The organism is Lederbergia citri (assembly GCF_018343625.1).
GTDB classification, from domain to species: domain Bacteria; phylum Bacillota; class Bacilli; order Bacillales; family Bacillaceae_C; genus Lederbergia; species Lederbergia citri.
Map to the genome: position 1 here is coordinate 348,388 of NZ_JAGYPG010000003.1, position 57,671 is coordinate 406,058.

Annotated in this window: 52 protein-coding genes and 2 other annotated features (2 of these 54 only partly in view); of the genes, 36 read left to right on the forward strand and 16 right to left on the reverse strand. The window is 38.4% G+C overall.

Annotated elements, in window-relative coordinates:
- A protein-coding gene (locus KHA97_RS17855) for a dienelactone hydrolase family protein (RefSeq protein ID WP_213126124.1) crosses the window boundary here: on the forward strand, positions 1-153 show its end. The gene continues 753 nt to the left of window position 1, outside the view; 153 of the gene's 906 nt are visible here — the last part of the coding sequence; its start codon lies beyond the left edge, outside the window; its stop codon occupies positions 151-153.
- A gap of 226 nt (positions 154-379) precedes the next feature.
- On the opposite strand, the gene KHA97_RS17860 is transcribed toward KHA97_RS17855, so the two are convergent.
- The 3 genes from KHA97_RS17860 to KHA97_RS17870 all read right to left on the reverse strand — a co-directional run bounded on the left by KHA97_RS17860 (position 380) and on the right by KHA97_RS17870 (position 7,193).
- Positions 380-3,463 carry an efflux RND transporter permease subunit gene (locus KHA97_RS17860; RefSeq protein WP_213126125.1) on the reverse strand — a complete coding sequence of 1,028 codons (3,084 nt, stop codon included), beginning with the start codon at positions 3,461-3,463 and terminating at the stop codon, positions 380-382.
- 53 nt (positions 3,464-3,516) lie between these two features.
- On the reverse strand, positions 3,517-5,886 hold the full coding sequence (locus tag KHA97_RS17865; RefSeq protein ID WP_233713616.1) for a bifunctional YncE family protein/alkaline phosphatase family protein: 2,370 nt from the start codon (positions 5,884-5,886) through the stop codon (positions 3,517-3,519).
- Between the two features lie 455 nt (positions 5,887-6,341).
- Entirely contained in the window at positions 6,342-7,193 is an 852-nt protein-coding gene (locus KHA97_RS17870; RefSeq protein ID WP_213126460.1) for an undecaprenyl-diphosphate phosphatase, read from the reverse strand.
- Positions 7,194-7,409: 216 nt separating this feature from the next.
- Between KHA97_RS17870 and KHA97_RS17875 the strand changes: the two genes are divergently transcribed.
- Both KHA97_RS17875 and KHA97_RS17880 read left to right on the forward strand, forming a co-directional pair.
- Entirely contained in the window at positions 7,410-8,744 is a 1,335-nt protein-coding gene (locus KHA97_RS17875) for a hemolysin family protein (RefSeq protein WP_213126126.1), read from the forward strand.
- Positions 8,745-8,885: 141 nt separating this feature from the next.
- Positions 8,886-9,344, forward strand: coding sequence for a flavin reductase family protein (locus KHA97_RS17880; RefSeq protein ID WP_213126127.1), 459 nt, complete (start codon positions 8,886-8,888; stop codon positions 9,342-9,344).
- 43 nt (positions 9,345-9,387) lie between these two features.
- Here KHA97_RS17880 and KHA97_RS17885 read toward each other — a convergent pair whose 3' ends face one another.
- Genes KHA97_RS17885 through KHA97_RS17895 form a run of 3 tightly spaced genes read right to left on the reverse strand, consistent with a single transcriptional unit; the run spans position 9,388 to position 12,569 of the window.
- On the reverse strand, positions 9,388-10,911 hold the full coding sequence (locus KHA97_RS17885; RefSeq protein ID WP_213126128.1) for a glycine betaine uptake BCCT transporter: 1,524 nt from the start codon (positions 10,909-10,911) through the stop codon (positions 9,388-9,390).
- A 51-nt stretch (positions 10,912-10,962) separates the two neighbouring features.
- Positions 10,963-11,565, reverse strand: coding sequence for a nucleotidyltransferase family protein (locus KHA97_RS17890; RefSeq protein ID WP_213126129.1), 603 nt, complete (start codon positions 11,563-11,565; stop codon positions 10,963-10,965).
- Complete coding sequence (locus tag KHA97_RS17895) at positions 11,562-12,569, reverse strand: XdhC family protein (RefSeq protein WP_213126130.1); 1,008 nt, start codon at positions 12,567-12,569, stop codon at positions 11,562-11,564. The genes KHA97_RS17890 and KHA97_RS17895 overlap by 4 nt, the downstream gene beginning before the upstream one ends.
- A 429-nt stretch (positions 12,570-12,998) precedes the next feature.
- On the opposite strand from KHA97_RS17895, the gene KHA97_RS17900 reads away from it, so the two are divergent.
- From KHA97_RS17900 to KHA97_RS17920, 5 genes are read left to right on the forward strand one after another with little or no spacing between them, the layout of a single operon-like run.
- Positions 12,999-13,874, forward strand: a complete 876-nt coding sequence (locus KHA97_RS17900; RefSeq protein ID WP_213126131.1) for a YIEGIA family protein — start codon at positions 12,999-13,001, stop codon at positions 13,872-13,874.
- Positions 13,875-13,889: 15 nt separating this feature from the next.
- Positions 13,890-14,084, forward strand: coding sequence for a capping complex subunit for YIEGIA (locus KHA97_RS17905; RefSeq protein ID WP_213126132.1), 195 nt, complete (start codon positions 13,890-13,892; stop codon positions 14,082-14,084).
- Between the two features lie 26 nt (positions 14,085-14,110).
- The gene (locus KHA97_RS17910) at positions 14,111-16,438 is read left to right on the forward strand and encodes a xanthine dehydrogenase family protein molybdopterin-binding subunit (protein ID WP_213126461.1); all 2,328 of its coding nucleotides are present in this window, start codon (positions 14,111-14,113) and stop codon (positions 16,436-16,438) included.
- A complete protein-coding gene (locus tag KHA97_RS17915) occupies positions 16,435-17,271 on the forward strand; it encodes an FAD binding domain-containing protein (protein WP_213126133.1) in 837 nt (278 codons plus the stop codon). Before KHA97_RS17910 ends, KHA97_RS17915 begins: the two co-directional genes overlap by 4 nt.
- Positions 17,268-17,759 carry a (2Fe-2S)-binding protein gene (locus KHA97_RS17920; protein WP_213126134.1) on the forward strand — a complete coding sequence of 164 codons (492 nt, stop codon included), beginning with the start codon at positions 17,268-17,270 and terminating at the stop codon, positions 17,757-17,759. Before KHA97_RS17915 ends, KHA97_RS17920 begins: the two co-directional genes overlap by 4 nt.
- A gap of 23 nt (positions 17,760-17,782) precedes the next feature.
- Here the strand turns inward: KHA97_RS17920 and KHA97_RS17925 are convergent, their stop codons facing one another.
- Positions 17,783-18,172 (reverse strand): hypothetical protein, encoded by a 390-nt coding sequence (locus KHA97_RS17925; RefSeq protein WP_213126135.1) that lies wholly within the window; start codon positions 18,170-18,172, stop codon positions 17,783-17,785.
- A 236-nt stretch (positions 18,173-18,408) separates the two neighbouring features.
- Positions 18,409-19,866: a carbon starvation CstA family protein gene (locus KHA97_RS17930; protein WP_213126136.1), complete on the reverse strand. Its 1,458-nt coding sequence runs from the start codon at positions 19,864-19,866 to the stop codon at positions 18,409-18,411.
- A gap of 252 nt (positions 19,867-20,118) precedes the next feature.
- Here KHA97_RS17930 and KHA97_RS17935 point away from each other — a divergent pair, with 252 nt between their 5' ends.
- The 4 genes from KHA97_RS17935 to KHA97_RS17950 all read left to right on the forward strand — a co-directional run bounded on the left by KHA97_RS17935 (position 20,119) and on the right by KHA97_RS17950 (position 23,402).
- Positions 20,119-21,069: an ABC transporter permease gene (locus KHA97_RS17935; RefSeq protein WP_213126137.1), complete on the forward strand. Its 951-nt coding sequence runs from the start codon at positions 20,119-20,121 to the stop codon at positions 21,067-21,069.
- Entirely contained in the window at positions 21,062-22,012 is a 951-nt protein-coding gene (locus tag KHA97_RS17940; protein ID WP_213126138.1) for an iron chelate uptake ABC transporter family permease subunit, read from the forward strand. Before KHA97_RS17935 ends, KHA97_RS17940 begins: the two co-directional genes overlap by 8 nt.
- Positions 22,009-22,770, forward strand: coding sequence for an iron ABC transporter ATP-binding protein (locus tag KHA97_RS17945; RefSeq protein WP_213126139.1), 762 nt, complete (start codon positions 22,009-22,011; stop codon positions 22,768-22,770). The genes KHA97_RS17940 and KHA97_RS17945 overlap by 4 nt, the downstream gene beginning before the upstream one ends.
- A gap of 254 nt (positions 22,771-23,024) precedes the next feature.
- Positions 23,025-23,402: an MmcQ/YjbR family DNA-binding protein gene (locus KHA97_RS17950; protein WP_213126140.1), complete on the forward strand. Its 378-nt coding sequence runs from the start codon at positions 23,025-23,027 to the stop codon at positions 23,400-23,402.
- 53 nt (positions 23,403-23,455) lie between these two features.
- Here the strand turns inward: KHA97_RS17950 and KHA97_RS17955 are convergent, their stop codons facing one another.
- Positions 23,456-25,459 carry a penicillin-binding transpeptidase domain-containing protein gene (locus KHA97_RS17955; RefSeq protein WP_213126141.1) on the reverse strand — a complete coding sequence of 668 codons (2,004 nt, stop codon included), beginning with the start codon at positions 25,457-25,459 and terminating at the stop codon, positions 23,456-23,458.
- A gap of 131 nt (positions 25,460-25,590) precedes the next feature.
- On the opposite strand from KHA97_RS17955, the gene KHA97_RS17960 reads away from it, so the two are divergent.
- The 3 genes from KHA97_RS17960 to KHA97_RS17970 all read left to right on the forward strand — a co-directional run bounded on the left by KHA97_RS17960 (position 25,591) and on the right by KHA97_RS17970 (position 28,268).
- Positions 25,591-26,520, forward strand: coding sequence for a manganese-dependent inorganic pyrophosphatase (locus KHA97_RS17960; RefSeq protein ID WP_213126142.1), 930 nt, complete (start codon positions 25,591-25,593; stop codon positions 26,518-26,520).
- Positions 26,521-26,691: 171 nt separating this feature from the next.
- Positions 26,692-27,525, forward strand: a complete 834-nt coding sequence (gene pheA, locus KHA97_RS17965; protein ID WP_233713617.1) for a prephenate dehydratase — start codon at positions 26,692-26,694, stop codon at positions 27,523-27,525.
- A 17-nt stretch (positions 27,526-27,542) separates the two neighbouring features.
- Positions 27,543-28,268 (forward strand): DsbA family oxidoreductase, encoded by a 726-nt coding sequence (locus tag KHA97_RS17970; RefSeq protein WP_213126144.1) that lies wholly within the window; start codon positions 27,543-27,545, stop codon positions 28,266-28,268.
- Positions 28,269-28,280: 12 nt separating this feature from the next.
- Here KHA97_RS17970 and KHA97_RS17975 read toward each other — a convergent pair whose 3' ends face one another.
- The gene (locus tag KHA97_RS17975; RefSeq protein ID WP_213126145.1) at positions 28,281-28,748 is read right to left on the reverse strand and encodes a threonine/serine exporter family protein; all 468 of its coding nucleotides are present in this window, start codon (positions 28,746-28,748) and stop codon (positions 28,281-28,283) included.
- A gap of 128 nt (positions 28,749-28,876) precedes the next feature.
- Positions 28,877-29,635 (reverse strand): threonine/serine exporter family protein, encoded by a 759-nt coding sequence (locus KHA97_RS17980; RefSeq protein ID WP_267912450.1) that lies wholly within the window; start codon positions 29,633-29,635, stop codon positions 28,877-28,879.
- A 172-nt stretch (positions 29,636-29,807) separates the two neighbouring features.
- Between KHA97_RS17980 and KHA97_RS17985 the strand changes: the two genes are divergently transcribed.
- Positions 29,808-30,023 carry a hypothetical protein gene (locus KHA97_RS17985; RefSeq protein ID WP_213126146.1) on the forward strand — a complete coding sequence of 72 codons (216 nt, stop codon included), beginning with the start codon at positions 29,808-29,810 and terminating at the stop codon, positions 30,021-30,023.
- A 159-nt stretch (positions 30,024-30,182) separates the two neighbouring features.
- Here KHA97_RS17985 and KHA97_RS17990 read toward each other — a convergent pair whose 3' ends face one another.
- Positions 30,183-31,130: an urea transporter gene (locus KHA97_RS17990; protein WP_213126147.1), complete on the reverse strand. Its 948-nt coding sequence runs from the start codon at positions 31,128-31,130 to the stop codon at positions 30,183-30,185.
- A 182-nt stretch (positions 31,131-31,312) separates the two neighbouring features.
- Between KHA97_RS17990 and KHA97_RS17995 the strand changes: the two genes are divergently transcribed.
- The 8 genes from KHA97_RS17995 to KHA97_RS18030 all read left to right on the forward strand — a co-directional run bounded on the left by KHA97_RS17995 (position 31,313) and on the right by KHA97_RS18030 (position 37,260).
- Positions 31,313-31,615, forward strand: coding sequence for an urease subunit gamma (locus tag KHA97_RS17995; RefSeq protein ID WP_213126148.1), 303 nt, complete (start codon positions 31,313-31,315; stop codon positions 31,613-31,615).
- A 20-nt stretch (positions 31,616-31,635) separates the two neighbouring features.
- The gene (ureB, locus tag KHA97_RS18000) at positions 31,636-31,959 is read left to right on the forward strand and encodes an urease subunit beta (RefSeq protein WP_213126149.1); all 324 of its coding nucleotides are present in this window, start codon (positions 31,636-31,638) and stop codon (positions 31,957-31,959) included.
- Entirely contained in the window at positions 31,956-33,665 is a 1,710-nt protein-coding gene (gene ureC / locus KHA97_RS18005; protein WP_213126150.1) for an urease subunit alpha, read from the forward strand. Before ureB ends, ureC begins: the two co-directional genes overlap by 4 nt.
- Before the next feature lie 10 nt (positions 33,666-33,675).
- Complete coding sequence (ureE, locus tag KHA97_RS18010) at positions 33,676-34,131, forward strand: urease accessory protein UreE (RefSeq protein WP_213126151.1); 456 nt, start codon at positions 33,676-33,678, stop codon at positions 34,129-34,131.
- On the forward strand, positions 34,124-34,810 hold the full coding sequence (locus KHA97_RS18015; protein WP_213126152.1) for an urease accessory protein UreF: 687 nt from the start codon (positions 34,124-34,126) through the stop codon (positions 34,808-34,810). The genes ureE and KHA97_RS18015 overlap by 8 nt, the downstream gene beginning before the upstream one ends.
- A 267-nt stretch (positions 34,811-35,077) precedes the next feature.
- The gene (ureG, locus tag KHA97_RS18020; RefSeq protein WP_213126153.1) at positions 35,078-35,689 is read left to right on the forward strand and encodes an urease accessory protein UreG; all 612 of its coding nucleotides are present in this window, start codon (positions 35,078-35,080) and stop codon (positions 35,687-35,689) included.
- A gap of 1 nt (position 35,690) precedes the next feature.
- Complete coding sequence (locus KHA97_RS18025; protein ID WP_213126154.1) at positions 35,691-36,515, forward strand: urease accessory protein UreD; 825 nt, start codon at positions 35,691-35,693, stop codon at positions 36,513-36,515.
- Positions 36,516-36,591: 76 nt separating this feature from the next.
- Positions 36,592-37,260: an urease accessory protein UreH domain-containing protein gene (locus KHA97_RS18030; protein WP_213126155.1), complete on the forward strand. Its 669-nt coding sequence runs from the start codon at positions 36,592-36,594 to the stop codon at positions 37,258-37,260.
- A gap of 60 nt (positions 37,261-37,320) precedes the next feature.
- On the opposite strand, the gene KHA97_RS18035 is transcribed toward KHA97_RS18030, so the two are convergent.
- Positions 37,321-38,235: a sensor histidine kinase gene (locus tag KHA97_RS18035; RefSeq protein WP_213126156.1), complete on the reverse strand. Its 915-nt coding sequence runs from the start codon at positions 38,233-38,235 to the stop codon at positions 37,321-37,323.
- Between the two features lie 9 nt (positions 38,236-38,244).
- Positions 38,245-38,943 carry a LytR/AlgR family response regulator transcription factor gene (locus KHA97_RS18040; RefSeq protein WP_213126157.1) on the reverse strand — a complete coding sequence of 233 codons (699 nt, stop codon included), beginning with the start codon at positions 38,941-38,943 and terminating at the stop codon, positions 38,245-38,247.
- Between the two features lie 453 nt (positions 38,944-39,396).
- On the opposite strand from KHA97_RS18040, the gene KHA97_RS18045 reads away from it, so the two are divergent.
- From KHA97_RS18045 to trpE, 3 genes are all read left to right on the forward strand, one after another.
- Positions 39,397-40,143: an ATP-binding cassette domain-containing protein gene (locus KHA97_RS18045; protein ID WP_213126158.1), complete on the forward strand. Its 747-nt coding sequence runs from the start codon at positions 39,397-39,399 to the stop codon at positions 40,141-40,143.
- On the forward strand, positions 40,136-41,299 hold the full coding sequence (locus KHA97_RS18050; RefSeq protein ID WP_213126159.1) for an ABC transporter permease: 1,164 nt from the start codon (positions 40,136-40,138) through the stop codon (positions 41,297-41,299). The genes KHA97_RS18045 and KHA97_RS18050 overlap by 8 nt, the downstream gene beginning before the upstream one ends.
- 53 nt (positions 41,300-41,352) lie before the next feature.
- Positions 41,353-41,606, forward strand: a binding site (T-box leader).
- A gap of 35 nt (positions 41,607-41,641) precedes the next feature.
- Positions 41,642-41,890 (forward strand) — a binding site (T-box leader).
- Positions 41,891-41,957: 67 nt separating this feature from the next.
- On the forward strand, positions 41,958-43,343 hold the full coding sequence (gene trpE / locus KHA97_RS18055; RefSeq protein WP_213126160.1) for an anthranilate synthase component I: 1,386 nt from the start codon (positions 41,958-41,960) through the stop codon (positions 43,341-43,343).
- Between the two features lie 64 nt (positions 43,344-43,407).
- Here trpE and KHA97_RS18060 read toward each other — a convergent pair whose 3' ends face one another.
- The gene (locus KHA97_RS18060) at positions 43,408-44,901 is read right to left on the reverse strand and encodes a peptide MFS transporter (protein WP_213126161.1); all 1,494 of its coding nucleotides are present in this window, start codon (positions 44,899-44,901) and stop codon (positions 43,408-43,410) included.
- 834 nt (positions 44,902-45,735) lie between these two features.
- Between KHA97_RS18060 and KHA97_RS18065 the strand changes: the two genes are divergently transcribed.
- From KHA97_RS18065 to KHA97_RS18075, 3 genes are all read left to right on the forward strand, one after another.
- A complete protein-coding gene (locus KHA97_RS18065; RefSeq protein ID WP_213126162.1) occupies positions 45,736-47,493 on the forward strand; it encodes an ABC transporter ATP-binding protein in 1,758 nt (585 codons plus the stop codon).
- The gene (locus KHA97_RS18070; RefSeq protein ID WP_233713618.1) at positions 47,493-49,508 is read left to right on the forward strand and encodes an ABC transporter ATP-binding protein; all 2,016 of its coding nucleotides are present in this window, start codon (positions 47,493-47,495) and stop codon (positions 49,506-49,508) included. The genes KHA97_RS18065 and KHA97_RS18070 overlap by 1 nt, the downstream gene beginning before the upstream one ends.
- A gap of 565 nt (positions 49,509-50,073) precedes the next feature.
- Positions 50,074-51,957, forward strand: coding sequence for a family 43 glycosylhydrolase (locus KHA97_RS18075; RefSeq protein ID WP_213126163.1), 1,884 nt, complete (start codon positions 50,074-50,076; stop codon positions 51,955-51,957).
- Positions 51,958-52,006: 49 nt separating this feature from the next.
- Here KHA97_RS18075 and KHA97_RS18080 read toward each other — a convergent pair whose 3' ends face one another.
- A complete protein-coding gene (locus KHA97_RS18080) occupies positions 52,007-53,026 on the reverse strand; it encodes a YeiH family protein (RefSeq protein WP_213126164.1) in 1,020 nt (339 codons plus the stop codon).
- Positions 53,027-53,141: 115 nt separating this feature from the next.
- Here KHA97_RS18080 and KHA97_RS18085 point away from each other — a divergent pair, with 115 nt between their 5' ends.
- The 6 genes from KHA97_RS18085 to KHA97_RS18110 form a co-directional block, all read left to right on the forward strand.
- The gene (locus tag KHA97_RS18085) at positions 53,142-54,062 is read left to right on the forward strand and encodes a LysR family transcriptional regulator (protein WP_213126165.1); all 921 of its coding nucleotides are present in this window, start codon (positions 53,142-53,144) and stop codon (positions 54,060-54,062) included.
- A 202-nt stretch (positions 54,063-54,264) separates the two neighbouring features.
- Positions 54,265-54,807: a helix-turn-helix domain-containing protein gene (locus KHA97_RS18090; RefSeq protein ID WP_213126166.1), complete on the forward strand. Its 543-nt coding sequence runs from the start codon at positions 54,265-54,267 to the stop codon at positions 54,805-54,807.
- A 39-nt stretch (positions 54,808-54,846) separates the two neighbouring features.
- A complete protein-coding gene (locus KHA97_RS18095) occupies positions 54,847-55,950 on the forward strand; it encodes an ABC transporter ATP-binding protein (RefSeq protein ID WP_213126167.1) in 1,104 nt (367 codons plus the stop codon).
- Entirely contained in the window at positions 55,940-56,746 is an 807-nt protein-coding gene (locus tag KHA97_RS18100; RefSeq protein ID WP_213126168.1) for an ABC transporter permease, read from the forward strand. The genes KHA97_RS18095 and KHA97_RS18100 overlap by 11 nt, the downstream gene beginning before the upstream one ends.
- Positions 56,743-57,549: an ABC transporter permease gene (locus KHA97_RS18105; protein WP_213126169.1), complete on the forward strand. Its 807-nt coding sequence runs from the start codon at positions 56,743-56,745 to the stop codon at positions 57,547-57,549. Before KHA97_RS18100 ends, KHA97_RS18105 begins: the two co-directional genes overlap by 4 nt.
- Positions 57,546-57,671, forward strand: the 5' end (the start) of a protein-coding gene (locus KHA97_RS18110; protein WP_213126170.1) for an ABC transporter substrate-binding protein. The gene runs 948 nt beyond the window's last position; the window shows 126 of its 1,074 coding nt (coding positions 1-126); it begins with the start codon at positions 57,546-57,548; its stop codon lies beyond the right edge, outside the window. The genes KHA97_RS18105 and KHA97_RS18110 overlap by 4 nt, the downstream gene beginning before the upstream one ends.

Genomic DNA, 57,671 nt, shown 5'->3' on the forward strand with positions numbered 1-57,671 from the left:
AAAGGACTTGATATTATAGATGAAAATTTAAAAAATGTTTATAATGAACAAGGCGCACTAGAAGCTTGGAAACTACTTCGTTATAATATTGGTCATTTTGAAACAGCGGATATGAGATATGAGGTGATGGCGTTTTTACAGAAGTGGTTGTAGCGCCTCTGCAAAAAACCCTTAATCTATAAAGGGTTAGGTGAAATTGCTAGGAAATTAATATAAATGCTAATAATTAAAAATTATACATATGATCACAAACGAAGACCTGGTCAAAAATGTTATAAGCATTTTGACCAGGTGAAAATTTTCTATAAACATTTTCAACTATAACGCATTACTTATCAATCTCCGGTGTAATCGTAAGAATCTTCATATTAATTCCAATTTATGCGGGCATAGAATCCACCATTTGAGTTTTTGCAGCCCCATTCCAAAGCCAATAATAAATGACAGGAACAATGAACAGACTGCTTAATGTGGATGTGATCAATCCACCGACTACAACTAAGCCTAAAGATTGGGAGATTAACGTATCGTTTTGCCCAAAAAAGGCTAGCGGCAATAAAGTGAATACGGTTGTTGCTGCTGTCATTAAAACAGGTCGCACCCGGCTGGCTGTTCCTTGTATCACAGTGGTATATAAATCCTTTCCTGATTCTCTTAAACGTTCTAGTCGATCAACCAAGACGATTCCATTTGTTGTGACAATTCCAATCAGCATAATGAGTCCTGCTAATGCACCTAAATTCCAGGATTGACGGAAAAGGAACAGGAAAGTCACTGATCCAATTAAGGCAAAAGGTAGTGAAGAAAGAACGGCTACAGGTCCTCGTATTCCTTTAAATACAGTTGTTACTATGATTAAAACAAGCAAAATGGAAATGGCCGCTCCAAACCCAATGGACCAAATCATCTGCTGAACTTGCAGTGGAATGCCTCCGAACTCAACATCTATTCCTTTTGGCATATCTAATCTATCAATCACGTTTTTTATTTTTTTTGTAACGCCGCCAATATCCTTAGTTAGGATATTCCCCGTTACAATGGCAATGGGTTGCCCATCCTTTTCACTGATGGTTGTGTAGCGACTAACATTTAACTTGGCTATATCATAAAGCGCAATGTTTTTTCCTTTCTTATCTTTAAACGGAAGTCTTCCGATTTGTAACAATAGCTCTTGGTTTGGATCCCCAACTTGGTTAAACGTAAGGGAAACATCTGATGGCTTGTGAAGAAGAATGGGGGTAACAATCCCACTATTGTTTATTTGCAAATTTTCTTGTTTATCCAGCAAAGATTCTACTTTAGTTAAAACGACTTCTTTATCTATTCCTAGCGAAGATATTTTTTCCTCAATGAGTTCTACAGTAAACCTCACTTGCTCTCCTTGTTCCCCTTCTCCATAAATTTGCAGCCCTTCGATATTCTGCAATTTGCTTTTCAAATTCCCGGCAGCTTTGATTAATTCATTTTGTCCGCTCCCCGAAAGAACCAAACGTACCCGTGAATCATCCCCTGCAATTTGTTGGTTGGAAACAGTAATGATGGACGAAGTCGATAATCTTTTTATTTCATCCTTTATTTCACTTATAAGACCATTCATGTCGACTCCTTGTTGTGGTGTTACGTAAACATTCGCTACATTCGGTTGTTCTATCCATCCGCCTGCTTGGTCAAATACATCATCAAAAGTGGGGGTAAAAGATGATCCAATGGACGATGTAAAAGTTTGAATATCTTCATTTTTCATTAATAAAGATTCCAATTCCCTCACTTCTCCATTAATCTGGTCAATGGTTGCCCCTTCCGCAGCTTCGATTTGGATATTTACATCTTTGGCATGGGAACGCGGGAAGACATTGACCGGGGTGAACAAAGCCCCTACGATTGAAAGCAGTAATACGACACATAAGCCTGTAAACCAAATGGAGCGTTTTATCCATAATCTTTCAAGAATGGGTTTAAACCACTCTTCTATTTTTTGTGCTTTTGATGTAAAACCTCTTTCCCATGTATAGGCAGCATATGGAGGCAATAATAATAATGAAACAAGTAAAGAACATACTAATGATATCGTCACTGTCCAAGCAAATCCAAAAAATGCATCCCCGACCATCGTGCCTGTGATTGTTAGCGGCAAATAGACGGCAATCGTCGTTAAGGTAGAAGAAACGACGGCTGGAATCATTTCTTTCACTGCGCTGCTCAGTACAGATAATGAATATTTTCCATTTTTCTCGATTTTACGATACATATTGTCCAGCACAACAATCGAATCATCTACAACCCTTCCCATTGAAACGATGAGACCTGAAACTGTAAGTAGATTTAAGGAAATATCCATCCACAACAAAATGGAAACCGTCGTAAGAAAACAGATAGGGAGTGCTAAGATAATTGCAACTGTGGATCGCCATTCTCGGAAAAAGAAGAAAACACAAAGCATTGAAAATAAAGAACCTAGTGCCCCTTCCTTCCACAAACCATTAATTGCCTGGGAGATTGTTTCCCCTTGGTTAACCAGTACTTTCGTCTCAACATCTGGATGAGAGGATTGGATTTTCTTTAATTCCTTCATTACATTTTCACTTACCTTTGTAATATCAGCAGAAGAAGTATGATAGAGACTTAATAAAACACTTGGCTGTGCGTTTGTCCTTACGATTGTTTCCATTTGAATAAAGCTCTTTTTGATGGTTCCTACATCTTTCAATAATACGGTTCGATCATTTTCTTTTTTCACAACAAGGTTTTCTAATTGAATTTGATTGTCTGGTGATTCTTCAACGTTTAGTAAAAGCTGCAAATTTTTTAATTGAACCTTTCCTAGTGGCCAATTTGCCGCCTTGTTTTCCAATGCTGCTTGTACATCAGCGAATTTTATACCGTTCAATAGTAACTTATTGTTATCTAATGTAATGACGAATCCAGTTCTTCCATTACCTCTAGATTCAATTTTTTTAACACCAGAAATCAGTTCTAATTGTTTTTGGATTTCCTCTGTATTCATCGATTGAACATTTTCACCTGTTTTGGAAGTAAAGCTAAGCTGCATAAAAGGAAACGAATTTGAATTAATTTTGGTTATCTCCGGTTTACTAGTATTAGAGGGCAGTTCTACATTTTGTAAGGCCGCTTTCACCGTCTTTTCTGCTTCTTCCATTTGCATATTTTGCGGGAAAGATATACTAATAAAAATTCCCTGTGGATATAGGGTAGATTCAATCGATTGAAGTCCTTCCACATCCTTTAAATTTTCCGTAATTTCTTTACTTAATAGGTGCTGCTTTTTTTCATCAATTGAATGGGGAGATGTTTTTAAAGTGACCATCAATGTTGAATTGTTAATTGGCGGAAGGTACTCTTTCTTCAATTGCGTTGCAGAATACCATCCCCATACAAAAATTAAAAGAATAATGACAAACAATAGTACTAAACGCTGTTTAAGAGATGAAATCAATTTTTCCATACTTATTCAGCTCCTTAACCTTATGTATAAAGCCCCTTTAAAGGGGCTCTGATTTATTTATTTTGAATCTTTTGAGCTTGCTTATCCTTCATCATTGCATCCCATAAAACTTTGTTCAATGTCTCTTCATCTGCTCTATCTGCACCAGAAAAATCTAATGTTTTAGAAAGTGTGGCTCCAGGCGCATTTTGGGCGTTTATCTCATCAAGCGGATAGCGCGGTTCTTCCACTTGATAAGGGCTAAAGTCAGGTTTATTAGTAAAGGCATTAGACATTGGAATACTTGAGGCATCAAATTGTGTCATTGGTTTCATGCCTAAAATTAATTCCATAGTACGGAGCATGGATGTCGTATCGTAAAATGTACTATCGACTTTTCCGGTTTGTGTATATGGACTGATGACAAGGGACGTCGTACGGTGGGCGTCCACATGATCCCATCCGTTTTGAGCATCATCTTCTGTAATAAAGATTGCAGTGTCTTTCCAATATTTCGATTGGCTAACAGCCTCAACTAGTTTTCCTACAGCATAATCATTTTGGGCAACCATAGCCTGCGGAGATAACTTACCTGGCTTTGTTCCTTGTGTATGGTCATTTCCTAGACGTACAATCTGAAGCTGAGGGAGGTTGTCATTTTTTACAAATTCTTGAAACTCTTTTTCCCATGCTTCTTGTCGAACAAGATCTGAAATATCGAGATTATATCCTGGGAAGTTGGCATCATAGTTATTGGAGATACTAGGTTCAGTTGCAACCCATTGGTTTGTTTTCTTATCAAAATTGACAAACTCCCCATAGACTCGATAGCTTACATCGGATCGTTGAGCATTATTCCAAATAAATCCAGCTTTTGGGTAACTCGCCTCGTTATCACCTTCCCAATCATAGCTCCGATTTCTTCCAGAATAATTAGCCATCCAAGTTTTTTCTGTATAATCATTTGCCTTTGCCGCTGTTGCCCAGTTATGACCTTGTGCACTAATTTCAGCTGTCGCATAGAAATTATCAAATGTGACAAAGTCTCTTGCTAATTTATGCAAATTTGGGGTTACATCTTCGCCAAAAAATGTAAGGCTCGGATCCCCATTTCCTTTTTCTAAATCACCAAATACTTGGTCGTAGGTTCGATTTTCCTTAATAATATAGATTACATGTTTAATAGGTGACTTCTCTTCAGGAGTGACAGGAATAGGATTATTAGCTTTCGTATTCTGATTATATTTAATAGTGTTATTTTCGTTCACCTGTTTCGTATATTGATTTAATTGACTTTGATTTGGTATATCAACTACCGAAAGGGAGCCATTCATCATATTCCCAACATATTGTCCTTCAGCATTTGGACCTGCACCCAACCCTTTTGCATTGGTTACCAAGAGTTTTTCGTTATTTAAATAGACACCTGTTGGATACCAAGCAGTTGGAATTAAACCTTTCACCTTTGCTTTAGGGCGAGAAACATCTATTACAGCGATATCATTGTTTCCGGCATTTGCTACGTATAATGTTTGTCCATCTTCTGACAAGGCTAATGAATTTGGCTGGCTTCCTGTTGGACCGTTCTTTTGTGGTTTTAACGATACTGTTTCTACTACTTTATGAGATTTCGGATTAATAATCGAAATCGTATCATCGTCAGAGTTTGAAACATACACATCCCCTGTTTTAGGGTTTTCTGCAATGGCATTTGGATGCAAATCCGTAGGAATTGTTTCCTTGACTTCCAAAGTTGCAGGATCTAGAAGAGATACACTGCTTTCACCCCAGTTTGTAACATACAGGGATTTACCGTCATTCGTTATAAAAGCGGTATATGGATTCTTTCCAACAGCGGTAGTTTTGACAACCTTTTGACTTGATACATCAATTTTTGAAACCGAATGATCAAGATTGTTAGCAACATAGAGATACGCTCCATCTTGAGAAATAGACATCCCGCCAGGAAATGCATTCGAATTTTGAGTGTCCCTTAACGAAATAGAGTCTTTTTCTGATAATTGTCCGTCAATAAAATCAAACGTACGAATTTTGTTATTTCCCCCAGCGGATGCGTAAAGACGTTTGCCATCCGGGCTGAAAACAATTCCGAGATAAAGGGCTTCAGGAGATGTATAAGGGATTGTTTGAACAACTTTATTTGAAGTAGTATCGACTACTTGCAAGGATTGCGTCCCTTGTCCACCGTTTAATACAACGAAATAACGTCCATCGGAACTCAGAGCTGCTCCCATTGGAAAATTTCCAAGCGTAACTTGTTCACCTGCTGGAGTTAGCGACCAGTTGTAAGTTGTTACCCCAGTATGTTCACCATGGTTTGGGCCTGCGGTTCGATTATATTCAACAGCAGCATAAGCTGAAGTTGATGTAATCGTGAGGGCCGCAAGTGTCGCAGCAATTACCTTCTTCTTTTTCAGTTTCATTCTTTCAACCCCATTCCTTTTAATTTAATAACTACAATTTAATTGTAAATGTTGGTTATGAATATTTAGTTTTGTTCATGTAAAGATTTTTTTAAGAATATTGCGAAAATTTACCTATGAAAATAGTCTGATTTTTTGGCTTTATTGGGATATTTGTAAAAATAAGGTAGAATTAATCACGACATGATACCCTATTTTGTGCATCCACTCAAAATTGTTTCGTCGAAACATAATAAATTGAGCACTAGTGATGCGTTTAAAATTTTTATAATGTCAACAAATCCAAAATTTCACAAACAGAGGATTATAATCCTCCCGAAACACAAAAAAATCCTTATAATTAGATGGAAGGTAAAAGTCTTGTCCAAATTCTAATTATAAGGAGTACTGAATTTTTTTTTTCGTGAGGCAAATCACAAGGCGTGCCTTTTCTAAAATTGGCACGCCTTTTTACATTACATCACACTAAAATAGACAATCCCTAAAACAACGGCTAGTACAATTCGATAGATCGCAAAAGGAAGTAATTTAATTTTGCTGATTAAGGCGAGGAAAAATCGAATTGAAATCCAGGCGAATACAAATGCACTTACAAAACCGACGATAAAAAATGGAATGACATCTGCTGTCATGAAATCTAGTTTTTTAACCAATGATACTAAACTTGCCCCAAACATAATTGGTACAGCCATAATAAAAGTAAAGTCTGCTGCTGCCCTATGTTTCAATCCCATTAGAACCCCACCGGAAATGGTAGCACCGGAACGGGAAAATCCAGGCCATAATGCAATACATTGGAACAAGCCAATTAAAAAAGCTTGCTTATATGTGATTTCGTCTAAAGAAGCACCTTCATAATGGTTCGTTTGCTTCGATTTCCAGTCTGCTAGAATCATTAAAAATGAACCAACAATTAATGCAAGCAATACCGTTTCAATTCTAAATAAATACGTATCAATAAAATTTTCAAAAGCAAATCCAAATACAACGGCAGGTAAAAGGCCTACAATGACATGAGTAAGTTTTAATCGTGATCCTGATGGTGATTTTCCCACAGCTCCACCTACATTAATCCCTACTAAACTCCAAAGTCGAGACCAAAATACGATGACAACCGCCAAAATGGAACCTAGTTGGATTACAACCTTAAATGTATTGGCCACCTCAGGAGATCCGAGTATTTCGGCTGATTTTAACAGCATATCATCGACTATAATCATATGCCCTGTTGATGAAACAGGAGCAAATTCTGTTAAACCTTCTACTAATCCAAGTATTAGCGCTACAATTATATCCCAAACTGTCATCATTCAATCCTCACTTTCGTTACATTTCATAAGTTTACATTTTTTTAGATAAAAAGAAAAGGTGATTCTTGTTTTTTTAAAGTTAACATAAATTAAAAATATACACTTTAAAAGATACATAGTATAATTTATCTTATATTAGTCTATCCAAAATATGTTGGGGTGGACAATTTAAAACTACAGGAGGTGTACACCTTTTTTTAAAAGGTGAACCATTTGGACATAGTCAGTTTAATTTTAATTGGAGTATTGATTGTATTAACTGCTTTTTTTGTAGCAACAGAATTTGCTATCGTAAAGATCAGAAGTTCTCGTATCGATCAGCTAGTCGAAGAGGGAAAGTCGGGGGCAAAAGCAGCGAAGCATGTTACGACTCATATGGATGAGTATTTATCTGCATGTCAGCTAGGAATCACGATTACAGCACTAGGAATTGGTTGGTTAGGTGAACCTGCAATAAAAGGTTTTCTAGATCCTATCCTAAATAAGTGGCAAATCGGTGCTTCTACTTCACACATTATTTCAGTCGCAATCTCGTTTTCTATCATTACCTTTTTACACGTCGTGGTAGGTGAACTTGCGCCTAAAACAGTCGCAATTCAAAAAGCTGAAATGATTGCCTTGCTTTTCGCGAAGCCGATTACTTGGTTTTATAAAATCATGTTTCCGTTTATTTGGTTACTAAACGGTTCTGCTCGTTTGATCGTAAAAATGTTTGGTCTCGAGCCAGTAAAGGAACATGAAGAATCCCATACGGAAGAGGAGCTTCGCATTATTCTGTCTGATAGCTATAAAAGTGGGGAAATCAATCAGACCGAATTGACTTATGTAAATAATATCTTTAAGTTCGACAACCGAATTGCAAAAGAAATTATGGTACCACGTACAGAAATGGTATCTCTTTCAACTGAAGACAATATTCAGGATTGGATGCAAGTGATCAAGAAGGAAAAGCTCACTCGCTATCCCGTATATGAAGGAGATAAGGACAACATCGTTGGGATCATTAACATAAAAGATATTTTGATGGCACAAATTAAAAATACATCGCCGAATATGGATATAAAAATCACTCAATTTCTAAAGCCGGTTATTCTTGTAATCGACACAATCCCAATTCACGATTTACTTTTAAAAATGCAGCAGGAACGTACGCATATGGCGGTTCTATTAGATGAATACGGCGGCACTAGTGGTCTTGTCACTGTTGAAGATATTATAGAAGAAATTGTCGGGGAAATTCGCGACGAATTCGATACAGATGAAAGAGCAGAGATTACTAAAATTGATGAGGATCATTATTCCTTTAGCGGAAAGGTTCTCGTCCATGAGGTAAATGATTTGCTTGGCACGGAATTATCTGATGAAGAAGTTGATACTCTCGGGGGCTGGATTTTATCACAAAACTTCGATATTTCTGAAGGAGGGAGCATTTCTTCTGATGGATTTACGTTTACTGTAAAGGAAATAGACGGACACCAAATTCAGTTTGTTGAAGCTAAAAAAGAAGAAGTAGTCGAAGGAATTTTCCCTTTAGAAATAGAAGCTTAATATAATCATAGACGCACTATTGTGGAATATTTCCATGTATAGTGCGTTTTCATTTTTCGTAGAACGGGCAAATATATAAATTCTTTGGTAAAATGAAGTTAGTGGATAATTAAAGATTTTCTTTAAAAAGGAGTAGTTTTGATGGATGACCGCCTTTTTAGAACGGCCATGGGCAGATTTGCAACAGGTGTTACTGTCATAACGACAAAAGTAAATGAAACCCTTCATGGTATGACTGCCAATGCATTTGTGTCTGTTTCACTGAATCCGAAGCTTATTCTCGTATCAATCGGAGAACAAGCCCAAATGAATCAGCTGCTAAAAGAATCCGGCCAATTTGCCGTAAGTATATTAAATAAGTATCAGGAAGAATTGTCTGCTTATTTTGCTGGACAAATAAACGAAGAAAGAAATATTGAATTTGATGTTTTTAATGGCATGGATGTTATAAAAGATGCACTGGTCAATATGACATGTACGGTTCAAAGTTCAGTTGTAGCGGGTGATCACACACTTTTTATAGCAGAAGTCACAGACTTGCGAATACAGGATGGTGACCCGTTGCTGTTTTATGGTGGAGAATATAAAAATATTAAATGAAGATATCCCGACAGTTTTTAATCAATTGACTGTCGGGATTTTCTTATTTAGTAGATGTTTTCTTTTCCTTCAGTCGGTATCCTAACCCTAATTCTTTCTTCTCCCGTGCCAACGCTTTATACAAGGAGATCATCATGAAGATCATAACAAAAGAAAAGGGGAATGCCGCAACGATGAGAGCATTTTGTAATGCTTGTAATCCTCCACTGTAAAGTAGAATGGCTGCCATCGCGGAAAGCATCAACCCCCAAATAATCTTTACTCTATTTGGGGGCGTTAACGAACCATACGTCGTTTGCATCCCCAGGACAAAAGTAGCTGAATCCGCAGAAGTTATAAAAAAAGTACCAATCAAAATAATGGCAACAATGGAAAGCAAAGTGGTAAAGGGCATCTCATTGAAAACGGCGAACAACACTTCTTCTGTAGCAAATTGCGTTAAATCGATATTGCCAATTTGCTGCACATTTATAGCCGTTGTCCCAAACACTGTAAACCATATAAAGCTAACGATTGTAGGCAGAAGCAATACACCGATTAAAAATTCTCGAATCGTCCTGCCGCGCGATACACGAGCAATGAATATTCCGACAAACGGTGACCATGATATCCACCATGCCCAGTAAAAAATCGTCCAATTATTAATCCATTCACGTCGTTCAGGCTTTAAAGGAGCAATTCTGAAACTCATTTGAATAAGATTTTGTAAATACTCACCTATCGTGTCAGTAAATAAATTTAAAATTAGTAATCCAGGACCTACGATGAAAACAAGTAATAATAAAACCACTGCCAAAAACATATTTGCATTACTTAAATATTTGATACCTTTGCTTAGCCCAGACCAAGCCGACATTAAAAATAAGACGGTTACAATAATAATGATGATGACTTGGATGTAAAATTTATTTGGAATACCAAAAAGATAGGCAAGTCCACCGTTTATTTGGGCCGCTCCAAATCCTAAAGTAGTCGCCACACCAATAACGGTTGCCGTGACAGCTATAATATCGATAAGTGTCGCAATTTTGCCTTTTGAATGTTTTCCTAGAAGAGGACTAAGTGCAGCGCTTATAAGTCCTGGCTCATCTTTTCTAAAGTTGAAATAAGCTAGACAAAGTGCAACAAGAGCATAAATGGCCCAAGCATGAATTCCCCAGTGAAAAAAAGTAAATCTCATCGAATCTTTTAAAGCAGCATCTGTTCCAGGAGAGGCAAGCGGCGGTGAGGAAGCAAAATGAGAAAGGGGTTCCGCTGCTCCCCAAAAGACAAGTCCAATTCCCATCCCAGCACTGAAAAGCATCGCAAACCATGTTGGTCGGGAATATTCCGGCATTTCACCTTGTTTTCCTAATCGAATAGCACCAACCGGACTAAAAATTAGAAATAAACAAAACAATACTATGACACTGACAAGTATTAAATAATACCAGCCAAAGCCGGAGGTAATAAAAGCTTCCACATTAGCGGTAGCTTTTTCAAAACGATCCGGCGCAATTACACCGAAAATGACAGCAACCAAAAGTAAAATAGCAGAAACGTAAAAAACACTAGAAATTTTCTTCATGCCGTTCTCCTTCCCAAAGCACATCTTTGGTTTTAGTATTGCTCCTTATTTCTACTTAATTCCACATAATAGCTTGTCATAGTCCTCTTTAGTATCAATATCTTGAAAATACTCTAATTGATTATAAGGTAATATCTTTCCTTTTTTTAAATAATCTCCTCGCAATAGTACTTTTGCGCCAGTGTCACCCGAAAGATTTGAAATTTTTGGAAACATGGCCGCTGATAATAATACAGGAGGAGAAATGATGTTTTTAAAGGACGCTGCTACAAAATGAAGAGATGGTGTTTTTTTCTTACATGCAATGATTTCTTCAATCATATGGAAAGGGATGAAAGGCTGATCAGCAAGCATAACTAATATAGCGTCTGCCCCATAGGCTTGAACTGTTCGAAGAGCACATTTAATAGTTTCGGATTGTCCTAAATGAGCGGATGGGCACTGAATGACCGAACATTTTGGATTCTTTATTATTTCGGATGAAATCCAATGTGAATCCCCTTTTATCATGATATAAATATTGTCCAATGAAGAATGTAAAGCAGTCTCCAGCGCTATATTCCCAACAGTCGTATTCTTGAATGGAAGTGCCAGTTTATTTTTTCCCATACGTGAACTTTTCCCAGCAGCTAGGTAAACACCAACAATTTTCATAGCTTCCTCCTACGTGATTGAATTAACTCGGCGATGATGCTGATGGCAATTTCTTTAGGGCCTTCCGCACCGATTTTCAAGCCAACAGGAGAATGTAGCCAGCTTGGGATTTCTCCTCCCATTAATCGTTCTGATCTTTTTTTTGATCCTAATATACCAATATAAAAAAGTTGTAATTCTTTTACACACTGCAATACTTTACGATCACGCTGAAAATCATGTGTCATGATCACGATGGAGTCTAATTTGCTAAGAGAAATTTCATTTAATAATTGAACAGGTTCTCCTAACAGGAGAGATTGGGCGAAAGGGAAATATTTTTCCGAAACATATGCTTCTCGCCAGTCCAATATATGAATGGAGTAACCCATATCAGCAGCTAAATGGGCAAAAGGTCTAACATCCTCTCCAGCTCCAATGATGTAGAGATTTGGTTTTGGCCATATTATTTGGAGAAAAAAGGGTTCTTTCTTTAACATTGTGGATTCTGCGAAATGGGAAAAAGGAGGTGTTGTATGTAATTTTTCGATAAATTTCTCATTGATTTCAAATGGGATATGGCCACTGGATTTAATCTTTTTATTAAAGAAGACATACTGATCAAATTGCGTCATTGATTGAACATATAGGATAGGCTCCATTTTAGTTAATTGTTCTTTCATCCATACTACGGAAATCCGGAAATTTTCGTCGATATCCCTCAATAATACTGATACAACCCCATTGCATCCCGCCCCGACACCCCAGCTAAGATCATCCTCCGAGCTTAAATCATATTGTACAATTTCTGCTCTTCCTGTATAAAAAAGTTCACTAGCCCGATACTTCAAATCATTTTCAAGACAGCCTCCACTTACTAGACCAATTTTGGTGCCATCTTGTTTTAGTAACATCCACGCCCCTTCTTTGCGGTAAGACGATCCGTCAACATTGACTATCTGAGCTAGCACGGCAGGTTGATTGTCTTCACTTAATGTATTGAGTATCTCATGAAGGTAATCCATAATGCTGTCCCCCATTTCGTTTTTGTTTAAGAAAGTACAAATTTGTACTTAGAATTATTACGGGACGGGTGTCCGTCCTGTCTAGCTCCAGGCGCCAGCCCTCAAGGTCAAATAACCTGAGTCAATAAAAGTCAAAGACCGGACTTTTTTGACTCAGAACATTTGCTTGTCGGAGGCACGCAAGACGCGGGTCAGGAAGGCGTTGCGACGTACAAGGATGTACTAGTGCAGGCTCAGGCAGCGACAGGACGTCGCTGCCTGAGCCTGCAACAGGACGTTGCGCCCTTAGCCTTCCTTCCCCTGCAGGCACCTTGCGCTTTTCTTACTTCCCTTCAAATGTTCCCAAATCGTTCCAGTTCCATAACATATTATTTACTAATTTTGGTTACCATACTAACAATTATCATTAGCAAATTTAAGGGGACGAAAATGAATTACTTATTATCTGTTGTTATTGGGGTTGCGTTCGGCACGATTTCTCGATTTGTCTTATTGCGAACCGATTTTCGGCAGTATCCTACATATCCGCAAGGTAGAATGATTCATTTATCATTTGGTTTTATTGCTGCCTTTATTGGAGCGGTGGCCGTTCCTTCCGTGCTTGATTCCAATTGGACGGCAGTGACGTTTCTAGGACTTGCTGCAACTCAATTCCGCGAAGTTCGGAAAATGGAACGAGATACACTTGAACAAGTTGATCAAAGCGAGATGGTCCAGCGAGGAACTCCTTTTATTGAGGGAATGGCCCAGGCTTTTGAAAGTCGAAACTATTTAGTTATGTTTACAGCCCTTGTCACTACCCTTTTGACAATCATTAATTTATGGCTGGGAATTCTTGGTGGGGTTGCCATGCTCTTTGTCGTTAAGCTTAATATGGGTGGAGTTGTGTTAAAAGCGATTGCTGATGTAACGGAAGGTGAGATTCGCTTTGAAGGACCAAATTTATATGTTGGGGACATTCATATAAAAAATGTCGGACTAAAAGTGAACAGGAAAATTATTATGGAGCGGGCTGTTGGCGCCATCATTATTCCGAAAAATGAAAATAGCGTTGTAACGTTATCGCATCTTGGTCAAAGGCAGGCCATGCTTCACCATGTAGCAAATGTGCTCGGTGTGTATCTTGATTCAGGGGAGCCAAGTTTTATTCCACTTTCCAAAAGAGATATGAATGATGGAAGGCTTGGGGTTTTCCTCATGCCGCAAGAAAAGGATTTTAAGCAAATAAAAACTGTGCTAGAGAATGTTCCAGTTTTAGATAATGCGATTCGACTTCCTGACGAAGGTAATAAAGGAAAGAAATGAGTAGGAGTGTTGGAAATGCCTGATGAGCAAAAGGCTTCGATAGTAGCAGTTGTTACGACGAAACAAGCTGGCGTCAATGGAGGGGGAGCTCCATTTTTTATTGTAGAAAATGAAGAGGCTTTGCAAAAAGTAAGCATGAGTCTTGAGAGAATACTAGATGCTGCAGCTAGTGAAATAGACGAAAATACCATTGTCATTGTGACAAGGTAAAAAGTAAGGAGTTTTGAACAATGCATATGAATGTTGGCAAAACGGTGCAAAGAATAGATGCTGTTGAAAAAGCTGCAGGGACAGTTCAATATTTAGGTGATTCCTCTTTTCCTGGGCTTTTGCACGCAAAGCTTGTAACGAGTACACATGCACATGCCAAAATTAAGTCAATTAATACGGAGGAGGCTTGGAAGGTGCCGGGTGTCCGTGCCATTGTAACAGGCGAAATGTTTCCGTTTCATATTGGCCCTATTTTAGCAGATCGTCCTCCATTAGCGTTTGAAAAGGTGCGTTATCACGGTGAACCATTGGCCATCGTCGTTGCTGATCAGGAATTCCGGGCAAAACAGGCTGCTTTTAAGGTAAAAGTCGAGTATGAGTCTCTGCCTGTCGTAAACTCAGTACAGCAAGCTTTTCAGAATGATTCTCCACTTGTTCACGAAAACTCCGGCCGGTATCAAAAAATCATAAGCAATGTTTACCCTGTCCAAGGAACAAATATCGGAAGCCATATAAAAATTCGTAAAGGTGACTTTATTTCTGTTTGGGAAAATTGTGAAGTGAAAATTAGCAAACATTTTTCTTTCAGTATTTCAGACCATGCAGCGATTGAAACAAGAAGTGCTAGAGTTGAAATCAATCCGGCGGGTAAGGTTATTGTTCATTCAACTACACAATCGCCTTATACCATTAAAAAAGTATTGAATCAATTTTTTAATATTGCGGTTGGGAATATTATTGTCCACGCTCCATTGGTTGGAGGTGCGTTCGGTGGGAAGGGGACAGTCCAACTGGAGCCTCTTGCTTATTTAGCCTCAAAATCAGTCGGGGGAAAGCTTGTAAAGTTGGACTATGAACGGGAGGAAGATTTGATCACAGCCCCTTGTCATATTGGTTTTGATGCTACTGTAAAGTTGGGTGCAACAAAGGATGGAAAACTTGTCGCCGGCCAATATACATACTTGATTGACGGTGGAGCATACACCGACCAAGCGGCAGGGATTACAAGAGCCGCAGCCCTTGATTGTACAGGTCCATATCATATACCGAATGTTTGGTGTGATTCTTATTGTATGTACACGAATCATCCATATGGAACTTCATTCAGGGGGTACGGGCATCCAGAACTCACATTTGCTGTTGAACGTACGATGGACATGTTGGCGAAACAACTGAATATGTGTCCAATTCAGTTAAGAAAGATGAATGCGATTAAACCTGGTCACACATCACCGACACAAGCGGTAATAACGGCAAACAATATTGGCGACGCTGAAAAATGCATTGAACGAGTGAAGGAACTGATCGAATGGGATAAAGGGCAGCGAATTGAAATGAGTTCCAGAAAAATTCAGTCAAAAGGCATATCTTTATTTTGGAAAACATCCACGACAGCAACGAATGCCCAAGCAGGAGTGGTTATTACGTTTGAAGCGGATGGTAGTGTGAATTTAAACTGTGCCGCCATTGAATTGGGGCAGGGGACTAAAACGATTCTTGCCCAAATTCTTGCTGAAAAATTAGGGATGGAAATGAATAAAATCCATGTGACGATGGAGATAAATACACAGTATGACCCTCATCAATGGCGCACGGTAGCTAGCAGTACAACGTTCCTTGCAGGAAGAGCGGTCATGTCTGCCGCCGACCATGCCATCGCACAATTGAAAAAAACGGCTTCCATCGCGATGCATTGTTCAATTGAAGATTTAGAGGTAGGCGGTGGCAGGGTTTATTTAAAAGCAAATCCCGAGTATGGAGTAAATATTAAAGATATCGCCTTAGGGTATAAATATCCGAATGGTCATGCTGTTGAGGGACAAGTAGTGGGAATGGGCAAACATATTCAAAGAAGATTAACTCCGATGGACAAAGAAACGGGATTTGGTAAACCAGGTCCTTGGTGGTCCGTAGGGGCGCAAGCAGTTGAAGTGGAATGGGATAAAAAAGACTATACGTATAAACTGTTAAAAGCAGTAACCGTTTTAGACGGGGGAACAATCATTAATCCAGGAACAGCTACACAACAAATGCGGGGCGGGATGTATTTAGGCCTTAGTTTTGCAAGCAGTGAAGGTTTTATTTTTAATGAAAATGGACTTCTTCAAAATCCTCAATTAAGAACATATCAAATGCTTAGGTTTGGAGAACAACCCATAGAGTACTTAGTTGATTTTGTCGAAACGCCATCTGCCGATGGACCGTATGGAGCTCGTGGGATTGGTGAGTATGGAGTAATTGGCATGGCGGGAGCACTTGCCAACAGTCTTTCAGTGGCCGCCGAAGTGGAACTTAATCAATTGCCACTTCATCCGGAATATATTTGGAGAGCGAAGAAGGAGAATGCCACATGATCCCATTCGATTTTTCCTATTATAAACCAACAACAATTAATGAGGCATTGCAAATATATGAAAAAGTCAGCAGCCAAAACAAGAAACCGGTATATTTTTCCGGGGGAACAGAATTCATTACTTTTGCACGGATGAATAAGGTATTTGCTGATGCGGTCATTGATTTAAAGGGTATTAGGGATTGTTTAGTTTTAGAAGAGCAAGATGAACAACTGATTATAGGTTCGGGTGTATCGTTAAATACGATTGCTGATTCCAACATTTTTCCATTATTAGGGCAAAAAGTGAAGGATGTTGCCGATCACACATCACGAAATAAAATCACAATTGGCGGAAACATCAATAGTCAATTGATTTATAAAGAAGGGATACTGCCACTTCTGTTATCAGATGCGAAAGTGAAGATTGCAGGGAAAGAGGGGGTTCAGATTCATTCATTAAATGAAGTTTTTAATGTGAATCTTCAGCTGGAACAAGAGCAGTTTCTCGTGCAAATTATCGTTGAAAAGTCTTATGCAGAGGAGCCTTTTTTCACTTTGAAAAAGACGAAATTTTCACAGGTTGGTTATCCGATCGTTTCGTTGGCGGCAATGGTAAAGAATCAGCAAATTCGTACAGCATTTAGCGGAGTTTGCAACTATCCATTCCGTTCCGAAAACATCGAAAAAATATTAAATGATACTTCATTTACGTTTACTGACAGGGTTGAAAAAGCCATTGTCTTACTGCCTGACACCATTATAGATGATATTCAAGCATCAGCGGAGTATCGTGAATTTGTATTAAAAAATGCATTGCTGGAAACTCTGGAAACATTGGAGCTGAAAAAATGACAGAAGGAACATCTAAAGCATTCGTCCAACTTCTTATAAATGGAGAAATTCGCGAGGTCGCCATTCGTTCCGCTGACACTCTATTGTCTACACTTCGGAATGAGCTTGGCTTGAATGGTGCAAAGCGTGCATGTGAAAATGGGGATTGTGGCGCTTGCACAGTGTTGGTAAATGATGAACCTATGCATTCTTGTCTTACTCTATCAATAGAAAATACAGATAAAATGATTACAACCATTGAAGGATTAATGGGGTCGCCAATTCAAAGGGCTTTCGTTGAAAATTGGGCAATTCAATGTGGATTTTGTACACCTGGCTTTATCGTAAATTGCCAAGGTCTCATGAACAAGTACCCTGATGCAGATGACGACTTGATAGAAGAGTGGATGCAATCTAACTTATGCAGATGTACAGGTTATGCGGAGATAAAAGCCGCCATTAAAGCGGCATTATTAGAAGGGAAAAAACAGAATGAGGAGGTCTCCTGACTAGAGACAACCCCATACTTGCTTTATCCTTTTTTAAAGCTATTGTTACCGTTGTTTAATGATTGGATAAGTTGAAGAGTTTGTGAAGCCTGTTCAATTTGTTGTTGAACTTGTTCTAGTTGCTGTTGTTCAGCGGTTGTTGATTGTGTGGATGCTAGACCTTGCATTTTATTAAGCTGCCCCGTTGCTTGTTGAAGTTGCTGCTGTGCTTGCTGTAACGACTGAACATCAACCATAGAAGAATTTTGTTGGATTGTTTGTTCCGCTTGCTGCATCGCTTGTAGAGCTTGTTTCTTTTGGTTTTGGAATTGTTGCCCCATTTGAGCTTGGTTTTGCGTAGTCTCTTGCTGCTGAAGTTGCATTTGTTGTTCCTTATAGCTTTGTCCTTGTTGCTGTTGTTGATGATTCGTCATGTATAAACCCCTTCTGATTAAAATTTAGATTTCTATCTATTAGTGTTCTTACAAACTGCTTTTTTTATCCGAATTCAACACAGCAATTACAATATATTGATGTGAAAAATAAGAAAAACCAGGCACAAACTGTGCCCGGTTTTCCTGTAGCGGTGTTTTTCGCTGCAACCAACTAAGTGCAAACATATTTAAAATTATAATCGATAAAAAGGTATTTCCGCTTTTCCTACGGTATATTAAGACGCTTTGCCTAACCCATCATCAAGGATAATTGGTTTTATTCCTTTTTCAGCTGCATCGAGTTTTACTCTTAGACCCATGAAGAATCCTGCAATAATAATGATTGTAATTATACTCGCTACAATGTAGGACATATTCATTGATAAATTAAATCCAATCTTTGCATTTAAAATAAAAGTGAATGTAGTCATCGTTATAAAAACAGCTGGAATGGTAGCGATCCAATAGTTTTTCTTTTGTAATGCTAGATACATTGCGCCGATCCACAATGCAATCATCGCTGTTGTTTGGTTAGCCCAAGCAAAATATCTCCAAAGTATATTAAAATCCATTTGTGTTAGGGCGACTGATATCGCAAACATCGGAAGAGCAATCCATAAGCGATTTCCAAATTTCTTTTGGCTAAGTCTGATATAATCTGCAATAATCATACGGGCACTTCTGAAAGCTGTGTCACCAGAAGTAATTGGAAGGACGATAACTCCGAGAACAGCAATCGTTCCGAATACAGCACCAAGTGTCGTAACGGAAACTTCTTTTACAATTCCAGCAGGTCCTACTTCAGAAAGTAATTGATTCAATGAAGTTCCATCAAAAATGGACATAGCTGCAGCAGCCCAAATCATCGCAATAATGGCTTCTGCAATCATCATTCCATAGAAAATGTAACGTCCTTGTGATTCTCTTTGAGTTGTACGTGAGATTATTGGTGACTGTGTTGCGTGAAATCCAGATAATGCTCCACATGCAATCGTAATAAAAAGGATTGGAAAGATTGGTAGATTATCAGGATGCATATTTGTAAAGCTAAGCTCAGGAATAGTGTATCCTTGGAAGATCAGTGCACCACCAATTCCAACAGCACTAATCAATAGAATTAATCCAAGAATCGGATAAATTCTTCCAATGATTTTATCAATAGGGAGTAATGTAGCTAATAGATAATAAACAAAAATAATGGCTACCCAGACTCCTACTGACATCCATCCCTTCGTTAAGTCTCCGAGAAGTCCTGCAGGTGCAGTGACAAAGACGGTTCCTACGAGAATAAGCAAGAGAATGGAAAAGGCGTTCACCACATGCTTAAAGGCTTTGCCAAGAAACATACCGGCAAGTTCCGGCAAGTGGGCACCACGATTTCTTAGCGAGATCATACCAGTTAAATAATCATGTACTGCACCAGCAAAGATTGCCCCAAACACAATCCAGAGAAAGGCGACCGGTCCGTATAATGCCCCCATAATAGGTCCGAAAATAGGACCAACTCCAGCTATATTTAGCAATTGAATGAGAGAGTTGCGCTGTTTACCCATTGGCACATAATCCAAACCATCCGCAAGCGTGTAAGCCGGTGTTTTGCGATTTTCTTTTACCCCAAAAACCTTTTCAACATACTTTCCATACGTGAAATAACTCACGACTAACAAAATGATTGCCGCAAAAAAAGTAATCATGTACATACCTCCTCATTATTTATGAATGCGCTTACATTCTATCATATAGAACCTATTTTGAATAGAGTAATATGTTAGAGAATGTTCATAATTTGCATTTTACTGATAATGATTATCAGTTATAAGTTGACTTGAAAACCCTTCGTGCTATAATGAATTTGAAGTATTGATAATCATTTTCAATTAAATTAATTATTTAATATACCTTTATACTTGGGTAAAAACTACTTAATATATTCGGAGTTTTCTTCTATGAAAATAAAGTACTTAATCATTACATTAATACTGACATCATTGCTTTCGTTATTTATTGGTGTCAGCAATATCACTCCTTTAGATCTGCTTCATTTTCAATCGGAAGAAACGCAGATTTTTCTTATAAGCCGCTTGCCGAGATTGATGGCAATTATCTTAGCTGGTTCCGGAATGAGTATTGCTGGTCTTATTATGCAGCAGCTAAGCCGCAATAAATTTGTATCGCCCACAACAGCAGGAACGCTAGATGCAACAAGACTTGGGATTCTAGTTTCCATGCTTTTATTCGCAAATGCGTCTACATTAGAAAAAATGCTTGTCGCTTTTGCTTTTGCCCTCGGTGGTACGTTGCTTTTTATGCAAATCTTAGATCGAATTAAGTTTAAAGATGCTATCTTTATTCCACTTGTTGGTTTAATGTTTGGGAATATACTGTCTTCTATTACAACGTTTTTTGCGTATCGCGCAGACGTCATTCAAAATATGTCCGCCTGGCTTCAGGGGGATTTTTCAATGATTATGAAAGGTCGTTATGAACTCCTTTATATAAGCATTCCTGTACTAGTTATCGCTTACTTATATGCGAATCGATTTACGGTTGCAGGGATGGGGGAGGACTTTTCCAAAAATCTAGGCCTCGCTTATAAGCGGGTCGTAAATATCGGTTTAATTCTTGTAGCACTCATTACCGCTACAGTCGTACTTACGGTCGGGATGATTCCGTTTCTTGGTTTGATAATCCCAAATATCGTATCTATTGCAAAGGGCGATCACTTGCAAAAGACATTGCCGCATACAGCGCTATTAGGCGCAATTTTCCTGCTTGTGTGTGATATTTTGGGCCGTGTGCTTATTTATCCATATGAAATTTCCATCAGCTTAATGGTGGGAGTAATCGGAAGCGGTATTTTCCTATATTTACTGTTCCGGAGGAAAGCGTATGCGTAATTCTTTTAAAATTGTAATCTTAGCACTCGTAGCTGCTGGTTGTGTAGGCATTTATTTATTTCATCAATTAAACGGAAGCTTTGACTATGCCTTGCCGCGTAGAGGTATAAAAGTACTTGCAATGGTTTTGACAGGGCTCGCTATCGCTTATGCAACGGTCGTATTCCAGACGATTACTCATAATCGGATTTTAACGCCGAGTATTATGGGACTGGATTCCCTTTATTTGCTTATTCAAACATTGGCGATTTTCTTTTTAGGATCCGATCATATTACGATTGTAAATAAGCAGGTTAATTTTATTTTATCCGTATTGACCATGGTCGTTTTCGCTTTACTTATTTATCAATTTTTATTTAAAAAAGGCCAACGCCCGATTTATTTTTTACTATTAGTTGGAATAATCGTCGGCACCTTTTTCCAAAGTATCTCAACCTTTTTACAAGTGTTAATAGATCCGAATGAATTTCAAATTGTTCAGGACAAGATGTTTGCAAGCTTTAATAATGTAAATGGGGATCTTGTTTGGTTATCATTACTCGTAATCGGAATGGTGATTTTAATTGGTTGGCGGTCAATCCCTTATTTAGATGTATTGTCTTTAGGGAGAGAAACTGCGATTAATCTTGGAGTTTCCTACGACAAAATTGTGAAGCAAATGCTGGTCATTTCAGCTATTTTAATTTCAGTATCCACAGCACTAGTAGGACCAATTACATTTTTCGGGCTAATTGTAGCAAATTTATCATATCAATTTTTTAAAACATATAAACATAGCACTTTAATTAGTGGAGCAGTTTTGATGAGTGTAATAGCACTCGTTGGGGGACAATGGGTTGTAGAGCGGATATTTACGTTTTCAACAACTTTAAGTGTGATTATTAATTTCATTGGCGGAGTGTATTTCATTTATTTATTACTGAAGGAGAGTCGATCCGCATGATACAAGTACGTGGGTTATCGAAAATATATGGAAAAAAACAAGTCGTGGAAGATGTGACTGTTGATATACAAAGAGGACAAATTACTTCCTTTATCGGACCAAACGGCGCAGGTAAATCTACGTTGTTATCGATGGTAAGCAGACTGCTTGATGCTGATACTGGGGAAGTCCTCGTCGATAAAACCGATTCTCGAGGAATGAAGTCAAATGAGTTCTCGAAAAAGGTTTCCATATTGAAGCAGTCCAACTACATGAATGTTCGATTAACTGTTCGAGAGCTTGTTTCGTTCGGAAGATTTCCGTATTCTAAAGGGAGACTAACTGCCGAAGATAAACAAAAGGTAGACGAAGCCCTTGAATACATGGCTTTGACTGAGATGGAAGATACCTATATTGAAGAACTTTCAGGCGGCCAGCGTCAACGCGCCTTTATCGCGATGGTGATTGCTCAAGATACCGATTATATTTTACTTGATGAACCTTTAAATAATTTGGATATGAAGCATTCTGTTCAAATTATGAAAATTTTGCGCAGACTAGTAGACGAACTTGGAAAAACGGTCGTCATCGTCCTTCATGATATTAATTTTGCATCTGTTTATTCCGATAGAATTGTTGCTTTAAAAAATGGCCGGGTTGTAAAAGATGGGCCGACAGAGGAAATCATTCAATCTGATTCATTGAAAGAGATTTATGATATGGATATTCCGATTAAACAGTTGAATAACTGTAGGATATGTGTGTATTTTAATTCTTAATCGTAAAAGCCTATATTAAGGGACTATGTACTATCAAATTACTTAAAAGTTGATAAATAGAAAAATCGTATTAGGATTGTGGCTCAGCGGGAAACCCTGAGCCATTTTTACGTAAATTTGGAGGCCGGAAGATAATGACCATCTTATCTAATAAAAAGTGCAGGATAAAGGATTGGATGCAAAGAATTGTACAATTAAGAACTAATTACTTTGAGTGATGAGGAAGGATAAAAGAAAAGAAGGGAAATGACAAAATGAACACGGTAGAGAATGTAAGGGCCTTCGTAATCTCCTTGCCGGAAGTGGAAGAACGGGATCATTGGGGAAAACCTTCATTTAGAGTCCGAAATAAGATATTTGTAACCATTCAGGAAGATGGAACATCCTTAATTGTGAAAACGACTCAAGAGGATCGGATGGTCTATACGGAGTTGGATCCATCTATATTTAGCGTTCCTACCAGATATTCCAACCTCAATTACATGGTAGTCAGGTTGGATCTTATCTCTCAAGTAGAATTGCGGGGATTGTTAATCAAGGGCTGGAGTCTTGTTGCTCCAAAGAGTCTAGTAAACAATTTGGATGTTAAAAGTTATTTGGAGCCAGGAATCTTAGCAAGATGGAAATTATAAAAAAGGAACTGCCTATTAAGTTAGTTAAACGACCTAAAGGCAGTTCCTTTTTTTCATTTCTTTATTTCTGTAAAAACATTTTTTACTTTTTCAACTGCATTTCCTGTTCCGTCGGCCTCTAGCATTAATGCAATTAAAGTATCCGGATGATCAGGATTATATGCAACAAACCAGCTATTCTCTTTTCCTTTTTTTCCTTGTTCTTCTTTAGCGAACTCTGCTGTACCTGTTTTTCCAGCGAGCGGATATCCGTTAATTCTAGCACCACGCGCTGTACCGTGAGGGTCTTCAACTACTTTTCTGAGAGCAGCGCCTAAATGATCGACTTCCTCTTGGCTTAACAAGTTTTCCTTCCAGACTTCCCCTTGTTTCTCGTCCGTAAGTAAAATGGGTTTGATCATATTTCCGTTATTTGTAAAAATCGTAAAGGCTGAGGCAAGATGCAGTACATTCATTTCAATTTGACCTTGGCCATAGCTAGAATCTGCTAATGCAATTTCCGAATCGATGGTTCCGATACTTGATGTATGCATCGGGTAAGCAAATGACATATCTTCATCAAAGCCAAAGTTTTTCAATCCAGCAATGAACTTATCCTGACCCATTTGTAATGTTGTTTGGGCAAAATAAATATTATCTGAATAGATAAGAGCTTTTTCAAGGTCAATTGGTACTCCAGGATCGCTTACCCTAGTTACTTTATATTTCCCCCAAGAGGCATCTTTTTGCCAAGATAAATCTTTAATAGGAAGTGCTGTTTTCCAATCAAGCGTTCCTTCTTTTAATCCAATGGCCGCTGTAATCGGTTTAAGAACAGAACCAGGCGCAAAAGTAGAATTAAATCGATTGAGCATTGGTTTTGCTGGATTTTCCTCGAGAGCCTTCCATTCGTCATTTGTAGCTCCTAAAGCCAACATATTAGGATCATAGCTGGGACTGCTAACTAGCGCCAACGTTTCTCCAGTCTCAGGGTTGATGGCAGTGGCTGTTCCCGGCTTTCCAGCTAGTTGATCAAAAATAGTCACCTGAAGTGCGCTATCAATTGTCAACTGGACGTCTTCCCCGTCTTTTACTTCTTTTTCAGCAAGGACGGCCTCACTTCCATCTTCCTTTTGTATGACAATTTTTACTCCAGGCTCACCTCTTAATCGATCTTCAAACACATTTTCAAGTCCCCGTCTACCAATCATGTCCGAAGGTGAGTATCCTTTTCCTTTATTTTCTTCCAAATCATCAGCTGTGACAGGGGCGATATTACCTGTTAAGTGGGCAGCTCTTGCTCCAAGTGGATACACTCGTGCTTCAACATCCATTCCAATAACGCCTGGAACTTGTCCAACTTTTTCACGGAGCTCCATATTGTCTTTCGGAATCGTTTTAATTGGCACAAAGCTATCAGGCTTCACCCAAGATTGTCCTAACGCCTTTTCAATCTGTTCGGTACTAACGCCTAAAATTTCGGACACTTGTTTAATGCTTTTCTCTTCCTGCCCCTTCATATCTTTAGGAACCAAACCAATTTGCCTTGCGGCTCCATTTTCCGCGAGGGCTATTCCGTTTCGATCTAAAATCGATCCGCGTTTTGGAGATGTCATCGGGACTGCAATTTTATCTCCCTCTCCAAGCTCCGGAAAAATAAAACTTGTATCCCAATTCAGCAACCATTCCGTTTTTTCCTCCTCTTCTTCCTTCACGAAATTCGCTTCATGGTTAAAAGCAATCTCCCCGGCTAGACTATCCATTTTTACGTCGAATGGGAACTGTACTTCAGTTACTTCCTTATCCGTTTCTTCTTCCGGTTTCTTAAATTGAACCTTTAAATTTTTGATCTCTAAGTCCCCAAATATTTTTTTGTAGCGGTCTACAAAGTCTTCTTTTGTAATATTCTCTTTTGAATCAGTCGATAAAAATTCATACATTTTATCGAACTTTTGCTCATTCCAAAGTTTCACATATTCAGCAAAACGATCTTCAGGTTTAGCTTCTTTTTCTTTATTACAAGCAACCAATAAGGAACTAAGTATTAAACTTAATGAAATCAAGACGAATTTTCTCATCCTCATACCTCCCCTTGTCGATTATTGTAACATTTAAAAGTCTTGAAAAAAAAACAACTCGTTTTTTCAAACCTCTATCGATATGTTAAAATGAAAAAAGTTAATGATTACATAAAGCAAGGAGAATACAAATGGAGAACATTCTTATTTTCGGTCATAAGAACCCTGATACTGATTCAATCTGTTCCGCCCTAGTGTACGCAGATATTAAATCGAAGCTTGGACAAAATGTTGAACCTGTTCGTTTAGGAGAGGTGAACGGTGAAACTAAGTTTGCACTGGATACCTTTAGTGTTGAGGCGCCGCGCCTTGTTCATACAGTTGCAAATGAAACGGACAAAGTTATTTTAGTTGACCATAATGAACGTCAACAAAGTGCCGAAGACATTGAAAAAGTACGTGTCGTAGAAGTAATCGACCATCATCGGATTGCTAATTTTGAAACGAGTGATCCACTCTATTTCCGTGCTGAACCTGTTGGATGCACTGCTACCATTTTGAAAAAAATCTATAAAGAAAATGGTTTGGAAATTGATAAAAAAATGGCCGGCCTTATGCTATCTGCCATTATTTCTGACTCCTTATTGTTTAAATCACCAACATGCACAGAAGAAGATGTGGTGGCTGCTCGCGAACTTGCTGAAATCGCTGGAGTTGATGCGGACAGCTATGGTCTTAATATGCTTAAAGCTGGGGCTGATGTTAGCAGTAAAACAGTTGAACAGCTATTATCTGTAGATGCGAAAGAATTTACAATGGGTAACGCAAAAGTGGAAATCGCTCAAGTAAATGCTGTTGGTGTTGAGGAAGTACTCGAGCGCAAAGCTGAAATTGAAGAAGCTCTTAATCGAGTGATTGAACAAAAAGGGTTGGATTTATTCTTATTTGTCGTAACAGATATTTTGACGAATGATTCTACAGCAATTGCTGTCGGCCAAGCGGCTAAAGCAGTTGAACAAGCATTTAATGTGACTCTAGACCACAATAAAGCGATATTAAAGGGAGTAGTTTCCCGCAAAAAGCAAATCGTTCCACCATTAACAGATGCGTTAAATAAATAAGGACTCCTTGCTAAAGACTACGTGAAGGCTTGAAATCAATAATTAAGTGAGAAGTCATGTAGTAAGAGAGTCGATGGGTGCTTAACGAATAAGGACAGCGAGATGCTGTCCTTTACTTTTATAGACAAACTGCATTATAATTTTTAGAATTCAACCAGATGCAGAAGGGGTATGTTTATTTTGAAAGTAGCTTATTTAGGACCAAAGGGGACTTTTTCAGAAGAAGCAGCGTTACGTTATTTTTCAACATCCGCCAGTGAAACGATTATGTATAGCACTATTTTTGATGTTCTTGAAGCGGTTGACGAAGGGGAAGTCGATAAGGGGATTGTTCCAATTGAAAATGCGATTGAAGGAACGATCACCATGACGACTGACGGTTTAGTTAATTATAATGTGTGGATTGAAGGAGAAGCCGTATTGCCTGTTAGGCTTCACTTGTTAACGGTAAAAGGGGCTAGATTAGAGGATATTAAAGAGATATGGTCGATTCCTCCAGCGCTTGCACAATGTAGGATTTTCACGAAGGAAATGAAGGCTCAGACAAAACACTTTAGCAGTACCTCAAGGGCAGCGGAGGCACTAGGTCAATCTGGGAGAATGGACGCGGGAGCAGTTGCGTCTGAATTGGCTGCAGAAATATTTGGTTTAGATATTGCAAAAAGAGATATTCACGATAACAATTGTAACTCTACGAGATTCCTTGTTTTATCAAAAACACCTAACGGAAACATTCATGAAACCGATAAATCGATGCTTTTGATTACACCTACAGAAGATCGTCCAGGCTTGCTTGCCATTATTTTAAATGTATTTTCTTCATTAAATATAAATCTTTCGTGGATTGAATCTCGCCCAACTAAGAAGAAGCTAGGTACTTACCGATTTTTCATCGAAGCCGCATTAGGGGTCCACGATGCTAATTTGAAAAAGGCTGTAACGATTCTTGAAGCATATGGACATGAAGTTAGGGTGCTAGGAAGTTATAAGACAACAAAATTATAATATCGAGGTGCTAACTTATGAAAATAGAAGTATGGTCCGATTTTGTTTGTCCATTTTGTTATATTGGCAAACGCCGGTTAGAGGAGGCGTTATCAAAGTTTCCGCATCGCGATAAGGTGGAAGTTGTGTTTCGCAGTTTTGAACTCGATCCTAATTCCCCTAAAGAGCAAAATAAAAACATCCACGAAGCACTTGCTGCCAAATATGGGGTAAGCGTAGAAGAAGCAAAACGAATGAATGAAGGAGTCGGAGAGCAGGCTAGAAGCGGAGGTCTTACATTTAATTTTGAAAAGATGGTTCCGACTAATACATTTGACGCTCACCGTTTAGCCCATTATGCCAAAACCGAAGGCAAGGATGCAGCGCTAACAGAAGTACTACTTAAAGCGTATTTTACTGATTCCAAGAAACTAAGTGACAAAGACACTTTAGCCGATCTTGCAGAAACAGTTGGCCTTGATCGGGAAAAGACAATGTCAGTATTAAATGATGACGATGCTTTTGCAGATGATGTCCGTTTTGACGAAAGCACAGCGCAGCAAATTGGTGTGCGGGGAGTTCCATTTTTCGTCTTTAATCAAAAATATGCCATATCTGGTGCTCAACCTTCCGAGTCGTTTTTAGGTGCGCTAGAAAAAGTTTGGCAAGATGAAAATAGTGCTCCGATTCTTCAAGATCTATCTGAAGATGCCAATGGAGCAAGCTGTGAAGATGGAAGTTGTGCGGTTCCAACAGATAAATAAAAATCCGATCTCTTAGGAGATCGGATTTTTCCTTCGGGTTCGCAATCCTTTTATTATTTTCATTATAAACTGCACAAGTACCTCAGCAAAAACGAGCCCCATTGCGATTGCGCTTGCGATGATGAAGGCTTTCATAGCGAGTGGAATGGCTTTTGAATAATCATTGCTGACTACATGGCGCATTGCGTCGTAAGCTGTACCACCTGGTACGAGAGGTATAATGCCAGCTACGATAAAAACAATAATTGGAGTTCTATAGCGCTTTGCCATAATATGACCGATAATGGCAACGATGAAAGCACCGCTAAATGCAGCTTGAACCACGTCTATCCCTGAATCAATCATCACGATATAGACAAACCATCCCGCCATTCCAGCTACACCACAATGAAATAACGCTTTCCGAGGAGCGTTAAAGATGATTCCGAAGCCGACGGCTGATATCATGGATAAAATTAAATGTGTTAAGAAATAAATCATGTCCTGACATCCTTTTACTTTAGTGTCCTGCTACAGCCGTTTGGGCTCGAGGTCATAAATCAGTGGCAAGTTAATAAGCGAACATTTTGCCTAAAACATATCCTATTGACAATCGCCTTCTGCTTTTCTTATAGCCATAATGAATATACAAATGCAACGCCAGCACCAATCGCCAATGCCGTTAAAAAAGCTTCTGCTCCTTTTGATAATCCGGATACAAAGTGTCCCGCCATAAGATCGCGTATAGCGTTTGTTATAAGTAAACCGGGAACTAGTGGCATAACCGATGCAATTACAATCAAATCAAGTTGCTTCCCCCAGCCATTATTTACTGCAAGCATCCCCAGTAATCCAATGACAAATGATGCCGAAAACTCAGAAAAAAACTTTACTTTGGCATGAAAGTGTATGACTAAAAAGGTTGAAAACCCTATTCCTCCTACAAATATAGCAGGTACATAATCAGCCCAAGTTCCTTTAAACATAATTAAAAAGCTACCGCTCGCAATGGCAGCTGCTACGATTTGAAGCCAAATAGGGAAAGCGAAATTTGCCTTTTCCAGGTCCTTAAGGGCTAGGAGAGCTTCGTTTGCATTCAATTTTCCTTCTGCGATACTCCTTGAGATATGATTGACTTTCGTAATTTTCTCCAAATCAGTCCCTCGTTCACTAATTCGTACAAATTGTGATGGATTTGAACCTTCTAAAGAAAATATAATTCCAGTCGGCGTCACAAAGCTTTGAGTTTCATTGAATCCGTATGACGCAGCCATTCTCATCATCGTATCCTCTACACGATACGTTTCAGCTCCACTTTTCATCAATATTTTACCTGCCAGAAGACAAGCATCGATTAAATGTTGTTCATTTAAATGATTGTTGTTCAATTTATCAACTCCAAAGATTTTGCCAGAGTGTCTCTAATTGTATCATTTTTTAAATTGGTTTTCTTAATACTACACCATCTATTTTTCCATTATAAATTTTATACGACTATGATTTTAAAAAAGGAACATAATTTAAAGGAAGGGCAACATGAAAAAAGATAGGAGGTTTATCATGTATGATGATTTTGAAGTAAAGCCAATGTTTGAAGGGCAATTTCATGAACGTCCTCAATTTAAGGTAACTATTCAAGGAAATGATTATCAAGGAATTAGGCACGATGGTGAAATAAAATGGTTTCATCCTCATCCCCATAAAGTTTTTGAAGATCAACACGTAGAAGCAATAGAATCACAAGTGCATGAACAATTGGATAACATGGTGGAATGACATAAAAGGCATCCGACAAAAAATGATCGGATGCCTTTTATTTATTACTCGGAGGCTCGCAGGATTCCGGATCAAGACATTGCGAAGTACATGGATGTACTAGTGCAGGCAAAGTGACAGAAAGTCGTTGCCTGAGTCTGGAGCAGGACGTTGCACTCTTCACAATCCAGGTAAAACTTTTCTTGCTCCCAAAATAATCCAAGTGCTAAGTACGAATGGCATGGTTAATGCTGGCAGGCCGTATGGTAATAGCCAAGTACTTACACTCGCTGTAAGAAGCACTGTTAAAACAGCGGCTAAAATACCTGAAAAAAGTAGCTCGCCAAATGGTTTATGATTAGTATAAAATGCCCCCACTGCTAAAGAGGCTAAAATGGCATTGTAACCATAGAGACCTGAATATATTAACGAATGTTCTCCTCCAAGCCAGAACGAGACAAGTAAAGCAACTGTATTGCCTATTATTGTAAACAGGCCAAATTTCCACCCAGCTAAAAAAACAGCTATAAAAAGTAAAATACCCGAAAAAGGATTATCGAGAAAAAAGATTTGCTCGATGCCGCCAACTGCACCCTCAACCCAGTTTATTTCCCCTGCAGTATTTAATTCCCAACTTGATAAATTTTGAGGAACTAATGCTTTAGATAAATCAAAAGTTTTTAATCTATATGTAACGAGCAACATAAACCAGGTCAGAACAACAAAGGGAGCGGTTAGTACAGGGAGTTCCTTATTTTTCATAAAGTGCATCATAGTGGCTGTTAGAATCGCTGCAACAGCTGCTCCAAAAAGAGCAATAATCCAATGGTAGGGCCCGCTCATATATAACATTAAAGCTATCCCAGTCAGTACGGAGTTGTAACCGAAAAGACCTTGTTTTACTTTAGCTTCATCCGCTCTTCCCAACTTGCCTACAAAAGTTCCTAATATAGATGATAATAGTGTGATAATACCTAACACAATAGATGCACATGATATGGCTATCAATATAATGATCCCAGTTAAAACATTTTCTATTAAGATTACTTGTGAAATACCTTTCATGGAAGCGATAAGGAATTGAACGATATTTCCTTCTGTCCATGAATTCCGATGATTCTTTGGCATAATAACGTCCCTTTCCCTCTCGTCTTCTCTCTTTATTTAAATTTCCCATTAGATGTTGTTTAATCCCTATAAAAATAGAATGCATTTTTATGATTAATTTTTTAAAAAGAGTAATTTTCATTTTTATGTAAATAATAATTGAAGTCGTTTGGTAAATGTTACATGAACAGGGAGGTTTTACAATGCTTTTATCACCAAGAGAAATTGACAAGCTCATGATTGTCGTAGCTGCCGATTTGGCCAGAAGGAGGAAAGAGCGTGGTTTAAAATTAAATTATCCTGAAGCAGTGGCATTAATTACACATGAGGTACTGGAAGGTGCAAGAGACGGTAAAACCGTTGCTGAGTTAATGGAATATGGGGGGACAATCCTATCGAGTGAGGATGTTATGGAAGGTATCCCGGACATAATTGATGATATTCAAGTGGAAGCAACGTTTCCAGACGGTACAAAGCTTGTGACTGTACATAATCCGATACGATAATGATTCAGGAGGCATAAAACATGCAACCAGGACAATTATTTTTAAAAGAAGAAGACATTTTTATCAATAAAGGCAAAGAGGTATTTAAAGTCTCTGTAAAGAATACTGGGGACCGACCTGTTCAGATAGGTTCTCATTTTCATTTTTATGAAGTAAATGAGGCCCTTCAATTTAATAGGGAAGAAACTCTAGGAAAACGTTTAAACGTTCCCGCTGGAGCTGCAGTAAGATTTGAACCCGGTGATGAAAAAGAAGTGGAATTAATTCGTTATGGTGGAGAACAAAAGGTTTATGGATTTAACAACAAAGTAGATGGGTCTGTAGAAAGAGGTGGCATTAAATGAGTGAAATGTCTAGAAAGCAATATGCTCAAATGTATGGCCCTACTACAGGTGATTCCATTCGTTTAGCAGATACAGATCTATTCATCCAAGTTGAGAAGGATTATACAACCTATGGGGAAGAGGTCGTATTCGGAGGCGGTAAGGTCATTCGTGATGGTATGGGGCAAAACCCTTTGGTTACAAGGGGGGACGACATCCCAGATGTAGTCATTACGAATGCTGTTATCCTCGACTATACCGGGATTGTTAAAGCGGATATTGCCATTCGAGATGGAAAGATATTTAAGATTGGAAAAGCGGGTAATCCACTCGTAATGGACAATGTGGATATTGTAATTGGCGCATCTACAGAAATCATCGCTGGAGAAGGAATGATTGTAACTGCAGGTGGAATCGACACACATGTCCACTTTATTAATCCCACCCAAATCGAAACGGCTCCTGCAGCAGGGCTTACAACGTTAATTGGTGGCGGAACAGGTCCAGCTGCAGGATCAAAGGCAACAACGGTTACTCCTGGTGAATGGAATATTCACAGAATGCTCGAAGCATCTGAAGCTCTACCCATTAATGTTGGTTTTACAGGAAAGGGACAAGCCGCAACGGAAGAGCCGCTAGCTGAGCAAATCAGGGCAGGTGCTATAGGGTTAAAAGTCCATGAAGATTGGGGAGCTACACCGTCAGCACTTGACCACGCATTAAGGGTAGCTGACAAATATGACGTTCAGGTAGCACTTCATGCAGACACTTTGAACGAAAGTGGATTCATGGAAAATACAATGGCTGCGCTTAAAGACCGAGTCATTCATATGTATCATACCGAAGGTGCAGGGGGAGGACATGCTCCTGACTTAATTAAATCAGCTAGTTATATGAATGTCTTGCCGTCTTCGACCAATCCAACGATGCCATACACGATTAATACAGTGGATGAGCATTTGGATATGTTAATGGTTTGTCACCATTTGAACCCTTCCATTCCAGAGGATTTGGCCTTTGCAGATTCACGTATCAGACGAGAAACGATTGCCGCAGAAGATATACTTCAAGATATGGGTGTGTTTAGTATGGTTAGTTCTGATGCACAGGCAATGGGGCGAATTGGCGAAGTGATTCTGCGCACATGGCAAGTGGCTGATAAAATGAAAAAACAAAGAGGGACGCTGGAAGGAGATAGCAAGCTTTCTGATAATAATCGTGCAAAGCGCTATGTGGCGAAATATACAATTAATCCTGCGATTACTCATGGTATCTCCGAGTATGTCGGATCTGTAGAGGTAGGGAAAATTGCCGATCTTGTCATTTGGAACCCTGCGTTTTTCGGAGTTAAGCCTGAAATGGTATTAAAGAACGGATTTGTTGTTGAAAGCTTAATGGGAGACGCGAACGCTTCAATTCCTACTCCTCAACCAGTGATTTATCGGCCAATGTATGCTCAACTTGGGAAGGCATTGTCCAACAGCTCAATTACGTTTATTTCTCAAGTGGCTTTTGATAATAACGTTCCAGAAAAACTTGGTTTGAAAAAGATGGCTCTTCCTGTTCGGGGGATTCGAAAATTAACAAAAAAGGATATGAAACTTAATTCTGAAACACCTGATATAACGGTTGATCCACAAACATATGAAGTAAAAGTAAATGGAGAATTAATTTATTGTGATCCTGTAGATATCGTTCCGATGGGTCAAAGATATTTCCTTTTCTGAGGTGAACATATTGATAGTCGAACAAATCCTTACAAATATTGAAGATATGGAAAGAGCAGAAATTGAGAGGCGACATATAGAAAAGGTCTACCTAGAAAGTGCGAATTTAGTAAAGCGGATTCAAAGAGTAAAAACAGATCACGGGAAAGAGATTGGCATCAGATTAAAGAATCCACGGGACCTCATTGCTGGTGATGTTCTTTATATGGATGATAAAAATTTAATAATGGTTGACGTACTGTCAGATGATCTGCTTGTTATCAGTCCTAGAAATATGTACGAGATGGGAAATATTGCTCACCAATTAGGGAATCGGCATCTTCCGGCACAATTCGAAGATGATGTTATGCTCGTGCAATATGATTATCTTATTGAAGAATTACTTCAAGAGCTAAACATTCCTTTTAAGCGAGAAGAAAGAAAGGTAAGGCAGGCATTTCGCCATATAGGGCATAGCCATGGATGAAAATCTTCTCTCCTTATTTCAATTATGTGATTCAAATTTTCCGACCGGTGCATTTAGTCATTCATTTGGTCTTGAAACGTATATTCAGAATGATTATGTGAAGGATGAAAAGTCATTTCTAACATGGCTGGATGTGTACTTAAACGAGCAGCTCATCTATTGTGATGGGTTGGCTTGTAAATTAGTATATGAGGCCCTTCAAAAGGGAGATACAGAACAGGTTTGGAGAATGGATCGCTTAATAACTGTGCAAAATTTACCCCGGGAATCAAGGGAAGGAACACAAAGGATTGGGGATCGAATGTTAAAACTTGTCAAAGATTTATATCATATTCCGATTTTATTAGAATATGGAGAGCGTATCTCAAGGAAGCAATCTTTTGGGCACCCGTCCATCGTATTTACTGCCGCAGGGCATCATTTAGGAATTCCGCCTAAAACAACTACTTTGTTTTATTTATATTCTACTATTTTAACTCTAGTTCAAAATGCAGTGAGGGCAATACCGTTGGGACAAACATCAGGTCAGAAGATTATCAAGCAGTTTCATCAATTTTTAGTAGATGCTACTGAAAAAATTTCTATTTTGACAGAGGATGATTTTGGCATCGTTTCTCCTGGTCTTGAATTATCGCAAATGAATCATGAAAGAGTAAATGTCCGTATTTTTATGTCTTAAAGAGGATGGTCAAAAAGTCCGGTAAAAATGACACTTCGAATTTCTGCGTTGGCTTGTTTCTCTGCTCCTTGGAAAAGAAAACCACTTTTCCTGCGTGCGATGTGGATTCAGGGAAGCATTCCTTCTGCTCATGTAACTGGATAGGATTTTTTGCTAAAATCGCCTACATCCTGTCGGCAACGCAGAAATCAGCGCTTTTAGCCGACTTGGTCCTTTTTATCCTACTTTTTGAACACTCACTTAAAATTGTTTGAAGGAAGTGTTTGCATGGAACCGATTAAAATTGGAGTAGGGGGACCTGTTGGAGCGGGTAAAACAATGCTAGTAGAAAAGTTGACTCGCCATATGCAAGATGATATTAGCATGGCGGTTGTCACAAATGATATTTACACGAAGGAAGACGCCAAGTTTTTAATGCAAAATGGAGTACTTGATGATGATCGAATTATTGGAGTGGAAACGGGAGGATGCCCGCATACCGCTATTCGTGAAGATGCGTCTATGAATTTTGCTGCTATTGATGAATTAAAAGAACGGCACCCTGACGTTGAGCTCATTTTTGTTGAAAGCGGCGGTGATAATTTAGCAGCTACATTCAGTCCAGAGCTCGTTGATTTCTCCATTTATATTATTGATGTTGCCCAAGGTGAAAAAATTCCACGCAAAGGTGGACAAGGGATGATTAAATCAGATCTTTTTATCATAAATAAAACCGATCTGGCTCCTTATGTTGGTGCTAGTCTCGAAGTCATGGAGTCAGATACAAAGGTGTTTCGTGGAGATAAACCGTTTGTGTTTACAAACTTAAAAGAAAATAAGGGTTTGGATGAAGTCATTAATTGGATTAAGCAGCATGCATTACTAAAAGGATTAGATTAAAATGGAAGACTGGACAGGAATTTTAAAGCTGGATGTAGAAGATAAGAAGGGAAAAACAGTTGCCAAGAATGTGTATTTCCAAGGTGCCTTTAAAGTGATGAGGCCGGTTTATCATGACAACTCTGGACAAGTTTGCTATTATTTGTTGAATCCTGGTGGGGGCTACTTGGATGGGGATCGCTATCGCATGCAAATATCGTTGGAAAAAGACGCGAAACTTACGATAACAACACAGTCAGCTACAAAAATATACAAAACTCCTCAAAAATGCGCATATCAAGAATCGGAGTTTTTATTAAAAGAGGGAAGCTATCTAGAATACATCCCCGATCCGCTTATTGCGTATCGGCATGCTCGCTATAAGCAAAAAAATGTATTTCGATTAGAAAAAGGAGCTACACTTTTTTACTCTGATATCATTACTCCTGGATGGTCTCCAGAAGGTGAATCTTTTAGTTATGATTTGCTTCAATTAATAAATGAAATATACGTTGATAATGAATTAGTGGTATATGATCATATAAAGTTGCATCCAAAGAATCAAAAAATGAATGCACTTGGGTTAATGGAAGGTTTCTCTCACTTAGGTTCGATGATTGTAATAGGGGAGGATACGAGCCATGATTTTCTGGATACGTTATTTCGAGATATCCATACAGATAGAAATGACATGATGATAGGGATGTCTCTTCTACCAGTTTCAGGTTTCACTGTTCGTGTACTTGCTAATTCAACCCAAACAATCGAAGGAATATTCGCTGATTATCATCATATCATTAGTGAAGAGTGGTTTAAGAAAAAGCCTAGCTTTTTAAGAAAATACTAATGTTTTATGACCCGGCAATAAGGTATGTTGGCGGGTTTTAAAACATGGGAGAGCTAAAAAGAGGGAGGAGAAAAGGTTGGAGGTTACTTTACTATCAGTATTAACACTAGGTTTTATTCTGGGGATTAAGCATGCAATTGAACCGGATCATGTAATTGCAGTCTCTACCATTGCGAGCAGGAGCAAAAAGTTATGGCATGCTTCTTTAGCCGGCGTTTTTTGGGGAATAGGGCATACAGCTACTCTTTTTATTATCGGTTTGACTTTAATATTAATGAAAAACGGGATATCAGATAAATGGTCATTGACGCTGGAGTTTTTTGTTGGGATTATGCTTGTGTATTTAGGAATCGTTAGCATGTTATCTGTTAGAAGACAAAAAGAAGATATGCATAACCATCATACTGATCATAAAGACGAGAAAAAGAAGCCTGGATACTATAAATCTCTTATTATAGGTTTAATCCATGGACTTGCGGGCAGCGCTGCTATGGTTTTGCTTACGATGAGTACAGTCCATACGGTTTGGCACGGGGTCATGTTTATATTAATCTTTGGATTAGGAACAATTATAGGTATGCTATTCTTTACCACTCTTATTGGGATTCCATTTATTTTAAGCGTAAAGCGTTTTTCATTGAGTCGCTCTCTTATTTTATTAACAGGTGGAATTAGTGCGTTGTTCGGACTTTATTACATGTATAATTTAGGCTTTAATGAAGGCTTATTTGCATTATGGATTTAATTAAATTTACAAAACAAGAGGTCCTTCACGAGTTGAAGGGCCTCTTGTTAATTCGTATTCTCACAAACTTGCAGGTTTTCGTACGTCAGGAATTTTTATTTTTAACGTAAATTGATCCCCGATAACAGAAAAATCAAGGGTACCTTTATTTGCTTTGACGATACGCATGATTTCTTGGGTACCGATACCTTCATGATTCCCAGTTTTGGTCGAAATAGATTTACTTGTGTAAATTCGCTCAATTATATGGTCATCAAGAGGCAATGTGTCATTTTTACAAATAATGACCCATACTCCGCTTTGTTTCCTGCAAGAAAAAAGAATTTTTCCTTGTTTGTTTGATGAAATGCTAAAATCATGAGCGGAATCTATACTGTTTTCCAATATATTTCCAATAAACGATATTAGCTCATACTCTGACAGAGGCAAACCGGAAATTGCGTGTTGGATATGATATTCCAAACTTACTCCTTTTTCACGAGCCTGTTCATTATACGCATAAAGAGCACCTGCTACAACGTTTGATTCACCTCGTAAAATGCCATCGATTTGCGTATAACGGGTATGTAGTTCAGATATATGCTTTTCAGAACGAGCGTGTAAAAGTGCGGATGTATGTTTCTGTAAGTCGTGACGTTGTTTTCGCAGCTCATATAATAATTCCATTTGTTGTTCGTAGTTCGCGGAAATCACCGCAAGTTTTTCCTGTTCTTTATGTAAAGATATGCGCATGAAAAAAAGAGCTACAAGCGGGAGAATAATCCCAATGGTTATGTAAGACGTATTCGTTAAAAAGGCAGCTAACAACCAAAAGAGCTGCATTACGATGGTCACCCTTTTCCACAAAGAAGGAAGGGGCTCTTTTTTATAAAAATAAAATTGCGCAATGGAAACGACCACTAACAGAAAAGTGACAAAATAACCTTTTAGCCAAATCGTCCATATAATCGCTAATATTAAGGGAACCAACTGCATCTTTTCACCTCAAAAATAATACTTTTGCAAATAGTCCATTTTTTCTTTTGTCAGCATGGCAATGTGCTTTGTACCTTCAAACGTCACGCTGTAAGATTTTTTTGTATAAATAGAAAAACTTTTTACGAAATGCAGATTAATAATGAAAGAGCGATGTGAGCGAATGAAGTTATTTTCACGAAGACTTCCTTCCAGCTCATTCATTGTCATATACGTTTCATGAGATGAATTCGTTGTATAAATTGTTGTGGAACGCCCTGTTCGTTCTGCAAAAATGATATCTTTTTTAGGGATCATTTCGATATGACCTTTTTGCTTCAGAATTAAGCGCCCTGTAAGATTCCCCGCATGCTGTTTTTCACGATATTTTGCTAAAGCTTGCAAAAGTCTTTCTTTTTTATAAGGTTTTAAAATATAATCATGAACATTTAATTCAAAGGCATGCACGGCATAGCCGCTTTTAGCCGTTACAAAGATAACGGTAATCAAAAGGCCATGTGTTTGGATAAAATCAGCTAGTTCATAACCTGAAATCCCCGGCATTTCAATATCGGCTATTAATAAATCAATCTTGTTTTTTTGAATTTCAGCGTAAGCTTCCTCAGGATTTGTCGTGGCAAAAATGAGCTCGACATCCTCTTCTTCTTGTAAAATATATTTCAATTTATCTAAGTCTATTATTCTGTCATCCACGATGCCCACTCTCATGGCAAAAACCCCTTTAAAACATGCTAACTACCATTATAAAACATTTTTCAAAAGTTATAGAAAATATTATTTTTTTAATGCCTACATTTTTTGGATGTATGTTGTCTCTGTCTAGCTCCGGCGCCTATCGACTAGCAAACTTCTTGTCCTTTTCCCTACGATAAGTCAACATCGATTCGTCCTTTTGGACTCATCGTGTTTCCTTTATCTCAGTCAAAGGCCCAATAAGGTACGTCGACTAAAACCGCCACTTCCTGTGGCTACGTCGACGGACCCACATCCTGTGGGCCTGTACGTCGATGGGCAAGGCTCCTGCGCTTTTCTAACATCCTGTTCATAAAGATTTCAACCCCTTTCGCGACATGTAAAGCCCTCTTTGCGACATAATGGCAGACCGAAAAATCTTTCTGCCTTACAATACAGTTAGACATTAAAACGAAGGAGAGGAACGGCATGATCGTCGTTGATCAAGTAACGAAACAATTTAAAGATAAAAAACAAGTAGTGAAAGCAATTGATTATTTATCACTAACAGTTAAAAAAGGGCATGTTGTTGGGCTGATTGGTGAGAATGGAGCAGGAAAAACAACATTGCTTCGTATGCTTTGTACGCTCATTGAGCCTGACGAAGGAAACATCACATTAGACGGAGAAAATATTTTTGAAAACAAAGAGAAGGTAAGGTCTAGGCTCGGAGTTTTGTTTGGCTCGGAAACAGGACTTTATAACAGATTGACGGCCCGTGAGAATTTAGAGTATTTCGGAACTCTATACGGGATGTCTTCTCATGATATAAAAAACCAAATTGAGATGTTGGCGAAACGATTTGGCATGCGTAAATATTTGGACCGGAAAGTAGAAGGATTTTCAAAAGGGATGAGGCAAAAGGTTGCGATTGCACGGACACTTATCCATAATCCTGATATCGTTCTTTTCGATGAGCCGACAACAGGTCTTGATATTACATCCTCTAATATATTTCGTGAATTTATATATCAATACAAAAGCGAAGGGAAAACGATAGTTTTCTCAACTCATATTATGGACGAAATTGCTCAGCTGTGCGAGGACGTCATCATGATGCATAAAGGACAAATCGTTTACGAAGGAAGTCTTGAAGATTTATATGCACAGGAAAACAACAGGGACTTAAATTATTTATTTACATCAAAAGTAGTAAGAGGTGATTTATATGTTTAAAACAATTTTTCTTAAAGAAATGAAAGATGTATTACGAGATAAGCGCAGCATTACGTTGCTGATTATTTTCCCTTTACTCATGATGGCAGGACTTACATTTTTTTATGATAAAATTTTAACAACTAATGTAGAAGAAGATTTTACAGTGGCGGTAGATGAAGGGGTAGACTCTGAACTGATTATACAGTTAGAGAAGTATATGCCTACTTTAACAATAGAAAAATTTCAAGATGTGCAAAATGCAGTTGAAGAAAAAAAGGTTCAGATTGGAATAAAGCTAGATGAAGGTTGGAAACAAAAGCTAGAAAACGAGGAAGCGATTCCGGTCAATATTATTTTTGATCCAGGTAGTCAAGATTCATCTAATGCTTCCAATATTGTCATGGCTGGATTTAACCAATGGCAGCAAGAAACCGTTCATTTGCGGCTAGCAGGTCAAAATATTGATAGCAGCGTTTTAGAAGTCTTCCAACTTGAAACAAAAACAACAAAAGATGAAGATAATGCATTAGCATCTTTTATGCTGGCAATCTTGATCCCACTTCTTATCCCAATGGCGATTGCTAATGGTTCCTACCCATCTGCAACAGAGCTATTTGCAGGTGAAAAGGAAAAGAAAACGATTGAAGCATTGCTCATCACTCCTATTAAGCCAATCAAAATATTATTGGCAAAATGGATGACTATTTCCTTGCTCGGAATATTTACTGGGGTATTATGTATTGCTTTACTAAGTATATTTGTCAATTTTACTGCTGAACTCAAAAAAGGGCTGGCGGTTATCGCGAATCCTGTTCCATTTGTCCTTATGAGTATTGTTTTGATCGTCTTATTCGCCATTTTCTTTGCCGAAATTGAAATGATCTTAAGCATGATGGCGAATTCGGTTAAAGAAGCAGGTTATTATATGACACCTGTGATAGGGATGATTACTCTTCCGATGCTGTTCATGTTTTTTGCTGGTGAAACACTTAGCCTTCCATTGTATGCTGCTCCAATCATGAATTTATTCTTATTCGTCCGCGATGCGTTCAGCGGGCAGTTGACAGTAGGTGCATTTGGGCTAGCAGCAGGAAGCTACGCTTTGCTGATTATCATCTTATTCCCTATTTCAGCCAAACTTTTTAGCAACCATCGTTTAATGTTAGGAAAATAATGATTGACATGACAGAAAATTTTTACTATCATCATAATCAATCAATTAAACATTTTTAGGCAATGAAGAAGAATAGTAACTTGGATGACTCTTTAGAGAGCCGATGGTTGGTGCAAATCGGTGTGATTCATGCAAGTGAATGGGCTTCCGAGCTTCCAAACCGAACCTTGGATAATTTAGGTGTAGGCTTTGGCGAAAATCCCGTCGATACAAGGGAGCACGCATAAATGCATTTGGGCATTGTGCGGAAGAGAGCTGATTTTTGGCTGAATAAAGGTGGCACCACGGTCCTTCGTCCGTCCTTTGGATGAGGGGCCTTTTTGTGTTTTAGTAAAAAATATATCAAAAGCGTTGATCAAGAGTAGTATGTGTAAGTAATTCGTTGCAGAGAGCCGGTGTTGGTGTGAATCCGGTACGAAAGCCTATACAGAATGGACTTGAGAGTGATTTCCTGAAATAAAGTAGGGGAATTCGGTTTTCCGCCGTTATATGGATAGGGCATCGGAAGTGATTTCCCGTGCCTGAAAGAGATGGGGATTTTTTGAAAAGGTCTTCAATACGAGGTGGCACCGCGGTTATATCGCCCTCAGATGAACACTATATTGTGTTCATCTGAGGGCTTTTTGTATTTCGAAAAAATTTGGAAGGGGAAAAGAAAATGCAAACAAAACAAGCGAATTTTAAAATGAGAAAATTGAATGGGGATGTTCTTACTCCGATTAATATTTTCTTGCGATTGGAAGGAACGAAAAAGTTTTTATTAGAAAGTTCGCTAAAGCATAGTGAACAAGGACGATATTCATTTATTGGTGTTAATCCTGTTATGGAAATTATCGGAGAAGGGAATAAGGCATCGATTATTTCATCTACAGGAGTCGAGGAACAAATAGGAGTGCCTCTTGATATCATCCAGGCTTCACTTCCTAGACTTGATTTAGAACTTCCTTTTCCTTTTTACGGTGGAGCGGTGGGGTATGTAGGGTATGATGCGATTCGTCAGTATGTGGATATTGGAGAAGAGCTGAAAGATGAAATCAATATGCCGGATATTCATTTTATGGTATATGAAGATGCAATCGTGTATGACCATTTAGCCCAATCAATCTATGTACTTGCAATTGATCTGCATGGAAATCGAACAGAGGAAGAGTTAGAAAAGCGCATGAATGAATTGGAGAAGCAAATATCACGAAAGGAACAAGATGAGACATTAACCGATTGTAAAATTGAATTCACACCTCAATTGGAAAAAGAGGAATTCATACGTAAGGTAGAGGCAGCACAGGAATTTATTAAAAAAGGTGAAATAGAGCAAGTCGTTTTGTCGCAAAGAATGATCGGAAAGGTTGGGGCAGATCCTTTTCACTTTTATCGGGTATTAAGAAACTCTAATCCTTCACCTTATATGTTTTACGTTGATTTTGATGAATACGTTGTTTTAGGAGCGTCTCCAGAAAGCTTTATTAAAACAAGTGGACGAATTGTTTCAACAAATCCAATTGCCGGGACGAGGAGGCGCGGAGAAACACAAGATGAAGACCTCGCGCTTGAAGCAGAACTTTTAGCGGATGAAAAGGAATTATCTGAACATCGGATGCTTGTAGATTTGGGTTGTGAGGATCTTGGCAATATATGTTTAGATGATACAGTAAATATTAAGCGACATATGAAAATTGAGCGTTACCGTCATGTCATGCACATCGTTTCCGAATTGGAAGGGACGCTGGCAGAAGGGAAAACGGGTATTGACGCACTCATCTCCTGTCTTCCTGCCGGCACTGTGTCTGGAGCTCCGAAACCTCGTGCGATGCAAATCATCAATGACCTTGAGGAAGTAAAACGTGGTGTCTATGCTGGTGCCATTGGTTATATTAATGCAAATGGCGATGTCGATTTTGCCATTGCCATCCGTTCTCTCGTCATAAAAGACCAACATGCCTATTTGCAAGCTGGCGCTGGGATTGTGGCCGATTCCATTCCTAAAAATGAATATAAGGAGACGATCAACAAAGCGAGAGCACTATTAAGTCCGAAGCCTTATTAAGTGAGATGTTAAAATAGAAAGAACCATCACCCAAGTTTAAATGGATGATGGTTCTTTCTTCCGATTACCGAGTACCTCGCATATACGACTGAATTTTCGGAGACATCGCAAACAAAATTAGTCCAAGTAAAATTGATATACCACCAATGACACCGAAATAGATAATTTCGGTCTCGGGTTTATACAATTTCACAAGCTGTGCATTAATCGCCTGTGCTGAAGCATTTGATAAAAACCAAAGGCTCATCGTCTGTGCTGAGAAAGCTGCTGGTGCCAATCTTGTAGTGGCGGAAAGTCCAACAGGTGATAAACAAAGTTCACCAAGCACGACGATAAAGAAGCTTAGAACTAGCCAAATGGGACTTACAAGCGTGTCTACTCCGTTTATATAAGCAGGAAAGATCATGACGATAAAAGAAAGACCCGCAAAAACAAGTCCCCATGCAAATTTTGCTGGAGTCGACGGTTGGCGTTTACCGAGTCTTATCCATAGCCAAGCAAAAATTGGTGCGAAAATGACGATAAAGATTGGGTTTAATGATTGGAACCAAGAGGACTCTAATTTTAATCCTGCAAATTGCAATTGTGTTCGTTGGTCGGCATACTGTGCAAGTATAATGGCCCCTTGTTCTTCAATTGCCCAAAACATAATCGATGCAATGAATAACGGGATATAAGCTGTTAAATTGGATCGTTCGTCAGGAGTTGTCTTTTTACTTCGAAACATAACAATAAAATAAGCTGCAGGAATTACTATCCCAAAAATACTAACGAGCATGGTGAAGCGATCAATCGTTAAAATGCCATTGGAAATCGTCAAAGCAGCAAGTAAGATAACGATAATAGCGACAATAATAAAACCTAAATAAACTCTTTTCTTTTCATCTGGAGAGAGCGGGTTTGGAACATGGGACCCTGCAAGTCCCAAATTATTTTTCCTTGTTGCTAAAAATATTACTAATCCTAAGAGCATCCCAATTGCAGCTACCCCAAAACCAAGATGAAAATTGTATTTTTGTCCAAGCGTACCTACGATAAAAGGAGCGATAAAGGCACCTAAATTAATTCCCATATAAAAAATACTGAAACCAGCATCGCGACGGTTATCGTCTTCACTGTATAAATCACCGACGACGCTTGAAACATTTGGCTTCAAAAGACCTGTACCGATAACAATTAGTCCCATAGATAAAAATAAAGCGACGATTCCACCTGGAAAGGACAGGGCGATATGGCCAAACATAATTAAAATTCCACCAAAGAAAACAGTTTTTTTCGTCCCGAGTACCCGATCCGCTATCCAGCCCCCAATGATTCCAGACATATAAACGAGAGACCCGTATATAGCCATGACGGAAGCTGCCGTCGTTTTGTCCAAACCAAGTCCGCCTTCAGAAACAGCGTAGTACATATAATAAATTAGAATGGCCCTCATGCCGTAATAAGAAAAACGTTCCCAAAACTCAGTGAAAAATAAAGTGAACAAACCTTTCGGATGCCCGAAAAAACCTTTCTGAGGGACACTTTTTACGATTTCCTCTTTCAGTTTATAATCCATATTTTTTCCCCTTCTACATATTTAGTTATTCTTTTCCTAACTGCAGATCCAGCGCTTTTACACTTAGCCTCTATTCCTTTTCCCTGCGAATAGTAAGCATAAACTCGTTCGTTTCCTATATCTCCCTCAAAGGATGAAATAGGAACATCACTTAAACAGTGACTTCTATTATTAACTGCACACAATCTATGGCCCATATGTTATTTGAGCAAGGACATTCCCTGTTCTTAGTCTTTACAGTTTTTTCTTAAAGATTCTCTCAAAAATTGAATATTGTTATATTTATCTGTCCAATATGAAAGTAGTATGAAAATTTTTTCCAATAACTAATTGACATGACAAATTCTCTCATGCTACCATATGAGCATTCAAACCAATCAAAATGAAGGAAGGGAGGCTGATCATGATGAAAAAGTTAATTGTAAACATTCTACAACTGAATATGGACTCAGCCTGCCGTTTAATTGGATAATTTTTCGGATTGTTTAGATAAAAGACGCGGGCTATAGGATACCCGTGTCTTTTTTATGTGAGCATAGCTGCGCATATTTACAGGCGCACTATGCTTTTTTCTTTTCTAGCTCCAGCGCCTATCGACTAGCAAACTTCTTGTCCTCTTCCCTACGATAAGTCAAAGGCCCTGAAGTTTGTACGTCAATAAACAGGCGCTTGCGCTTTTGTTCTTTATTTGGAAACCAGTGTTTTCACACTGTTAATATAAAAAACATTCGGGAGGAAAAACAAATGACATTTTTTATTTTATTGATGAAAACTGTGGAGCTGGAGAGTGGGTAGCTGTCACATGGATGGTCGGCAAAAAAGGAGGTTTAAGTAATGTTTAGTGTATTAAAAAAATTAGGTTGGTTTTTTAAACAACATTGGAAGCGTTATACGATTGCCCTTGTTTTATTGGGCTTTGCTAATATTTTTGAAGTGATTCCGCCAATGATCCTAGGATCTGCAATCGACAATATCTTTCTCGGAACATTAACCTTCAATACATTATTAATGTACGTGGCGATATTGGGCGGTGGAGCAATAGTAAATTATTGGATTACGTACGTTTGGCAGTATCAATTATTTGGTGGCGCTTTTATTGTAGAAAAAATGTTGCGCTCTAGATTCATGAATCATTTATTAAAGATGACCCCTACTTTTTTTGAAAAGAATCGAACAGGTGATTTAATGGCTAGAGGTACAAATGATTTACGGGCGATATCCTTAACTGCAGGTTTTGGAATTTTGACATTATTTGATTCCACGATGTATATGTTCACAATTTTATTAACTATGGGATTCCTCGTTTCTTGGAAGCTTACATTTGCGGCGATATTACCGTTGCCTATTCTTGCATGGATTATCACAGTCCTTGGAGATAAGATCCATACACGATTTACGGCTGCGCAAGATGCATTTGGTGACATGAATGATCGGGTCCTTGAATCTGTTTCAGGAGTAAGGGTTACTCGGGCATACGTCCAAGAAAAAGCGAGTGAAAATGATTTTCAAAAGATGACGGAAGATGTGTACCAAAAAAATATTAGTGTTGAAAGAATTGATGCCCTATTTAATCCAGCAACAAAAGTGATTACGGGAATCAGCTACATCATCGGACTTTCTTACGGAACATATCTTGTCTTTCATCAAGAAATCTCATTGGGACATCTAGTTGCCTTCAATGTTTACTTAGGTATGCTTACATGGCCAATGTTTGCGATTGGTGAATTAATCAATATCATGCAGCGGGGGAATGCATCGCTTGACCGGGTTCAAGAAACGTTGAACTACGAAGAAGATGTAAAAGATCCTGTCGCTCCAAAATTAATAGAACAACCAGAAAACATTTTATTATCAGATGTTACATTCCGCTATCCGTCTTCAAAAACAAATAACTTGGCTAATTTAAATGTCCACATAAAACGTGGGGAGACGATTGGCGTTGTGGGAAAAACCGGAAGTGGAAAGACAACATTTATAAAGCAGTTTTTAAGGGAGTATCCGTTAGGTGAAGGAGATATTTATATTTCCGATATAAATATGAAAGAACAGTCTAAAGAACAGATTCGCCGTTGGGTTGGCTATGTTCCACAAGATCATGTCTTGTTTTCTAGAAGTGTAAGAGAAAACATCCTTTTCGGAGATGACCAAGCAACAGAGGCAGATCTTAAAAAAGCAATTTATCTTGCTTATTTTGAAAAGGATTTAAAAATGTTGCCAGAAGGATTGGAAACACTTGTAGGAGAAAAAGGGGTAGCCCTTTCTGGGGGACAAAAGCAACGAATTTCAATTGCTCGAGCCCTTATTAAAAATCCAGAGCTTTTAATCTTAGATGATTCTTTATCTGCAGTAGACGGCAAGACAGAGTCTAGGATTATCCGGAATATCCGTGAGGAGCGTAACGGAAAAACTACGATTATTACAACACACCGTTTATCTGCAATTGAACATGCTGACTGGATTATTGTGTTTGACGACGGAAAAATTGTCGAAGAAGGAACCCATCAAGATTTGCTGCAAGCGGATGGATGGTATAAAAAACAATATGATAGACAACAAGTGGAAGACTCGCTTCTTGAGGAGGTGAATGCATAATGACCGGAAAAAGGTTATATAAATATGCATTATTTTTTAAAGGTCTCATTATTGCTGCACTGGCGATGCTGACTGTTTCAGTCGGTGCAGATGTCATTGGGCCATTTGTAGCGAAGAAGCTGATTGATGAGCATATCTTAGGAATAGAAGATCACTGGCTAGAATTGAGCCAAGGGAAATACTCCGTGGAATATGATGGGAAATTATACGTCAGAGAACTGTACGCTGCTGATGGGACGCTAAAGGAAAGCGGTAAAACGGCAACGATTTTACAGATAGATAGAAGGTTTTATTTTGTAAACGATGAAGTTCCTCTTGAAGGAGACCGAGCGCTTAAGGGCGATAAACTTTCCATTACTGTTCAAGGTAAAACGAAGGAATACTCGGCACAAAAGCTTTCTATAAATGATACACTCGCTTTTTATAAGCCTGAAATTCCTGCCATTACGAAGTTGCTAGCTCTTTACATGGGGTTATTCATCGTTGCAGCGATATTTAATTATGGACAGTATTTTTATTTGCAAAAGGCAGCAAATCGTATCATTCAAAAGATGCGGGTAGATGTCTTCGCACATGTGCAACGGCTGCCTATCCGCTACTTTGACGATTTACCTGCAGGAAAAGTTGTCGCGCGGATTACGAATGATACAGAAGCAATTCGAGAATTATATGTAGCAGTTTTATCAAATTTCTTTACTGGGTTTATTTATATCATTGGAATTTTTACAGCGATGTTTATTCTCGATGTTAAGTTGGCTTTGTTATGTACGCTGCTTATCCCTATTTTGTTCGCATGGATGATTTTTTATCGTAAATTTGCTTCTAAATACAATCATGTAATCCGTTCTAAAGTAAGTGAGCTTAATGCGATGATTAACGAATCCATTCAAGGGATGACGATTATCCAGGCTTTCCGCCGTGAAAAGCAAATGAGCGCTGAATTTGAGGAAATGAACGAGACGCATTTTCGTTACCAAAATAAATTGCTCATACTAAACTCTTTATCGTCCCATAATTTTGTTGGGGTATTAAAAAATATTGTTTTCGTCGGGTTTATTTGGTATTTCGGAAGCAATTCACTCGGAGCTCACTCAGTCGTGACAATCGGTGTGTTATACGCCTATGTTGATTATATCAACCGATTATTCCATCCTGTTATGAATATCGTCAATCAATTCTCCAATCTCGAGCAAGCTTTAGTTGCGGGGCAGAGAGTTTTTCGCTTGCTTGATGAACAAGGTGAAGAGGTTAGCACGGAAAGAATGGAACGATATAAAGGAAATGTCACGTTCGACCATGTTTATTTTGGATATAAGGAAAATGAATATGTTCTAAAAGACATTCATTTTGAAGCAAAGCAAGGGGAAACTGTAGCACTCGTTGGTCATACAGGTTCTGGTAAAAGTTCAATCATGAATGTGTTATTCCGTTTTTATGATTGCAATAAAGGTGAAATCAAGGTTGACGGAAAAAACATTCAATATATTCCGAAACAAACGCTGCGCGAACATATGGGAATTGTTTTGCAAGATCCTTATTTGTTTACAGGAACGATTGCTTCTAACGTCAGCTTAAATGATCCGAAAATTACTCGTGAGAAGGTTGAAGAGGCTTTAAAAGCAGTAGGAGCAGATCGTGTTCTGAAAAATTTAGAAAAGGGAATTGATGAGCCTGTTGTTGAAAAAGGAAGTACACTTTCTTCCGGACAACGCCAGCTAATTTCCTTTGCACGTGCATTGGCCTTTGACCCAGCGATCCTCATTTTGGATGAAGCTACTTCCAGTATTGATACGGAAACAGAAACAATTATCCAAGAAGCAATGGACGTATTGAAAAAAGGACGTACAACCTTCATTATTGCCCACCGTTTATCTACAATTAAAAATGCTGATCAGATCTTAGTCCTTGATCGCGGCACCATTGTGGAACGAGGCAATCATGAGGAACTAATGGAGAAAAAAGGTAAATACTATCAAATGTACCAGCTGCAGCAAGGTCAGAAGCTTGGAGCTTAATAGAAAAGCGGAAGCGCCTGTCCATCGACGTTCCTTCTTCGGACTACGACCGGAAAAAGGAAACACGCGAAACGAAGTGGAGCGATGTTGACTTATCGTAGGGAGAAGTCATTAAGTTCGCTAGTCGATAGATGCAGAAGCTAGACAAAAAAACGGCACATCCCATTTTAAGGGAGTGCCGTTTTTCAGTAATAGAAGATGCAGTTCATCGTGACCAGATCCGTGATTTTAATGTGCTAGAGGTCACGATGGAAGGCTTTTAAGAATTCATAGTCACAATAGGTAGGTCATAGTGGCAATTCTATCCACTAATAGCAATGATTGCAGGTTTTCAGCAATACTAAGGGTATTATTAATTACACCTTTTCCGCAATCAAGTTTTACTACAAATCTAGTTCTAAAGTGACAATAATAACTATATTCATGATGAATTCTCTAGGTATAAATGATTGTTTTTTTTATCCCTTCTCAATCTTAAAGGAAATAGTGAATGTCCACAGAAGTAATAGGGAGGCGCTTTCATTTATGCGGTTAAGAAACAATATTAGAAGGGATGATGAAAAAGATGATTGGTAGGTTGTTTGTCGTTGGTGTAGCAGTCGTATTATTATTCTCCATTACCGTAAATTTTACTGGATCGACTTTTGCTTCGAATGACCCATCAGATGCTTCCATCAAGATTAATCCTCAGGCTGTTAACAAAAAAGAACCCTTTGCAATATTTGAAAATCCTGTTTTGGGAGATGGAGCGGATCCGTGGGTTGTGAAACATTCAGATGGATATTATTATTACACTCAGACAACAGGCAGGGATATAACCATTTGGAAATCTAAAACGTTAACTGGTTTAGCGACTGCTTCAAAAAAGGTTGTTTATATACCTAGCGATAATGGTCCACATAGTCAAAGTATATGGGCTCCAGAGATTCATTTTATTGAAGGAAAATGGTATATCTATTTTGCTGCATCAGGAAACACAGGCAGTCATCGTATGTATGTCCTGCAATCAGAAGGCTCAGATCCGTTTGGTCCATACTCATTTCCGGAGGGAACTGAATACGGGAAAATTGCTGACCCTACGGATAAATGGGCAATTGATGGAACGGTATTGGAATATAAAAATAAATTATATTTTATTTGGTCTGGTTGGGAAGGCGATGTTAATGTAAGCCAGCATTTATACATCGCACCAATGTCAAACCCGTGGACGATAAGCGGGGAACGAGTAGAAATCTCAAGACCCGATCTTGCTTGGGAAAAAAACGGTTTTCCACTGATTAATGAAGGACCGCAAGTCTTGAAAAATCAGCAAGGTAAAGTATTTATTATATATTCGGCTAGTGGAAGTTGGACAAATGATTACTGTTTAGGAATGCTATCTTTCGAAGGGAAAAATCCACTTGATGCTTCTTCCTGGAAGAAACATCCATATCCAACTTTCGAAACAAATACAGATGCGGATGTATATGGACCAGGACATAGTAGTTTTGTAAAATCACCAGACGGGAAGGAAGATTGGATTGTGTATCATGCCGCCAAATTTAAAGATGGAGGCTGGACTAGAAATGTAAAGATGCAGAAGTTTTCATGGAACAAGGATGGAACTCCTAACTTTGGGAAGCCAGTTGGAACTAAAACCCTATTACGTGTACCATCTGGAGAAACGGAAGGAGCACTCACCCCAAGTTTACCCGGAGAAGTTTATCAATACGAAGCTGAAGATGCAACGGTTAATAATGCAATAATACATTTTAATACAAGTGCATCTGGCCATAAAAAGGTAGGGCATATTGATTATAGTGATAGCTTTGTAGAATTTACTGTAAATGTACCTTTGGGAGATTATACATTGGTCGTTAGATATGGAAATGGGATGGGACAGCAATCCACCCACCATGTCACAGTAAATGATAAATCATATGGAGAAATAGCGTATGAGAGTCAAGGATGGGAAAATTGGCAAGATGCCGAATTAGATATACATCTAGATTCGGAACAAAATACAATCAAACTTTCTAAAGGGCATTTGTATGCTGAAATTGATTATATTCAATTGATACCGAAAGAAACTACCGTTTATAAATATGAAGCGGAATTTGCCGATTTGCATAAAGCCAATATTTTAAATGACTCGGGTTCATCAAATGGGCAAAAAGTAGGCGTCATGGATCAGAATGGAAGCTCTGCTCGATTTGAAATCAATGTGGAGAGCCCCGGCACATATGAAATGAAGATTAAGTATGCAAATGGCACAGATGTGATTAGTACACATAAGTTGACCGTAAACGATTATTTTATCAAAACAATATCGTATGAAAGTAATGGCTGGGATTACTGGCAGGATGCAACTGTACCAGTACCATTAAAAAAGGGCAAAAATGTGATAGTGTTAAAAAAGGACATTGGGTCTACGGATATTGACTTTTTTACCATTGAAAAAATAAAATAAGCAGACAAAAAACGGCACCTCCTTTTTAAAATGGAGTGCCGTTTTGAATTTAAATAATAAAAAATACTAATATCGATAAAGCCAATGACGTAATAAGCATAGCAATTAAAGGTTTTAAGGCTTTTGTTTTTAAATCACCAAGACTAACGTTTAGTCCAAGTCCGACCATGGCAGCTGTCAGTAGCCAACTGGTGACCGATGTAACGAAGCTTTTTACTTCTTCTGGATATGGAATAGCATGTCCTAAAACGTAGCTTCCAATCACACTCATGATGATAAAGCCGATTAAAAACCAAGGAAATTCAATTTTTGCCGCAGTGTTATCACCCGCAGATTTTCTTTTCATCCAATACATAAAAACAAAGCAAAGGGGAATAAGGAGGAATACACGTCCCAATTTTGCTAGCAACCCTATCGCCAAAGCATCTTCACCACCAACATCAGCTGCAAGGATAACTTGAGCGATTTCATGAAGACTCATTCCCGACCATATACCAAATTCCACATCTGTAAGAGGGAGGATTGGGCGTAAAAGTGTATAAGCGATTGCGAAAACGGTACCTACTAGCGCTATGATTCCCACACTAATGGCAGTGTCTTCATCTTTTGATTTAATAATGGGTGCAACGGCTGCAATTGCTGCTGCTCCACAAACACCTGTACCAACACCAAGCAATAATGAAATAGTTGGATTTGCTTTTAAACGCTTGGCGATCCAAACAGTGACTAATATTGCGAAAATAATAACCCCTACATCTTTAGCGAGTAGACCAAGTCCATCTTGGAGAACGACTGCAATATTCAATTTAAGCCCATATAAAATAATGGCAGCTCTTAACAATCTTTTAGATGAAAAAGCAATTCCAGGGCGAATTGCTTCTGGGTAACCAAAAAATTGCCGAAATATAATGGCGATAATAATAGCACAGGCAAGTTGTCCAACAATATTTAATCCTGGTACCTTTGCTAGCCAAAAGCCCAGAAATGCAATCAAAAAAGTAAAGGCAATTCCACCCGCCATTGGAATGCCAGCTGATTGTGGTTTTTTCCTTTCTAGTTGTTTTTCCATAAAACGACCTCCAAAAATAATGTCCTATTACAGAATAATACTTATTATCGTATAAGGAAAATAAATCATTATAATAGTTACAATAAGTAAACACTTATAGTAGAGGTGATAATATTTGGAACAGCAGTTAGAGGTTTTCATAAAGGTTGCTGAAAAGGAGAGTTTTTCTCGGGCTGCCGAAGAACTCCATATGACTCAGCCTGCGGTTAGCCAGTATATACAACTTTTTGAGCGTGAAATGGGAACGAAGTTATTAGAACGAAGCAATAAGTATGTCCGTTTAAATAAAGCGGGTGAAATTGTATATCACCACGCTAAAGAAATTATAGGACTTTATACAAAAATGCAAAGATTAGTTGATGATGTTACCAAAAAAACAAGCGGTCCCTTATCAATTGGAGCAAGCTACACATTTGGTGAATATGTGTTGCCGCATATCATTGCCCATACACTTGAAAAATATCCGCTTATAAAACCAACAATCACAATCGGAAATACAAAAGAAATTGCTGAACTTGTTTCAGGACACCAATTAGACGTCGGAATTATTGAAGGAGGATTACGCAATTCGAAAATAAGGGTTGAACCATTTTTAAAAGACGAGATGTATGTCGTCGTCTCATCACTTCATCGATTGGCAGCGAAAGGAAAAAAAGAGATAGATGGCTCGGAACTCAATGACGAAATTTGGATTGTCCGTGAAAATGGATCTGGCACGAGAGAAGCAACGGAGGAAGTCTTTCAATTACTTGGGATCACTCCTGGCATCTTGGAATTCGGAAGCAATCAACTCATTAAAGAATCTGTTGAGGCGGGGTTAGGAGTAAGTCTGCTTTCACAATGGGCGATTCGAAAAGAAGTGGAGTTAGGGAAGTTAGAAATTTTAAAGGTTAAAAATCTTCCTTTTATACGACAGTTTTCCATCATTGTTCAAACGCCTTTCCATACAAAAGCGATGGATAGCTTTCTACATTTATTGAGGGCAGATGATCTTCTCTACAACATTGGAAAAAGTCCTCAACATTTTCAATTATAAGCAAGATTTATTGTTGTCATATAGGTGTTTGTAGCGGAAATCGGCACCCAAAATTAGGGAATATAAAAATTGAAAAAAAGTATTGAAGTATCTACATATTTAGGTATAATAATGTGAGGTTAAAAGTAAACTTAAAGTTTTATAATACTAAACTTTATTTACTTATAGTTTACTAATATTAAACACGATTGAGGTCATATTGATGCTGATCGGAAACAAAATTAAGAATTTACGATTGAAGAAAGGGCTGACGCAAGAGGAATTAGGGGAACGGACTGATTTGAGCAAGGGGTATATATCACAATTAGAAAGAGATTTAAGCTCACCTTCAATCGATACTTTCTTTAACATACTTGAGGTGCTTGGCTGCACTCCAAAGCAATTTTTTGATGAAGAAGAGCGAGAACAAAAAGTAGTGTACAGGGAAGAAGATCAAACTGAATACAAAGATGATGAAAAGGGTTATGAAATAACATGGTTAGTTCCAGAATCGAATGAAATGGAAATGGAACCAATCTGGCTCACGTTAGAAGAAAATGGCGAATTTAAGCAATTCGAACCTTCGCTTTCGGAAACTTTTGCTTACGTACTAAAAGGTCACATTATGATTCAATTAGGGAAACATACGTATTATGCGAAAGCCGGTGAATCCATTTATTTTCATGCATCCCATCAACATCAAGTAAGCAACGTGCATAATGGGATCTCGGAACTGATATTAGTTGCGACAGAATCATACTTATAAGCTTGTCGCAATCATACTGCGATAAATGGAGGGACAACAATGATGGAAAAAACGATTATTCGTTTTGAAAATGTATCAAAACAATATGATGATGAATTAGTTTTAGATGATGTAAGCTTTGAAATTGAGCGCGGAAAATTTTATACCCTTCTTGGTCCCTCTGGCTGTGGGAAAACAACGATCCTCCGATTGATTGCCGGGTTCATGGAGCCTTCAAAGGGAGCAATCTATTTTAATGGAAAAAAAGTCAATAAAATCCCGGCAAACGAACGCCAGGTAAATACGGTATTTCAAGATTATGCTCTATTTCCGCATTTAAATGTTTTCGAGAACGTAGCATTTGGTTTGCGGATTAAGAAAAAGAAAAAAACTGAAATCGAACAAAAGGTTAAAGAGGCACTGAAATTCGTTAACTTGGCTGGCTATGAAAATCGAGAAATCAATGAGATGTCAGGTGGACAACGTCAACGTGTTGCAATTGCACGAGCGATAGTGAACGAACCTGAAGTGATATTGCTTGACGAGCCCTTATCCGCTCTTGATTTAAAACTAAGAACTGAAATGCAATACGAGCTTCGCGAATTGCAGCAAAGACTAGGCATCACTTTTATTTTTGTTACGCATGACCAGGAAGAAGCACTAGCAATGTCTGATGAAATTTTTGTCATCAATAAAGGCAAAATTCAACAAAGCGGAACTCCTATCGATATTTACGATGAACCAATCAACCGTTTTGTTGCAGATTTCATCGGCGAATCTAATATAATCCCTGGGAAAATGATTAAAGATTTCCTTGTTGAGTTTAACGGAAAACATTACGAATGTGTCGACCAAGGCTTTAATCCAAATGAGTCAGTTGAAATTGTTATTAGGCCAGAAGATATGGAGATTACAGCGAGAGACAAAGAAAATCTGCATGTTAGGGTAGATTCACAGTTGTTCCGTGGTGTTCACTACGAAATATGCTGCTATGACGAAGCCGGAAATGAGTGGCTCGTCCATTCCACTAAGAAAGCAGAAGCTGGAGATGAAGTAGGACTTCGTTTTGATCCGGAAGCCATTCATGTCATGCGTTTTGGAGAAACAGAAGAAGAATTTGATAAACGCTTGGAAGCTTATGATGAGGTAAGCCATGCAAAATAAAATGCGTAATATTTATCTCATTCCTTATGTTTTATGGATTGCATTATTCGTTGTAGCACCTATATTACTTGTCTTTTATTATTCATTTTTTGATATTGAAGGTAATTTTACAGTTGCGAATTACCAAAAGTTCTTTACACCTGTTTATTTAAGAATGACACTAAGTTCTTTTTGGTATGCCTTCTTAATTACAGCTTTTTCATTATTAGTTGCTTATCCTACAGCGTATTTTCTTACAAGGGCAAAGCATAGACAGCTCTGGCTTTTATTGATCATTTTGCCTTCTTGGATCAATTTACTTTTAAAAGCGTATGCCTTCCTTGGAATTTTCGGAGCATACGGACCTGCTAATATGTTTTTAGAAGCAATTGGAATCGGATCGAAACAAATATTATTTACGGACTTCAGTTTTATCTTTGTTTCCGTTTATATTTTCATTCCATTTATGATTCTTCCGGTTTACAATTCGCTTGAAAAAATGAATAAATCTCTAGTCGATGCAGCAAGTGATCTCGGAGCTTCTACGTGGACTACTTTTAGACGTGTCATTTTTCCACTTACACTAGACGGGGTTAAATCTGGTTGTCAGGCAGTTTTTATTCCGGCTCTTTCCTTGTTTATGATTACAAGGCTAATATCCGGAAACCGTGTTATTACGCTCGGTACAGCGATTGAGCAACATTTCCTTGTTACTCAAGATTGGGGAATGGGAGCGACGATTGCAGTATTCTTAATTATTGCAATGGCCATTATCATGATTTTAACCGGCAATAGAAAACGGGGTGATCTCATATGAATAGGAAAAGCAAATTTGCGAGTATTTACCTAATCATTGTTTTTTTCATTTTGTATGCCCCGATACTTTATTTAATGTATTATTCGTTTAATAGTGGCGGAACAATGCGGAATTTTGAAGGCTTTACACTTGAATGGTATTCGGAAGTTTTCCAAGATACAAGGCTTATTATCATTGCCCTGAATACACTAATTATTGCCTTGCTTTCGGCAGCAATATCTACCATTCTTGGTGTAATAGGAGCACTTGCGATTACGTATGTAAAAAGACTAAGATATAAAAACACTTTGCAAACCTTGAACAACGTCTTAATCGTTAGCCCTGACGTAATTATTGGGGCATCATTCTTAATCATGTTTACAATCATTGGAATTAAGCTTGGCTTTACTTCTGTTTTATTATCACATATTGCATTCAGCGTTCCGATTGTTGTCATTATGGTATTGCCTAAGCTTCAGGAAATGCGTTCTTCCTTAATTGACGCTGCACGAGATCTCGGTGCGACAAATTGGGATATACTTTCAAAAGTTATTCTCCCATATATTACACCGGGAATTTTTGCTGGTTTTTTTATGGCCTTAACCTATTCCCTCGATGATTTTGCCGTTACATTTTTTGTAACTGGAAATGGGTTTTCAACATTGTCTGTTGAAATATATTCGCGTGCACGCCAAGGTATTTCACTTGAAATCAACGCCTTATCTACGCTTATCTTTTTAGTGACTCTCGTACTTGTCATTGGATACTATTTTGTTAATCAGCGAAACGCAAGACCTCAAGCAGCGGGGGTGAGGAAACCGTGAGTAAACTAGTCCGCTTATTTTCTCTGATCTTTATCGTTTCTTTTGCCTTAATGTATCTGACTTCTAGTATGAATACCTCCCAAGGTTATAAAAGTGGGAATGTTTTGAACGTCTATAATTGG

Coding starts and splice junctions, on each gene's coding strand:
- KHA97_RS17900 (WP_213126131.1), top strand. CDS start 12,999: ATGAATTACTTATTATCTGTTGTTATTGGGGTTGCGTTCGGCACGATT.
- KHA97_RS18075 (WP_213126163.1), top strand. CDS start 50,074: ATGATTGGTAGGTTGTTTGTCGTTGGTGTAGCAGTCGTATTATTATTC.
- KHA97_RS17940 (WP_213126138.1), top strand. CDS start 21,062: ATGCGTAATTCTTTTAAAATTGTAATCTTAGCACTCGTAGCTGCTGGT.
- KHA97_RS18035 (WP_213126156.1), bottom strand. CDS start 38,235: ATGCAGTTGGTTCCCTTAATATTAGCGATTATATGGACGATTTGGCTA.
- KHA97_RS17895 (WP_213126130.1), bottom strand. CDS start 12,569: ATGGATTACCTTCATGAGATACTCAATACATTAAGTGAAGACAATCAA.
- KHA97_RS17870 (WP_213126460.1), bottom strand. CDS start 7,193: ATGACAGTTTGGGATATAATTGTAGCGCTAATACTTGGATTAGTAGAA.
- KHA97_RS18105 (WP_213126169.1), top strand. CDS start 56,743: ATGAATAGGAAAAGCAAATTTGCGAGTATTTACCTAATCATTGTTTTT.
- KHA97_RS18080 (WP_213126164.1), bottom strand. CDS start 53,026: ATGGAAAAACAACTAGAAAGGAAAAAACCACAATCAGCTGGCATTCCA.
- KHA97_RS17990 (WP_213126147.1), bottom strand. CDS start 31,130: ATGCCAAAGAATCATCGGAATTCATGGACAGAAGGAAATATCGTTCAA.
- KHA97_RS17970 (WP_213126144.1), top strand. CDS start 27,543: ATGAAAATAGAAGTATGGTCCGATTTTGTTTGTCCATTTTGTTATATT.
- KHA97_RS17955 (WP_213126141.1), bottom strand. CDS start 25,459: ATGAGAAAATTCGTCTTGATTTCATTAAGTTTAATACTTAGTTCCTTA.
- ureG (WP_213126153.1), top strand. CDS start 35,078: ATGGAACCGATTAAAATTGGAGTAGGGGGACCTGTTGGAGCGGGTAAA.
- trpE (WP_213126160.1), top strand. CDS start 41,958: ATGCAAACAAAACAAGCGAATTTTAAAATGAGAAAATTGAATGGGGAT.
- KHA97_RS18090 (WP_213126166.1), top strand. CDS start 54,265: ATGCTGATCGGAAACAAAATTAAGAATTTACGATTGAAGAAAGGGCTG.
- ureB (WP_213126149.1), top strand. CDS start 31,636: ATGCAACCAGGACAATTATTTTTAAAAGAAGAAGACATTTTTATCAAT.
- KHA97_RS17950 (WP_213126140.1), top strand. CDS start 23,025: ATGAACACGGTAGAGAATGTAAGGGCCTTCGTAATCTCCTTGCCGGAA.
- KHA97_RS18100 (WP_213126168.1), top strand. CDS start 55,940: ATGCAAAATAAAATGCGTAATATTTATCTCATTCCTTATGTTTTATGG.
- KHA97_RS17925 (WP_213126135.1), bottom strand. CDS start 18,172: ATGACGAATCATCAACAACAGCAACAAGGACAAAGCTATAAGGAACAA.
- KHA97_RS18060 (WP_213126161.1), bottom strand. CDS start 44,901: ATGGATTATAAACTGAAAGAGGAAATCGTAAAAAGTGTCCCTCAGAAA.
- KHA97_RS17865 (WP_233713616.1), bottom strand. CDS start 5,886: ATGAAACTGAAAAAGAAGAAGGTAATTGCTGCGACACTTGCGGCCCTC.
- KHA97_RS17880 (WP_213126127.1), top strand. CDS start 8,886: ATGGATGACCGCCTTTTTAGAACGGCCATGGGCAGATTTGCAACAGGT.
- KHA97_RS18050 (WP_213126159.1), top strand. CDS start 40,136: ATGTTTAAAACAATTTTTCTTAAAGAAATGAAAGATGTATTACGAGAT.
- KHA97_RS17995 (WP_213126148.1), top strand. CDS start 31,313: ATGCTTTTATCACCAAGAGAAATTGACAAGCTCATGATTGTCGTAGCT.
- KHA97_RS17910 (WP_213126461.1), top strand. CDS start 14,111: ATGAATGTTGGCAAAACGGTGCAAAGAATAGATGCTGTTGAAAAAGCT.
- KHA97_RS18015 (WP_213126152.1), top strand. CDS start 34,124: ATGGATGAAAATCTTCTCTCCTTATTTCAATTATGTGATTCAAATTTT.
- KHA97_RS17905 (WP_213126132.1), top strand. CDS start 13,890: ATGCCTGATGAGCAAAAGGCTTCGATAGTAGCAGTTGTTACGACGAAA.
- KHA97_RS17945 (WP_213126139.1), top strand. CDS start 22,009: ATGATACAAGTACGTGGGTTATCGAAAATATATGGAAAAAAACAAGTC.
- KHA97_RS17920 (WP_213126134.1), top strand. CDS start 17,268: ATGACAGAAGGAACATCTAAAGCATTCGTCCAACTTCTTATAAATGGA.
- KHA97_RS17985 (WP_213126146.1), top strand. CDS start 29,808: ATGTATGATGATTTTGAAGTAAAGCCAATGTTTGAAGGGCAATTTCAT.
- KHA97_RS17975 (WP_213126145.1), bottom strand. CDS start 28,748: ATGATTTATTTCTTAACACATTTAATTTTATCCATGATATCAGCCGTC.
- KHA97_RS18040 (WP_213126157.1), bottom strand. CDS start 38,943: ATGAGAGTGGGCATCGTGGATGACAGAATAATAGACTTAGATAAATTG.
- KHA97_RS17915 (WP_213126133.1), top strand. CDS start 16,435: ATGATCCCATTCGATTTTTCCTATTATAAACCAACAACAATTAATGAG.
- pheA (WP_233713617.1), top strand. CDS start 26,692: ATGTTTATTTTGAAAGTAGCTTATTTAGGACCAAAGGGGACTTTTTCA.
- KHA97_RS18065 (WP_213126162.1), top strand. CDS start 45,736: ATGTTTAGTGTATTAAAAAAATTAGGTTGGTTTTTTAAACAACATTGG.
- KHA97_RS18095 (WP_213126167.1), top strand. CDS start 54,847: ATGATGGAAAAAACGATTATTCGTTTTGAAAATGTATCAAAACAATAT.
- KHA97_RS17885 (WP_213126128.1), bottom strand. CDS start 10,911: ATGAAGAAAATTTCTAGTGTTTTTTACGTTTCTGCTATTTTACTTTTG.
- ureC (WP_213126150.1), top strand. CDS start 31,956: ATGAGTGAAATGTCTAGAAAGCAATATGCTCAAATGTATGGCCCTACT.
- KHA97_RS17860 (WP_213126125.1), bottom strand. CDS start 3,463: ATGGAAAAATTGATTTCATCTCTTAAACAGCGTTTAGTACTATTGTTT.
- KHA97_RS17930 (WP_213126136.1), bottom strand. CDS start 19,866: ATGATTACTTTTTTTGCGGCAATCATTTTGTTAGTCGTGAGTTATTTC.
- KHA97_RS18045 (WP_213126158.1), top strand. CDS start 39,397: ATGATCGTCGTTGATCAAGTAACGAAACAATTTAAAGATAAAAAACAA.
- KHA97_RS17890 (WP_213126129.1), bottom strand. CDS start 11,565: ATGAAAATTGTTGGTGTTTACCTAGCTGCTGGGAAAAGTTCACGTATG.
- KHA97_RS18070 (WP_233713618.1), top strand. CDS start 47,493: ATGACCGGAAAAAGGTTATATAAATATGCATTATTTTTTAAAGGTCTC.
- KHA97_RS18025 (WP_213126154.1), top strand. CDS start 35,691: ATGGAAGACTGGACAGGAATTTTAAAGCTGGATGTAGAAGATAAGAAG.
- KHA97_RS17960 (WP_213126142.1), top strand. CDS start 25,591: ATGGAGAACATTCTTATTTTCGGTCATAAGAACCCTGATACTGATTCA.
- KHA97_RS17935 (WP_213126137.1), top strand. CDS start 20,119: ATGAAAATAAAGTACTTAATCATTACATTAATACTGACATCATTGCTT.